The sequence below is a fragment of the Desulfitobacterium sp. LBE genome (assembly GCF_007830365.1).
Lineage (GTDB): Bacteria > Bacillota > Desulfitobacteriia > Desulfitobacteriales > Desulfitobacteriaceae > Desulfitobacterium > Desulfitobacterium hafniense.
Map to the genome: position 1 here is coordinate 3,857,787 of NZ_VLKD01000001.1, position 57,671 is coordinate 3,915,457.

Sequence of the window (57,671 nt, forward strand, 5' to 3'; positions counted from 1 at the left end):
AGTTCGCTAATGTCTGCTGGATCATAGACCACATCCACACGGCAGCCAATAAAGGACAGTCCTACTTCATACTTTTTGCCCATGAAGTTAATGCATCCGGATTTGTCCACTTTGCGAGCTTCACAATGTAAGAAGGCATTCGCTAAGACAGCTGCTTCAGGAAAACGCAGAGGCTCTTGATCGCTGCGAAAGGCTCTCGCGGGACTCATATTGTTATCTAGTGCACTATGGGGTTTATTCTGGTAGCATTCACTAAGCCATACTTGAAATAACTCATTAAGCCGATCTAAAGTTTTGGGGTTCTCTAAGGCGGCTTCACTTAAGAAGTTATCTACCAATCTGTTAAACTTTTCAATTTTCCCCTTCGATTCAGCGGCATAGGGTCTAGCAAAAAGTAAGCGGATGCCTAGTTTGGAACAGGCTCGGGCCATCCATTTGGTTCGATATTGCTTCCCATTGTCGAAGTAGACCGCTTGGGGTAAGCCCCATTTTTGAATGGACATACGAAAACAATCTTCCACGATGACCTGATCAAGAGTCGGGTAGAAGGCACCATGGAGTATATGTCGTGTGGCATCATCGATAAAACTAACGAGATAAACTTGTTTCCTAGAGCCACCTGGGCCGATGGGCAGGTACGGGCCGAACTTGATATCGGATTGCCACAATTGATTACGGTAACGTTTCTGGAAGCGCCGGGCAGCCACGCCAGAATTCGAATACATTCGCATTTGCCGGCTACTGTAACCACGTTCTGAAAGCTTTTCTTGTAAAGTTGAGCGTTTGAGTTCGCCAGGCTTGGCTTTGCCTTCCCACTCTAAGATTTGAATAATTTGGGCTACACTTCGACTAGGAACCTCCCGACGCAAAAGAATCGCTTGGTCAAGCAGTTCTGGGGCTATACCTGAAGTTGGGGCTCGACCTCTTCCCTTAGGTTTTAAGCCAGCAAACCCCTCTTTTTGGTACGTTGACAGATAACGCCGCAGCGTTCGTTCTGAAATTCCATGGGTTTGGCACAGCTGAGCTTTAATCTCCCGTGCTTTGGCAGGGTCGAGTCCTTCAGCGAAAAGGGGGGATACAAGTTGAACACGTTCAACTGCTATTTCCTCGGCTCTTTTCTGATCTTTCATTGGCAAACACCTCTCTTAGGCAGACTTCGATTTTAGTCTACCTTAGGTGTTTGCGGACAAGAATGCAAAACGGGTATGTGGCCATAAATTTGCATTGACAATGGTGCGGACAATTCTCGCCAGCCAACCCGATGTATAGCCAACATAAAGTCCGATTCTTTGGTGTGTAGATCGTGTCGGGACGGACGGCTCCTCTACAGACTCTTCTCCTAGTTGCAGAGCAATAGCATTTAAGCAGTTAAGTAAATAAGGTAGCAAGGTGTTAAACCACACTCGGGTACGATACAACGTGGCATCATCAGCTGCAACATCGGAAGGCTCGGATGCTTCCGAGATAACGCATTCGATACTGGCTGAGTCATAGCGTTTGTATGGCACCAGAAAGTCTGGCAATTCGTGATGAATTCGTCTGCATTTTATACAGCGTAACCGACGAATGACGATTACTTTGGTTTGACCGCCACTGCTCTTAGATTTCCTTTCTCGGCTTCCAATAACGACCAGCTGTTCTCCGCAACAGGGACAAGGGACGGACTCTGCACACCTAATAAAAAATACCAGTCTGAGGGTTCTCAATTAGATCATATTTTGATATACTAACCATGATCTTTTTGGGGAGGATGCCTCAGATAAACCTGTTCCTGCGGGTTTACCTGAATAAGGGCATCCTTTTCCTTTCTTTAGATACGGTCATTATATCTGTCAATCCTCGGACAGGCAATACCATCAGCTTTCAGCCATTTTGGTGTAGCGGAAACAATAACGAACATAAATAGAGGAGGACAATATGGCGAAGATAGAATATATGACCAATGCATTTCAATCAGATTTAAAACCAAGGGCGAGACTGGTTCTGAACTGTCTTGCCCTTCACAGCAATAAGGAAGGGCAATGCTTTCCGTCTATTAAGACAATTGCAAAGGAATGTGGTTACAGTGTCAACACAGTAAAACGGGCATTGGATGACCTTGTAGAAGCAGGGTTTGTGGTCAAAGAGGCGAGATTTGACACTGAAAGAAAGCACGGTGGTCAGACGTCGAATCTTTACACACTTAATATAGAGCAACCAAAAGGTGAAGAAGAAAAAAAACAGGGGAAGACCCCAGAACAAAAAAAGACAGCTGATTGTGAGGTTCAGGCTGAGATTGATCATAAGCAAACAAGTCAGAAACTAAGCGAAAAGCAATACATCAAAAATGAGCTAGGGGTAGCTCATAATGATGAGTGCGCTGATACCATAGAGATATCAAAAGAATTAATGTATCCATATTATAGCTTTTCGTGGGCTGGGGAGGAGCCCAAAAGTGCATCCCCTTGAAGTGTACAGCTTAACTATATTATCTAAAAGTGAAAAAGAAGTATTGTTTAGGTTGTAATAGATTAAATAATACTCTAAATAGAGCGTATTCGATTTACAATAGACAGTAAGTGTGTTATTCTTTTAGTTGTGAAAGTGTATCCTAAAGTTAGTGAGGTGTAGGTATGGCAATTAGGAGCAAACTGTCCATTTTGATGGGTGCTAAGAGGTATAACATACAAGATGTTTATGAAAAAACGGGACTTGCTCGTAGTACAATTGCCAATTTGTATCACGACAAGACTCAGAGGATAGATTACGATACGCTAGATAAGTTATGTAAACTATTTGAGTGCAGCATTGGGGATATTATTGAGTTTTATGATGAAGTTAGTGGCTAAATTAATAATAAATACAACATTGTCCTGCGTTAGGACATAGGAATTGGGATGGTGCTATGAACGATAGGAATTTGACTTTTATAGATTTATTTGCAGGTGCTGGCGGTCTTTCAGAGGGTTTTGTTTCCAATGGAGGATTTATTCCTGTTGCTCACGTTGAAATGAACCCACACGCTTCTATGACATTAAAAACAAGAACTTGTTATTATTATTTAAGAGAAAACAATAGACTAGATGAATACAGAAGTTATCAGCGCGGTGAAACCACTCGTGATGAGCTTTTTGAACGAATGCCAAATGGTATGCTTGATACAGTAATTAACAGAGAAATATCTGATGTGACAACAGGTGAAATATTCGCTTCCATAGATGAGATACTAGAAAACGCTGATATTCATAATATTGATGTTATTATTGGAGGTCCGCCATGTCAGGCATACTCATTAATAGGGCGAGCAAAAGACCCAGATAACATGAGAAATGACCCAAGAAATTTTCTTTATAGGCAGTATATTAGATTTTTAAATCGATATAGACCACGCATGTTTATATTTGAGAATGTACCAGGTATTTTGACTGCAAATAATGGGGCAACATTTGAAAATATTATAAGAGAGTTTAATGAGGCGGGATATACTGTTGATCACCGAATTTTGGATGCTGCTAATTTTGGTGTATTACAACATAGAAAAAGAGTAATAATTATCGGTTGGCAAGCTGATCTAGAAATAACATATCCGGAGTTTAGAATTACTGAGGTGCAGGCTACGGTTAACGATATTTTAAGTGATCTGATAGGGCTTGAAAGAGCAACTGAGAACAATGTCTATATTGCAGAGCCAACTGACTATTTGAGGGGGAGCGGTATTAGAACTGATGATGATATTTTGACTCATCATACATGTCGTTTCCATAACCCAAGAGATATTGAAATATATAGACGAGTAATTACTGCCTGGAATGAAGAGCATAGAAGGTTGAGATATACTGATTTACCGGAAGAATTGTGTACACATAAGAATAGGAATGCATTTTTAGATAGATATAAGGTGGTTGCGGATGATATTCAGTGCTCTCATACTATGGTTGCACATATCTCTAAAGATGGACATTATTTTATCCACCCAGATGTTACACAGTGCAGGTCTTTATCTGTTAGAGAAGCTGCGAGAGTACAATCCTTCCCAGACAATTATTACTTTGAGGGTCCAAGAGCAGCTAAGTTTGTTCAAATAGGTAATGCAGTACCCCCGTTGATGGCTAAAGGATTAGCACGAGGGATTAGAAATATTTTAGAAAATATTTAAAGAAGGAGCTGTAAAATGCAAAACTTGCTTATCCAAGAATATGGACAAATTAAAAGAACTGAATTACAACACAATCCATACTATTGTTTAAGTGGGTCTGATATTGATATTAACCCTCATCAAATAGAGGCATTTTGTGTTGCCGTTGCATCTCTAAAGTCAGGTGGAGTGATACTTGCTGATGAAGTTGGACTTGGAAAAACTATTGAAGCGGGCTTGGTAATAAAATATGTTTTGCATGCAGGTGCTAAAAGAATACTTCTAATAATGCCTTCTAATCTAAGAAAACAATGGCAAATTGAATTAGAAGAAAAATTTGATATTAACACTATTGTTGTAGATAGCTTTAATATTGATGAATACTATGAGCAAGTAGGCAAAGATAATAAAAAGCCAGTTGTCGTTATTTGCTCATATACATATGCTTCTATGAAGGCAGAATTATTTAGTAAAACCGACTGGGATTTTGTAGTGTTCGATGAGGCGCATAAACTAAGAAATGTACATAAATCGGGAGTTAAAACTGCAAAAAAAATATATGAAATTACCAAAGGAATCCCAAAGATAATGTTAACTGCAACACCGTTGCAGAATAACTTGCTTGACCTTTATGGACTGGTATATTTCATTGACGAAAAAATCTTTTTTGACAAGAGACTTTTTGCAAAGAAATATATTAAAACAAAAGAATTTATTGAACTAAAAACGCATATAAAGCCAGTATTACAAAGGACTCTCAGAAAAGATGTTGCTGATTATATTTCGTTCAAACAGAGAGTTTGTATTACGGTAGATTTTAAACTGTCTCCTAAAGAGGCAGCTTTGTATGTTATGGTAAATGAATATCTAAAGAAAGATATTATTTATGCTATTCCATCATCAAACAGAAGCTTGATAACAGTTGTAATTCGTAAGCTGCTTGCTTCATCAAGTCATGCGGTGGCTGCTACTTTTGAAGTTTTAAAGGACAGGCTCACTGCATTGAAAGAGAGTACTCGACTTGAAAGTGTAGAAAAAGGATTAGATTATTTCTTTGATTTTTTAGATGATGACTATGAGGATGAAGAAAATGCATTAAAACAAACAGAGCTTTATGACAGAGATAAGGTAAATGAATTTATTCAGCATGAAATTAATGTTGTTGATGACATAATAAAACTTGCAACAAGTATAACTACAAATGCAAAGGCTAATGCGCTTATGAATGCACTAGTTACTGCTTTTGAGAAACAAAGAGAATTAGGCATAAATGAAAAGGCAGTAGTATTTACCGAATCAATCAGAACACAGGAATTTCTTTACAATGAACTAATAAATAAAGGTTATGCAGGTGAGGTGCTTCTATTTAATGGGAATCCAACAGATAAGAAGACAACTGAGATATACAAAGCATGGAAAGCTAGGAATTATGGTAAAGCCTTTGGCAGTAGAAACGTCGAAACGAAGCATGCAATTGTGGATTACTTTAAGAATAATTGTAAAGTTCTGTTGGTGACGGATGCTGGATCAGAAGGTCTTAACCTCCAGTTCTGCAACTCAGTAATTAATTATGATCTACCTTGGAATCCACAAAAAATTGAGCAACGAATAGGCAGATGTCACCGTTATGGGCAAGTGAATGACACAATTGTTATCAACTTACTTAATACCGAAAATGTGGCAGACAAGAGAGTATATGAGATACTCTCAGAAAAGTTCGAGCTATTTGAAGGTGTATTTGGTGCCTCAGATCAAGCATTAGGATTATTGGAATCAGGAATGGATTTTGAAAAAAGAATAATGCAGATATATCAGAAATGTAATAGTATTGGTGAGTTCAATAAAGAATTTAAAGCATTAGAGAAAGAGTTTGAACGTAAAAGAAATGTTAAATTCCAAGAACTTAAGACTTTATTAACAGATGATGAAGCAATACACTCTAGTAGTTTTAAAAATACTCTTTCTGAAGTGCTGGTGTACTTGGAAGAGCTAAAAAAATGGAAAGAAGTACAACCACCTGTGAAAGGTTTGAAATATCCAGCAGCCTTCGAGGTAAGTATTGAAAATAAAACTAAATACGGATTAAATCATGGCTATATTTTTATGGGAGCATTATATAATAATCAGAATTTTATTTTGCCGTTTTTATATGTTTATGATGAAAAGGGCAATAAGATAGATTTAAGCGAGGGTCAAATTGTTGAAATGCTAGAGAAGATAAATGAAGGAAATATCAAATCTATTTCGATAGCTAATAATGATTTGGTTAAGTGTGGGGATAGCATTTATAGCGAACTGATGATTAAACATTTTGGACGTAATAAAACAGCTATTGATTACAACAAACAGAAAATTGAGAATTGGACTCTTCTCCGAAAAGACTATTTTAACCTTGAGATTGCTGAGCTCGAGAAAGGAATATCTGTGTTAAAGGATCAAGCGTTTGCAACTAAGAACTTCAAGGAAAAGATTGACTTCAAAAAGCAAGCTGAAGCAAAGGAAAAAGAACGAGATGAAATGATAATCAAATTTCATCAATCTTTAGCAAAAATTGATGAAGAAGCAAGTCAGTTAATTAATGATTTTGAAAAGCAATTTGAAATAGATCCTGTACTATTTGCAAAAGTAGTCGTGAAATTTTAGGAGGATAAATGAATGAAAAAGCAAGGGAAATTGGAGCTAACTTGGGTTGGCAAATATGAAGAAAAAATAGTTGAGCCGCGAATTTTGGTTGAAGATAAATCGAAATCCTATGGCGAACAAAATTCGGAAAACATGCTTATTCATGGAGATAACTTAATTGCACTAAAAGCATTAGAACAAGATTACGCTAGTAAAATCAAATGTATTTATATTGATCCGCCATATAACACTGGTTCTGCTTTTGAACATTATTCAGATGGGCTAGAACACTCAGAATGGCTATGCATGATGAAACCAAGGATGGAGATTTTGCATAATTTACTAAGTGATGATGGGAGTATATGGATCACTCTGGATGATAACGAAGCATTTAGATTTAAAATATTGGCTGATGAGATTTTCGGAGAAAGTAATTTTGTTGCTACTATAATATGGAATTCTAGAAAATCTAAACAAAACGATACATTGATTAGTTTGTCACATAACTATATTTTTGTTTATGCAAAAGATAAGACTAAGGTAGTAATAAATAAAATGTCGGTGGATGTAGAGAAGTTTTCAAACCCAGATAACGATCCTCGAGGTCCGTGGGTTGCAGACCCTTTCGATGCGCCACAAGTAAGAACTAATTTAAGCTATGCTATAGAAAATCCTAATACCAAAACAATTTATAATCCTCCACAAGGAAGACATTGGAGAACAACGCAAGATGAATATTTAAAACTACTAAAGGATACGGAAAATCTATGCAACCCTGCAACACCCCAAAAAGAATAGACGCCATAATTGACGTCTTTCGCTTGGGGCTAAGTTTCGTTACAGCCCCCCATTTTAATCAATTTCTATAGTATATTTTACTACTTGACAGCGTTTGTATTTCCCTTTGTTCAACCCTTTACTCCGTTAGAAGCGGCCTGATATTGTTTCGGATAATTAGTCTTATAACAGGTTAATTAATTCAATTAAATGTAGACGAAAGCCAATGTCAAACCTACAGCGGCAATTAAAATAAATAACCCCCAATAAAGTTTATTGAATCGGTTCTTTGTGAGTTGGATCATCACCCAAAAGAGTGCGAAACCTCCAATGCTCTTGATTAACAATGGAAGGCTAAAATCAACAAGTGTCCAAACATAGCATCCTGTTAATACTGCGAAGCCAAAGACAACATACATGATTTTACGGAGTTTTGTTTTTAGGTTTTGGTCATCACTAAAAGTAGCGATAAAAAATAAGACCAGGAGCACACATGCAGCCAGAAAATGCCAGGGAGTATGATTCATTATTTCTATAGGACCTAAAGCTATCAAAGAAAATCCCTCCTAGAATATAATTATGATTTATTATAAGGTGATTTATGTTTCTAATACTGTTAAGTATTTAACAATTAATAAAAAAATTTGAAAAGTTGAATTTCCATACCTAAAAATCAGAGAAGTAGCTGCTTGACCCTATTATTTAAATATGTGCGTACTAAGACAAGGGTCATCTTTTAATATGTAATATCTGTTAGTGCGGTCGACTATTTTGGCTTCTTTTAACTCATTAAGGGCCTGAATGACCATTACCCGTGAAGAACCAATCATATCAGCTAATTCCTGCTGCGTAATTATTAAATCGATCATTGTCGCGTTTGGCAGCTTTTTCCCATATTGGTTGGCAAGGTTATAAAATAGACCTAATAATCTTTCTTTTACAGTTCGTCTAGTTTCCTTATCTGAATTCATATTGGCATAACGCTTTTGCCCAAGGTAATCAATTATCCTTAAGGCAAAAGAAGGATCTTTCTTAATTAACATTTCAAATTGCATTTTACTAAAGCAACAGATGCAAGCCTCTTCCATGGCTAACGCGCTAGAACATTCCTTTTGTTCTTGATATAGCGACAACTCACCTAGTACCTCACCGGGACCACAGATATCCAGAATTGTTTCATGTCCATCTTCAGCACTTTGCACAAGTTTAAGTTTTCCTGATTTCACAAGAAATATAGTACTTGTAATATCCCCTTGATAAAAAAGATAGTGTCCTTTGGACAGCCGTTTTTTATTTGTACATTGACACAAGTTTGTAATCTGTTCTTTTTCCAGACCCCGAAACAGATCCAATTCTTCTAGGCAGATGAGGCAACGTTTCATGCAATTCCCCCTATGTTTATAAAGAAAACCTAAATTCCACGTGTGTTTTTTATTAGCTTCAAAAATCACTATTTCACGAAGAATTTAGACTGCTTCTCACACATTGTAACATTATTTACAACCACCTTTCAATCATTTTTGATAAATCATTGATTTCATCTTTGCTGCAATGATACTTAATAAACTCTGCAAGTTATCCACAGAGCAACACTCAATTTTATTGATGATATTCTTATTATACCAGACATTTTTCATACACTCCCTTGTACGGATAGTTTTCCGACAACTTCATGATTACATATCTTGCGGTTTTGATTATTTTTGCTGCAAGAAATACATACTTCAAACGAAAGGTCTTTATTTGCTGTCTGTATTCTGAAGAGTCCAAGGAATCAAACTTGAACAACAAAAATAGGTTATATGAAAGCATCATCATTTGAAACACGGCTTCATTCGCCCAAAATGACTTTAGCAAGAGATGACCCACCGCCATGTCGTATTTGGCTTCTTTGATATAGTTTTCAGCATTACCACGCTTTTCATAGTATATAACTACTTTTTCAGAAAGCAAGGTAGTATTTGTTACAAAGAAAAAGTAGTCGTATTCGGAACCTTCTAAAAGTGATAATTGTGCTCTTTCTTTTTCTGGTTTCAGTACGCGAGATACGACAAATCTTCTGTCTTTTTCCCATTTAACTAATTTTGTATACAGTTCTGTAGTTTCTCTACCTTCTTCTCCTTTAACGAATACAATTGATGAATTCGTTGCTTGTGAGGTGAGTGTAGAATAACTTTTGGCTTTAATTAAATATTTGCATCCAAGAGATTCTATCGTTTCGATAATTTTTTCATCAAAGTAGCCACTATCCATTCGAAATAAAATTTCTAAATCGTCTGATTTGATGTTAGCAACAATTTCTTTGATCATTTCCGCAGCACCGTTTGCAGTGTAAGTATTGCCACTTCTTACAAATCCGGTAACATATGCTTTTAATTCGTCGCAAAATGCAAATTGGATATTGTAGCATCGGTTTCCCAGTTTCTTAGGATTATATCCTTTTGACGCACCTTCTTGATGACCTTCTACGTTAATTACACTACTATCAATATCAATCGTAATGGATGTCAATTTACTTTTAGTGAGCAGTTTTTTAAAGACTTTAAAATTAATGTCTCTAAACATTTGGGTTGTCTTGAAGTTGAAGTTTCCTAGAAACCGTGACACTGTTTCAGGTTCTTTTACGGAAATATCAAACTCGTTGACGAGGGGATCATTTTGAAGTAGCTTTAGACGTTCTAACTTATCAATGCCAATGAAGTGACCGCAGAGCATGGTCTTTATATGATTCATCTTGATTTTATTTGTTGAGTCATTATCAAATACGAGGTCATTTTCAATAAAATCAAAAATCCCATTGCTTTTTGCATTCTCAAGGAGCAGAAAAAGACCTGCATTTGATGTTAGATTCTTAGCTTTGAAATCAATTTTATTAATCATAATTAGAACCCCTTTTTACTACTTTTCTTACTATTATTTTACCATATATCGAGTCATAAAAGCTGATAATTTAACATATTTTTGAGCACTTTTCTTTCACCCAATGGGTGAAAGCTGAATTTCGAAGGAACGCATATTTATCAAGGCTTTGATTATGCTTTTTGAAGTACTGACGTAGAATCTAGGGATAATAAGATTGTGTTTGGGAAAAATGGAACTTCAAAACCTCAACAAAAAAGATTTTTATCAGAGGCAAAAGGGATAACTGTTGGAACTTTGTGGGATGATGTTGGAACAGCAACAGAAGCAACAAAAGAAATTCAAAAGTTATTTAATAGGGAGCAGAATTTTGACACACCAAAGCCTGAGAGACTAATTGAACGAGTAATATCTCTTGCCACAGAAGAAGGAGATATTGTACTTGATAGCTTTTTAGGAAGTGGAACAACAGTAGCTGTTGCTCATAAAATGAACAGAAAATGGATTGGAATAGAATTGGGGCAACACTGTTATACACATGTAATTCCTAGACTAAATGTAGTAATAGATGGTGAACAGGGTGGAATATCAAAACTGGTAAATTGGAATGGTGGAGGAGGGTTCAAGTTCTATGAACTTGCAGAATCATTACTTGTTAAAAACGAGAGATTACCAATATACCAAATTAATCCTTCCTATACTTTCGAAATGATGGTTGAAGCAATTTGCAAACTAGAAGGGTTTAAATATAAGCCAGTGGGGGAGTATCATGGAACTTCTTCTGAAAATAGGTTTATCCATGTAACAAACGAATTTGTAAATAGCAGTTATATTATTTCTGTAACTAAGAATCTAGACAAAAAGCAGTCTTTGTTAATATATTGTACTAAAAAGCAATCGGCTATGATTTTGCCAGAAAATGTTGAAATAAAGAAAATACCAAAAGATTTGCTTGCTAAATGCAACTTTGAAAGTGAGGGTTTATAATGAGTATCGTTAGTAAAATTAACTGGGCAATGAGCTTGAGGGAACCACAATTAGAAGCTCTCACATACTTAGATGCAATCAGTTCTAGGTTGGAGTATAAGACATGTACAAAAGAAGAAGCAGAGAAAATTGCCAAAGAAAATTGTGAAAATAATCGTAATATTAAGATTGATAGTGACTTAAACTTTCCATCATTCTGTTTTGAAATGGCAACTGGTATTGGTAAAACAAGATTAATGGGAGCAAATATTTATTATTTATATAAAACGAAGGGTTATAAGCACTTCTTTATATTAGCTCCAGGCAATACTATTTATGATAAGTTGCGAAAAGAAACCATGCCCCATCATCCGAAATATATGTTTAAAGGTTTAGAGGCTGAAATGGGTAGACCTAAAATATATGATGGCGAAAACTATTTAAACTATCCGGCTAAATATATACAGCAAGAGCTTCATGTTGAAAAAACATCGGAGATACAAATTTTTATATTTAATATTGGTAAAATCTTTCAACGTGGTGATGTGCAATTCAAGTTTCATGAGTTTGAAGAAAACTTAGGTGGATCATTTGCAGAAGTGTTAAAGAGCTTTGACGATTTAGTAATCTGCATGGATGAAGCTCACAGATATTATGCACCTGCGTCAAAGAAGGCGATTGACTATTTGAACCCAATTTTAGGTTTAGAGTTTACGGCAACACCTAAACCTGAAAATAAAAATATTATTTATAGCTTTGATTTGGCTAAGGGTGCTGGAAAATACTTAAAAATACCAGTTGTAATGGGTAGAACCAATACAGCAGGTTTCAGTGCTGCAGATATTGAAGAAATGAAAATGAAAGATGGAATTAAGCTTCATGAGCAACGGAAGGCAGTAGTCTATAAATACTGTGTGGAAAATAATCTACCACAAGTCAAGCCCATAGTATTAATATCTTGTAAAGATACGACTCATGCAAAAGAAGTGAGAGATGCCATTGATTCGGATGAGTTCTTTGACGGACGTTATAAAGGTAAAGTTATAGAGATCCATTCAGGAACATCAGGGGTAGAATCTGATGATAATATTAGAAAACTATTAACGATAGAGGATAATACAAACCCTATTGAAATAGTTTTACACGTCTATAAATTAAAAGAGGGCTGGGACGTAAATAATCTATTTACAATTGTTCCACTGAATGCAGCCAAAAGTGAGATATTAGCGTTGCAAACGATAGGCCGTGGGCTTCGTTTACCTTTTGGTCAAATAACTGGACAGGATGAATTGGATACGCTTGACATTGTTGCACACGATCACTACAGAGAACTCATTGATGATGTGAAATCTAATCCGATATTTAAGACCCGAGATTTGGATGAGAACGATGTTCCTCAAAACAAATCTGTTGATATTGTCTCTGAATTTAATGACGGCCAAATGGCTCTTTTTGCACAAACGGTAGAGTATACTGCGATAAAATCATTTCAAGATATTAATGACCTTAAAATCCAAGAGGAACTTTATAAAGGCTACTTAAAAGCATATGCCAAAGAACTAAAACCGGTCAAGGATGATAAAGAGGTTGATCAGATGTCTATATTTGATCTTGAATCGTTTGCAAACAACACAGCAACTGTAGAAGATAATGTTCAAACAACAGAAAATGATGTACCAAATACCAAGCATAAGCCAAGGTTACCAGTAATGAAGAAAGACGAGTTTATAGACAAAATTAAAAAAGTGGCACAACGTTCAGTGAGTGTTCCAAGAATTAGTATAGGCTATAGCTCTACGATTGATTTCAAGCCTGTAGCAATCAAAAGAAACATTGTAGATTTTGATACAGCTTCTTCATTTATAGAAAGGTACGACGTTATTAATGATAAGCTTTTAATGTCGATTGAAGCTGTAACACTGGAAACACCAGATCCTGTTAATGAGCTTGCTTGTATGCTGCTGGATTCTATCGATGAATTTGATTCTAATGATGCTGAGTACATTATTGATGTTGTTGAACAGTACATCAATCTTATAGAGGGCAGTTTTGAAGATAAAAAGAAAATTGTAAGACGCTATGCAACTGTAATTATTGAAGATATCAGAAAACAAGTATATGCTGCTAAAGAAGAACACACTGAGTTCATCTATAATGTTGAAAAAGATTTAATACTGTTTGGGAAGTTTGTAAAAAATGTTAAGCCAGATGGAAAAGTAGATTTCAAGAAAGAGATTGCTGATAAAAAGAATATTAGACAATATCTTTATACCGGATATAAAAAGTCATATTATCCTGATAACGGCTTTGATAGTGATGATGAACGCAAGCTCTCTGTAATATTGGAAGAAGATCAAGAAGTATTAAGATGGATCAAACCACCGCTTAATCAAATGGGATTATTCTACAAGGCGGGGCACCAGTATAATCCTGATTTTATTGTAGAGACAGCTGATTCAAAATATTTAGTTGAAGTTAAGGCAAGCAATATGACCAAGGATGAAGATGTTTTAGATAAAGCAAAATCAGCGATTAAGTGGTGTGAATGTGCTACCGGTGTAGATGCTGATAAAAAAGAATGGAAATTCAGGCTCATTTCAGGTCAAAACATTGCCATTGGTAACAACTTTAAATATACTATGGGAATGAGTGAGAATTTGGAGGGGCTGGCAAATGAGTGATTTTATTTATGCTAAGGTTAGGGAAGAAATGCTTAACGCTTTAAATACAGATCTTATAGGTCCGAGCGAAGTGGAGGAAATGCTTGATGAATCTCCATTAAGCACATATATTACTGGAATGCTATACCCACTAAAGAGTCAATTGCCGAGTGATTTTGAACTTGAAAACAATGACTTTATCAGTGATACAATAACTGATGAGAGTGAGACTGCGGATGAAGAGTATGAAGATAAGGTGGTTGCAAAATTCAAGCAGCAGTCTTCTATTGGCTTAAGTTTTTATGTTATAGAAGAATTGGCGAAATTTGAAGTCAAAGCTAAATGGGGTGAATACTGCAAAGATAAAGTTGAACAAGAAGAAGACGTTGAAAGCGGAAAAAAGAAAAGCAAAAAAACTGTGTATATACGTGAGCAAAAAACAGAGTCAATAGTTGTTGACTTGAAAGGCTTTGATAAGACACATGATATACCATTAGTAACTGACGCCTTGGTGAAAATTCGGGTTATCCAGTTCAAACTGAAAAACAATATTAAATTGGTATCGGTTTATCTATATAACGGCAAACAGTCTAGTCAAGATAGAGATTTTGAAAATGTAATGTTTCAAGCTGAAATATCTGTCAAGGCTACTGATGAGAGTGATATTTTCTTGCCTGAACATAAGTGTCGTGAAAAGGAAATATCAGATGAGTTCTACTATGAGAAAAGACCTATTTACTCCAGAGGGCATGGTTGTGCAGTAAGTTGGCAGAGGGCAGATAGTGATAAGGCGTATGAGATTACGACGGAATTTATTCCTACGCATGAAATTAATGGCGTAAGTCCTGAATTGGAAAGCTTTGGAGAGAAATACTTTTCAATGAGGTTCATGTCGAGACCTTCTAACAAAGTCGAAACAATAGCAAAATTAAGAGCTTTGAGCGATGAATATGCTCATTGGATTGGTGACTTAAATAAAAATGATAAAATGCAAGATTCTACATTTGCTAAAAAAGGCGAACCGATTATTGATGAATGCCAGAAGGCTTATAATAGGATAACACAGGGCATAGACTTACTTGAAATTAATGATGACGTTTTTAAGGCATTTTGCTTTATGAATCAAGCGATGTATTTACAACGAAGTATCTCGCAATTTGCAAGTAAACATGGAAAAGGAATAGATTGTAGCCTTGGAGATTTTAGTAAAGAAGATCATAGCACATGGAGACCGTTCCAAATTGCATTTATTCTACTAAACATCGCAAGTAGTGCTAATCCACTTGATACTTATAGAGATAATGTAGATCTATTATATTTTCCAACTGGTGGAGGTAAAACAGAAGCTTATTTAGGGTTAATTGCTTTTGTTATTGGATATAGAAGATTAACTGCATCAAGTGAAACTGAGTATGAAAAAGATGGTGGAGTTACAGTATTCTTAAGGTATACTCTACGCTTATTGACCACGCAACAACGTGATAGATTAACTAAAATGATTTGTGCAGCAGAAATAATTCGCAGTAAAAACCCTGAGATCTATGGTAAAGAAAGAATTTCTATAGGTTTTTGGGTAGGCGGTGGGGTCACACCTAATAACTTTAAAGAATTGGATGATACTGAAAAAGGTCCTCAAGCTATAAATAAACTTACAAAACAAATTATAGTATGCCCAATGTGTGGAACTGCAATAAAAAAAGACAATTATGATATAGATACCGACAAGTGTGAAGTTAAAATTCATTGTCCAGATTCGAAATGTCTTTTTTATAAATTTAATAGCGTAACAATACCAGTATATCTGATTGATGAGGAAATATATCGAAAATGCCCTACTGTTATTATTTCAACTGTTGATAAATTCGCAAGGTTGCCATGGGATGAAAAAATGGGATTACTTTTTGGTAAATCAGATAGGTACTGTGAACGACATGGTTATATAGCAGTAGGAGAGGATCATAAAGGTAAACACAACAAAAAGAAAGTATTGCCCGCAACACAAACAGTTGGAGCAAAATCTTTCTACCCACCAGAATTAATTGTACAAGATGAGTTGCACTTAATAACCGGTCCACTTGGAACAATTTATGGTGCTTATGAGACAGTTATTGAGGATTTATGTTCAGTATATAAGAATGGGAAGAAGATACTTCCCAAATATATAGTATCGACAGCTACAATTAAGAATGCAGATGCACAAATTAGATGTTTATATGGGCGTGACAATTTTTCACAATTCCCTCCTAGTGGATTTGATATTAGTGATAGCTATTTTATTAAAGAAATTCCACTTGAGGTAAAGCCATTTAGAAAATATTGTGGCATTTGTGCTACTGGCAAATCCATGAAAACAACAATTTTAAGAGTTTACTCAGTTCTACTACAACAAGCATTAGAACTATCAAAAATCGACGCGTACAAAGATTATGTAGATCCATACCATACCTTGATTGGATACTTTAACAGTATTCGAGAGCTCGGCGGCACGGTTAGATTATTACAGGATGACATTCCAGCCAGAATCAAACGTATTGTTAAAAAATATGGATATGGATCAACTAGATATTTGAATAGAACAAAAGAAATAACTTCTCGTGTATCCTCCTATCAGATTGCTGAACTACTTGAAAAGCTAACACTAGACTTGAATGATAAGGAATGTTTAGACGTTGCTATTGCAACAAATATGATAGCGGTGGGAATGGATGTTGATAGATTAGGGCTAATGTCAGTTATGGGTCAACCAAAGCAAAATTCTGAATACATACAGGCAACTAGCCGTATTGGTAGAAAGTATCCTGGACTTGTGGTAACAATTTATAATCCATATAGACCAAGAGACTTATCTCATTATGAAAACTTTAAAGGGTTCCATTCGCATATGTACAGATATGTTGAAGGTACTACTGCAACACCTTTCTCGGCTCGTGCAAGAGATAGGGTTCTTCATGCTTTGCTGGTATCACTTTTGAGATTGAAAAACGGGGAACTGGCTATTAATGAAGGTGCAAGTAGAATTGATGACACGGCAGATACAGTTCTACAAGAAGCAAAAAAAATAATTTTGCAAAGAGTTGCAGTTGTTGCTTCAAAAGCTAATGATGATACTCTCAGAGAAATGGATATTTTTATTGATGAATGGAAACATCTTAGCAATGGCGATAAAAAGCTGTATTACTATGTTAAAAATACAGAAAAATTCAATAGACTGTTGAACTATTATAACGAGTTCTGTACACCAAAAGAAAAACCAACACTTAACTCAATGAGGGAAGTAGAAAGCACATCAGCATTATATTATTACACAGAGGGGGCTCAATAGGATGAAAATAAATAAACTTGGAGAATTAAGACCAAACCAATTAATTACAACCTTTGGCCCTGGGGCGATATTAGACGTGGTTGATGATTCTGTGACTGTGCTAGATATTAATTATTGGGATAAATATGGTAAAACAATTTATGATTCTAGACTTGCTTCATACCTTGGGGTGGATAACTTTAAAACTCCAAAGACTTCATGGCAAGGAGATATTCCAGTAGTTTCGTTTCCGAATTATCATATATGTAAAAAAAGCACATGTAGTAATCTGTTTAATATTAGTGAAAATTTTGATGTAGACAAATATTTGCAAAACGGTCCTACTTGCCCTATTTGTGGCTTTAAAGCGTATCCGGCAAGATTTATTATGTCTTGTACAGATGGTCATTTAGATGACTTTCCATGGCGTTGGTGGGTTCATCACGGGGATTCTACGTGTAGGAGAGATCTAAAATTAGTGTCTACTGGTAATACCTCTTCACTTGCTGAAATCATTGTAAAGTGTGAGTGTGGTGCCTCAAGAACAATGAGTGGATCAACTCAGTCAGAGAATTTTGCAGGCTTGAAATGTAGTGGCAGACATCCACACAATCCTAAAATGATTAAAAAGTTTAATGGTCTATACTCGAAATGCGATAAGCCAGGTATACCTTCACAAAGAGGAGCCTCAAATGTTTATTTTCCAGTGATTAGAAGTGCAATATCTATACCACCTTGGATAAATCCTTTAAATGCTATGATAGATGAACATTATAGAGATATCTTAAATTTGAGAGAGTACATAGGCGAAGAGGCGATCGTAAAAATATATGAAAAACACTTTACTGGAGTTTGCTCTCAGGCAGAATTCATTGAAGCTGTTAAGCGAAGAGATGAAAAGGTTAAAGAATTCATTGAAATTAAAGAAATGGAATATGCAGCTATTACCCACCATAATGACTTGATGTACCAGACGGATGTTAAATATTTCAAAGCTGAAGAAGAGCCTATTCCGACGTATTTGTCAAAATACTTTTCTAGGGTTGTTAAAATTCACAGGCTAAGAGAAGTCATGGTATTGCTTGGATTTATGAGGATGGATTCGCCAGAACCAGAAGTAGAAGATGCAAAGAACATTGTATATCTAACAAAGAACAAGGCTGGTGAGTCTTGGCTTCCTGGAGTTGAAATTAATGGCGAAGGTATTTTCATAGAATTTAATAAAGAAACAATTTCTAAATGGAATTCTGTACTTAGAACAGGACAATTATCGGATCAATATAAAAAGTTCTATAACGAATTTTGTGGCTCAAGAGGCTGGACAAAGTATAAAGAGAGAAATGCAGAATATGTTTTATTGCATACTTTTGCTCATCTAATTATTAAAGAAATGTCTATGCAATCGGGTTATTCCTCGTCGGCAATTAAGGAAAGAGTTTATAGTAGCGAGAATATGTGTGGAGTACTTCTTTATACTGGTAGTGCGGATAAAGAAGGTTCGTTGGGCGGACTTGTTGAAATTGGTGAAATGAGTAAATTGATTGTAGTATTAAAGCAGGCGCTTGAAAATGCGATGCTTTGTACGACCGATCCAGAATGTATGATGAGTGAACCTTCTTCTGATGATCTCAATGGAGTGGCTTGCCATTCATGTGTCATGATTGCTGAAACTGCATGTGAAAGTGGGAATAGACTTCTTGATCGTTCACTTGTAGTTCCTCTGCCCTCAAAGGAAGAGAGTGCTTACTTTAGAGAGTTGGTGAGAGATTTATGCGGGATCGAAGTATAGGTATAGCTATTATAGTTGAAACGCTTGTTTCAGAAGTAGAAAGATTTGGTGGAGAATTATTCGACCTACAGGTGTTTAAACAATCATTTCGGTCAATAAAAGAAAAGTTCCCTGTATTAACCGATGAAGAGACATTTGATCTAATACAAATGGCTATAAGTTTATATAACTACAGGGTTACTGAGAAAGTTGAATTAGTTATCACTGCACCTAATAGCTTTAAGCTTAAAGCCCTTAAGACAAGTGTTGTTATTAAAGAGCTTATAAATGGGGCACAGAAAAGCATCACACTAACTGGATATTCAATATCTGATTATTTCTGTGATCTTTTAGATGTGCTCGTTGAAAAAAGCCGGAAAGGTATTTATATCAATTTGTACGTTAATGACTTCAATAGCAAAAAAGAGCAGTTGGATAAATTGGAAATGTATAAAGGTCGGTATATGAGCATTTATGATTATAACAAAGGTGATGATAAGATGGCCGCTCTGCACGCCAAAATTGTAGTTGTTGATGGGTGTAAAACTTTCATTTCATCTTCAAACCTTTCTTATCATGGGTTAGAAGGTAATGTTGAAATGGGTGTTGTCATTGATTCGGTAAGGAAAGCTAGTAATGTGGAGGAGCTATTTAAGCAATTAAGAACACAAAAGGTATTTAAAAAATTGTGAGATTCATAATCCGTTTTATTGGACACCTCTTGTGATAATATTAAATCATTAGAGGTGTCGTTGTATAAAGGTAATTTGAAAATCAATCATATAATCATATAAAGGAAGGTGAAGTAATTGTCAGACATTAGCATACCTGTAGAATTCAAATCAGATGAAAAGGGTTATTATGACAGACAGTGCCCAAATGAAAAATGCGAATTTGTTTTTAAAGTATATATGGAAGACTGGAAAGAAAAAGTATTAGATGAGCAGGTGTTTTGCCCTATGTGTGGACATGCTGCACCATCTGACCAGTGGTACACTCATGAGCAAATTGATGCTTTTCAGGAGATAGCTGCTAGTTACGCTCAATCTTACATCAGTAATGAATTTGATAAGATGTTTGGGAAAATGGCTCGAAGTACACGTGGCAATAAATTTGTTCAAATAACTTATAAGCCGGGTAAAAAAATATCATTTGTTAATAACCCTATAGGGCAAAGACCTGAATGGGAATTGGAAATAACATGTGAAAAATGTCAAACTCGATATAGTGTAATTGGTAGTGCTTACTTTTGTCCATGTTGTGGCCACAATGCAGTTGAACGTGTTTTCAATGAATCTTTAGATACAGTTCAAAAGATGATTGAGTCTATCGAAGATATATATAGTACCTTTGAAAGAAGTTATGGAAAAGATAAAGCTGAATCAATGTGTCGCTCTATGATAGAAGGCACATTGGGTGATATTGTTTCAGCTTATCAAAAGTATGCAGAAGAAATTTTTAGACAAGTTATGCCAGATAAAAAGGTTAGAGTTAATGATTTTCAAATAATTGAGAAAGGTAGCAACTTATTTAAAGAGGCTACTGGAAAGGGCTACGATTCTTGGCTTTCTCAAAATGAAATTGATGATATACACATGTTATTTCAACAAAGGCATTTAATCGAACATAATAATGGATTGATAGATGAAAGGTACATACAGAATTCGGGAGATGTATCATATAGGATAGGCCAGCGAGTGATAATAAAAAATCCGGATGCTATGAGATTATTAAAACATATAAGGAAATTATCAGATGGATTAAGCAAAATAGGGGGGATACAGAATGAATAAGGATTTATTTTATAACTGGCTCAAAAGTTTTAAAAAACTTGACTCAACAACAAGCAATACAAGATCTTCAAACTGTTTGAGAATTGAAAAATTCTATGGAGATCTTGATGAACAATACAATGCTGATCGCTGTGTAAGCCTTATAGAGCAATTGACTTACACGACTACTGACAAAAAGCTTGAAATTAAACCAAAACACAATATACCTATTGATGGGGACATATACAATGGGACTCATACTCTCAAAGCTGCTTTGAAGTTGTACATAGAATTTAAAGATAACAAGATGATTGAGGAACTTAAAACAGTTGCTGATGTAGAAGCAGACAAGCATGACGGGTCATATGAACTTGTAAGAGAAACGGTTCAGGCATTGTCAACAGTTGAAAAGGGTCAGCTTGATATCAAGGATCTTGATTTGCTCTATTTTATGGTGGTTGGAACTTGGCGGAGTGGAATAGATGTTAAAAGGCAGAAAATCAGGGATAGTCATTTGGATGGTAAAGAAAAAGAGAAACTATTGGCAGTTTTAGATAGAGTAAAAGAAAAGGCGGAGAAGCATGAATATGAAAATATTGAAGGTGAAGCTAAAAAGTTAGGGTGGTCAATTGGGATGTTCGGCACTGGTTTTCATACATTTGCCTCAAAGGCAGATAAAGAAAGTGCAGAAGAGTTTATCTCGCTTTGTGTTGACCTAAAAGATATGACTGATGATGAAGCAATGTTCCAAAAAACTGCCGAAACAATTAAAAAAGGCATTAGAGGAATGCAAAGTGCTGCTGCTTCAGTGATGCTACATTGTTTGAAGCCAACGACCTTTCCTATCATGAATAGTGCAGTAAATGATACTGCTTCACTTTTTCTAATTGAAGGTGTGTCATTAATAAAGCCAAGAGAATTGGAATACTATGTCCAAAATGCGAGTCAGCTGAAGAAATTTAGAGATGAAAAATGTCTGTTTAGGAATTATAGAGCAATGGATATGAAGCTGTCTATATATGGCCGTAGCAAAGAGACAATTGAAGATGAACCGGATATATTCACTATACAGCAAGATGATAAAATCAATATATGGAAAGTATCTCATGGAAATAATGGTAGTTTTACAGCAGAAGAAAGAGAACGATATTTGGATCAAAGTATTATTACGGTCCATAGAGATACGGGAAAAGGACAAGGTGCTGAGTTTGAAAAGGGTATTAAGATTGGTGATTATTTTTACTTATGCCATGGAAATAGCGGTGTAAAACTACTTGGAAAGATTACTTCCGAAGCGATGCAGCTTGACACTAAGACTGAGGGGTGGCTTTATAGGAGTTATGAAGTAGTGGCATATTCAAAAAATCCTGATTATCAATATTCTGCTTCACAAAAAGGATGGACACCAAATTATAATTCTACCGCTTGGCGAGTGCCAAGAAGCGATTTTGCAGAGTTTGAAAAACATATACTTATACCTTGTTTTAATATGAGAGTGCAAGAATTGATTTCTGATGAAATAATTGTCCAAACTCAAGTGAATACTTCAGCGGATATGAATTACTGGTGGCTCAATGCAAGCCCTAAAATATGGAGCTTTAGTAATATTGAAGTGGGACAGGTTGTTGAATACACATCTATCAACGAAAATGGGCATAAACGTAAGATCTATAAAAATTTCGAGAATGCAAAAATCGGGGATATTGTTATTGGCTATGAATCATATCCAGAAAAGGCTATTGTTGCTATATGCAAAATATCGCAGGAACATGATGGAGAAAAGATATGGGTTGAAAAAGTTCAGAATTTGATTAACCCAATTAAATATAGCGATTTGCTTGAAATTGAAGAATTAAAAGACATGGAGTATTTCAAAACACCTAGGGGTAGTCTATTTAAACTTACGCATGATGAATTTGAGGCTGTAATGGATTTGATTAAGGAAGAGGAACCGTCAAGCCCCAAAAGTGCTATAGAAATATACAATCGAGAAGATTTTTTGAAGGAAGTTTTCATTTCAGAGCAACAATATGATGAGATTGCTATACTTTTAAACAGAAAGAAGAACATCATTTTGCAAGGCGCTCCTGGTGTAGGAAAGACATTTGCAGCTAAAAGATTAGCATATTCCCTGATGGGTTGTATGGATGATACAAGGATTGAGATGATCCAATTCCATCAGAACTATTCCTATGAGGATTTTGTGATGGGATTCAGACCTGTTGAAGGTGGCGGTTTTGAGTTACGGTAATTGTCAAGATAGTTGTCGCATATGATCAAAATTATCTCATTATCTGATGTGTTAATCACGACAAAACAAGCCCGGACGCTCGGCGCTTGCCAGAAGGAACTTTTATGATCTGCGGATCAAAAAGCCCCTTCGGTCCTTTAGCGTATTTGTTCGCTAGTGTCACTGGGATGCCAGCGCGCATATCCTCAGCCTACGGCCTCGGTATCCCGCGTGTCACCCTGACACTTAACGCCTAAACACCCTATGAAACGTCCGTTTTAGACTCAACAAGATTCTCTTCTTGAGACTTCTCTGGATTAAGCCATACTTCATTCGGTAAGGTCCAGTTCCTTGTTTGACGTGTCCAGCGTTCTGGATGACGAGCCTTCGCAGCCTCATAGAGCTGATGACGTTTCTTAAGGATCTCTTCACCCTGGCCACTGTGACGCTGGTGTGGTGTAAGAAATTTGATCCCACTATGGTGATGGTTATACCTGTACCAATGGACAAATTCCTTGACCCATGCTCTGGCATCATTAATTGTAGCAAATCCTCCCACGGGATAGCTTGGGCGGTATTTACAGGTCCGGAAGATGGACTCTGAATAAGGATTGTCGTTGCTCACTCTCGGACGACTCCTTGAAGGCGTTATGCCCAGTTGATAAAGAGTTTCCAGCATGGATGTTCCCTTCATCGGACTCCCGTTATCGGAATGTAAAACCAAGGGTTCTTCTTGTCGGGTTATATTTTGGGCCATGACTGCCCGTCGAATAAGTTGACTGGCATGTTCTGCACTTTCTTCGTGCCAGACTTCCCACCCCACGATGTCTCGGCTATAAATATCTAAGATAAGGTATAGGTAAAAGTAGAGACCTTTAGCCGGTCCGGGCAAATAGGTTATATCCCAAGACCACACACGATTCGGTGCGGTAGCGCAATGAGTGGATTTAGGCTTGCTGGAAGGTGCCTTTTGGCGACCTCGGTGATTCTGTTCACCGGCTTGGTGCATGATTCGATAGAAGGTTGATTCGGAGGCGATATAGGTTCCTTGATCCGCAAGGATTGGAACAATTTCACTAGGAGGTAAACTTTTGAACTCAGGTTGATTAACAATCTGTAGAATTTCATTGCGTTCTGCTTCCGTAAGTTTATTCGCCGGCTCTGGACGCTTTGCCACGGGTCTCTGATCGGCTCCGTGTTCACCGGCTTTGCACCAGCGTTGAAAGGTTCGTACCGATAAGCCAACTTCTTCACAAGCAAGCTGTTGACGTGCTCCGCTTGCTATTGCTTCTTCTACCAGCTTAATAATTATGACGCGATTCGCAGTGCTGGTCAGACTTCCTCGTCCTTTGGTCCCCAAATCGCATTGGCTTTTTTTCTTAGTACAAGCAGAGCTGCTGTTTCAGCCAGTGCTGACTCTTTTCTCTGAAGCTCCTTCTTAACATCTTTTAACTCTTTTTCGATTTCTTTTTCTCGTCGTTGTGCGAGGGCCAGTTCCTGAGCCACACCGCCGTTTGCCTGCAGACAGTTGTCCTGCCAGGACTTAACTTGTTCAACATACAAACCCTTCTTACGACAATATTCCGAGAGTTCAATCTCACTAAGAGTGGAGGTCTCAACCACGATTAGAAACTTGTCGCGTGTGCTCCACTGTTCGCTTTGCTGTTCACCAGCAGGGGCGGCAAAGCCCTTTTCACGTATTTTCTTCCGCCACAACTTCAAGGTCCCTTCGGGAACACCTGTCTCTTGTTCAATCTGACTGAGTGACTGATTGTTTGGCGGTAACATCTTTTCAATGATAGAGTTTTTTAACTCCTTGGGATATCTCATATTGTTTTCTCCTCCTGTGTTCTCTTCAAGGATACTTTTCTTTGATCCCTACGTCAACTATCCTAACACAGGGGGGTTAAGAACTGGTATCTTTCATCAATTTTGCTTAAAAGCGTCCAATGATCCAACAAGAGATTACTATTTTGTTATTGATGAAATCAATAGAGGAAACTTAAGTAAAATATTCGGTGAGCTCTTGATGTTAATTGAGAATGATAAACGAGGTTCAAAGTTCTCTGTGCCACTGACTTATAAACCTGATAGCCGTTTCTATGTACCCCAGAATGTATTTATAATTGGGATGATGAATACAGCAGATCGATCATTGGCAATGATTGACTATGCACTTAGGAGAAGGTTCTGCTTTATTGAAATGGAGCCTGCATTTGGAACACATGCGTTCAGAAAGCATTTAGTTGATAATGGGATACACGAAGACCTGATCGAAAAAATCATCATCAGAATGAATTATTTAAACAATCAAATCGCAGCTGATGGCAATTTGGGCAGAGGATTCAAAATTGGCCATAGTTATTTCTGTAACCCGTCTACTGATGAAAACTGGTATCAAAGCGTTATTGAATATGAGATTAATCCGCTAATTGAAGAATATTGGTTTGACAATGAAGAAAAAGCTCAAGAATATATGGATTACTTACTGGGGTGATATGAATGGCGAATGAAATTCCAATCCGGAATATTTACTATATGCTTAGTTATGCGTACGATGTTTTGAAAGAAGGAGAGAATGTCAAATTAGCAGATGAGGTTTTTGAGAATATCTATGATCTGTTCGGGAAAATCCTTGTAAATGGGCTAGGCCTTTTGATTAAAAGGGGTTTTAACAGAGAATATATCAACTTATCTGAAGAGCTGCCTTTGCTAAGAGGCAAGATTGATATAAATGAAACTTTGAAAAGACAGAATCATATAGTAGGGAAGCTTAATTGTGAGTACGATGAGCTCTCCTCTAATGTTCTGTTTAATCAAATCATTAAAGCATCTATCACAAATCTTGTAAAATATAAAGGAATTGATAAACAGATTAGAGAAAAGCTTATGAATATCAATCGCTATTTTCAAGACATTGATTTAATTCAGCTACAAAAGCAGCATTTTTCACGCATTAGGTATCATCGAAATAATCGATTTTATAGATTGATAATAGACATCTGTGAGCTCTTGTTTGATGAGATCCTAGTTTCGTCACAAAAGGGCGAGACAATATTTAAAGATTTTATCAGAGACGGCAGAATGGCTGCATTATATGAAAAATTTATACTGAATTTTTATAAGAAAGAGTTATCAGAGGTGCAGGTTTACTCTCCTATTTTCCAGTGGGACAAAGACTCTGGCTTTGAGCATGTTGGAGCCAGTTTTTTGCCAATCATGAGAACTGATATAGTGTTACAAAATGAAAAAGAACAGTTGATTATGGATGCCAAGTATTATTCAAACGCACTTCAGGTTCGAAATGTTGGTGATACTAAAAAGCTGATCTCAGGCAATCTTTATCAGATTTATACTTATATCAATAACAGTACATTTACTGGCAATAAGTCAGGAATGCTTATTTATCCTGTTGTGGATACAGATATGGACTTTGTTTATAGTATTCAAGGTAAAAAGATATATGTAAAAACATTAAATCTTAATACAAGTTGGGAAAATATCCATCATCGTTTAATTGATATTGCAAAAGTTATATAAAACACTATACGATTTATTGGACACCTCAATTGGTATTATGATATCATTTGAGGTGTAATTATTTGGAATATAAATATGAGGTGATGACAGTGGCAAAAAGTTCAAATCAAAAATTGAAGCTGCTATATTTAATGAAAATGCTACTTGAGAAGACAGACGAAGAAAATACCATGACCATTAATGAGATGATTACTGAACTTGGGCGGTATGATATTACAGCGGAACGTAAGTCTATTTATGACGATCTTGAGGCTCTTAGAAATTATGGGTTGGATATAACAGCACGCAAATCAAAAACGACAGATTATTTTATTGCAAGTCGTGTATTTGAGCTGCCAGAATTGAAGCTTTTGGTAGATGCTGTGCAATGTTCTAAGTTTGTTACGCATAAAAAAAGCAATGAGCTTATAAAGAAGATTGAGAGTCTTGCAAGTTCACATCAAGCATTGTCCTTACATCGACAAGTCTATGTATCAAATAGAGTCAAGACGATTAATGAGAGTATCTATTATAACGTGGACAGGCTTCATGCTGCCATAGCTGAAAATAAACAGGTTTCCTTCAAATATTTTGATTATGACATTAAGAAAGAAAAGGTTTATAGAAAAAGTGGAAATAGATACACGGTTAGTCCTTATGGGCTCTCTTGGGATGATGAAAACTATTACTTAGTTACATTTTCTCATAAGTATAATGACTTCACCCATTACAGGGTTGATAGAATGTCTGACATTGAATTATGTGAAAGTTCAAGAGAACCATTACCAGAAAATGAGCACTTTAATATTGCTGAATATTCTAAGAAAGTCTTCAACATGTTTGGTGGTGAAGAGGTTACTGTAAAATTGCAGTTTGATAATTCGCTTGTTAATGCAGTAGTCGATAGATTTGGTAAAGAGATTATGATTGGGAAATTGGATGATGATTGTTTTTATATATGGATTAAAGTTGCTGTTAGCTCAACGTTCTTTGCCTGGTTGTCTCAGTTCGGTGCTAAGGTAAAAATACTTTCTCCTGATGCTGTAATTGAAAAATATAAGAGCAATATACATGATATCTTGGCGCAATATGAATGAAATAATAAATGGACTGAAAGAGGTGTTAATAATGGATAAACCCAATGGATTTCAACTACCTGATAATTTAAGAGGTCGTAGTATTGATGTTAAAGTTATTCCGACAGTATGCAATTTAGAAAACATGTTAAAGAAGCTTATTGAGGTCAATGGCGATTTCTCACAATTAAAGCAGTGGGAAAAAAGAAGTTATAAAGCATACCTGATTGAAGAAATTAAAAGCAGGATATTATCGGCTCCTTCATATGCATGGAAAGATATTGTTAGGGAGCATATTCTCTCAAAAAGACCTTCTGATTTTGGGGCTAGTGTTATTGATATATACCTTGTAGCCTATGTAACTGAAACTTTCGGCACTGGAAAAGACCGGTTCTTTGAACATATAAAAAATAAAGGGATCAGTGATAATGGCAACTCAGCTCAAGCTATTTGGCAGGTTGGTAAGGGTGATGGAGTATACCTTGAAATCTTACATGAAAACGGGAAAGTAAGAGACTGGAATTTTATTGAAAAATGGGTTAAAGGTTAGTAAAAATATTGTGAAAGGGGTCATCATGGGAGATTACATCTTAACATATTCAAAGACAAAGTTTTTTCCATTAGAACCTATATTGGAAGATATTGATATTTTAGATATCGCACACGCACTGTCGCTTATGACAAGAGCAAATGGACATTTCAAGCACTTTTACTCTGTTGCACAACATTCAATAAACTGTTTCAGAGAGGCTGAAAGCCGAGGGTACTCAAAAAAAGTTCAACTTTGCTGCCTTCTTCATGATGCAAGTGAGAGTTATATTTCCGATATAACAAGACCTGTGAAGAAAAATCTACATGAGTATTACCATATCGAGGCAAGACTTCAAAGTTCTATATTTGAAAGATATGGTATTACACTCCTGAATGAAGATGAAGAAAAGCAAATAAGTGATGTTGACGATGCAATGCTATATTATGAATTTTTAGAACTAATGGGGAATGAGATATTTGATATTGTACCATTAATATATATAAAACCTGATTTCTCAGAAAGAGTTTTTTCAAGTGTTGAGAAAGAATTCATTTCATCTTTTAATAAACTGATGGGGCATCAATCTGACTATAGCTGTATTGGAATTGATGCTTGTAATGGTAAGTGGGTTGCTGTCCATATATCAAATGGTGAATTTGATGTTAGAAAATTTAGTACAATTGATGAAATATGTGATGCTTACCCAAACTGCGATAGCTATATTATTGACATACCAATTGGATTGCCAGAGTCTAAGGCTGACTTAAGACCGGATCTATTTGTCAAAAAGTTGCTAGGGAAAAAGGGTTCAAGTATTTTTGAGGTTCCTTGTAGGCAGGCGATTTACTCAGAAAACAAGGTTGATGCAAGAAATCATAATATTGAGGTTATGGGGAAAAGTTTATCTGAACAAAGTCTTGGTATTGCTAAAGCTATAAAGCAAATTGATGAGTTCTTACTAAAAAGACCTAAGTGGAAGAATAAGCTGGTAGAAAGTCACCCAGAATTCTGCTTTTCAAAGCTTAATAATGATAGGCCTATTCTTGAAGATAAAAAGACTCCTGCCGGCCAAAATGCTAGATTAGATGTTTTAAGAAGATATTACCCTCATGCAAATCAGATAGTGGAAAAGTTTCTTGCAGATGTTCCTTATCGAAAAAAGGCAGATGATGTTATAGATGCAATGTGTTTGGCTGTAATTGGCAAAGAGATGATAGAGAAAGGCATTAAGACAATACCAGAAAATCCAGCTCAGGATAGTAGGGGAATTATAATGCAAATGGTGTATGTTGAATAACTTTTAAAAGGATTGACTGTCCGTTTTATAGAACATTCATTTTGATATAATTATATAGAGGATTTACATTCCCGAATTATTCTGACTTGTGATTTGAAATAAAGCTATAGAATGAAGGAGTAAAAAATGTCAAATATACATTACTTCCCACGGTACTCACAAAAAGAGAATATGGTAACCAACAACACCATGCTTCTTTTTAGCCGGCTATACAATAATAGTCCTGAAAAGTTCAGAAGATTTATTAATGCTTTTCTAGAGGAAAGTGGGATAGAGCTTGATACTACAGTTCGCTTTAAGCAACAAGAAAAAGGTAAAGGTAGTATACCTGATGGAATGATAGAGCAGGAAAGCTTTAAGATTATTATCGAAACAAAGCTATATGGACAAGAAGAGATTAAGCAGATTAAAAATCATTGGAATGCATTTGAGAATGAGGATAAACAGATTTTCCTATGGATTAATAAAAATTCAATTTCAAAAAAGTATTATGAAAATATAATTAGCCATCTTAATAAATTCAATGACGATAATGATTCGAATATTGGATTTGCTTCAACAACTTTTAAGGATATTTGTACTTGCTTTAATGAAACACTTCAAGAATATGACTTTGAAATGAAAGCACTGATTGAGGATTTTGAAGGCTTTTGTGATGAGTGTGATTTAATAGACAATGCAGATACAAAAATCAGGGTCGTTCTAACTGGTCAGACCTTTGAAGATAACCTGAAAAACAATATTTATTACAATCCAATTGATAGAGGATTCAAAAATACAAAATATATTGGTTTGTATAAGAATAAAGCAGTCAGAGCTATTGGTGAAACAATCTGCTGTGTTGATGCTTCTCACGATAATAGTACAGATAGTATCAAAATTATAGAGGTTCAATATGGAATATTGTCCGATCATATGATGGATACATTGAAGAAAGTAATACATGATGCAAGAGATAAATACGCTCATGCTTTCAATGAAGGTCAAAGGTTTTTCTTTGTTAATGAATATTTTATTACGGAGTATGCAAAGAAAAGTAAAGGCGGGCTTATGGGCACAAGATATATTGACTTAGGAGAGGTAGAAGACTTTAAGAAAGAAATGACAGTTGATGAAATTGCTGAATTGCTTAAGACGAAAGAATGGAACGTAGGGTAATAGTTAGTGTTTTTGCCAATAGTTGATTGTTTAGAAAGGGAGTGGAGTATGAAGATTAAATTAATATGGCCTAAATGCAGATTTCTTAATAAACAATGGACTAATGATGCGATGGATTCCTATTGGGTTCAATGCACAATTGATGAAGCCAAGAACAAGGTGTTTACCTATTTATCTGCATCACAGATTGAAGAAAGTATGAAAAATTGGGAGCCAAAAGAAAATAATGAGGAACAAATTAAGAATGAATCAGATTGTCTTCATTTCCTTATCTCAAAAGATTTAAAATCAATAGAATCATTTCCTTGGTACTATCCTTATTCCGGACAGTGGAATGCCTATTGCCCGTTTGAAGAAATTGAGGAAATTGATATTAGCGACTTAAAAGAAATACTTGCACTAGGCGGTGTAGTAATTTATGAAGCAAAAGAGGTTAGAGAATGAAGAATAATGTATTGGATGGAATAATGGGTTTGTGTGTTGCTGATGCATTAGGTGTACCAGTCGAATTTATGAGCAGAGAAAAGCTTAAAATGAATCCTGTTATAGGTATGCGAGGTTTTGGTACACATTATCAGCCTGTGGGTACATGGTCTGATGACACAAGCATGACTCTGTGTCTTGTAGACAGCCTTATCAAGGGACTGGATTATAATGATGTTATGTCCAAATTCTTAATGTGGTTTGATAAAGGTTCATATACGCCCTATGGAGAGGTTTTTGATGTAGGCATATCAACAAGAAACGCTATAAAACGGTTTTCTGATGGGATAGAACCATTAAGATGCGGTGGTTTAAATGAACGTGATAATGGAAATGGTTCACTTATGCGAATACTTCCGATTTTATTTTATATTCAGTCTATTTATGGAACTGACTTTTATGAGATCGATGAAGCGTTTAGTGTTATTCATAATGTTTCATCACTAACACATGCTCACAAGCGTAGCAAAATAGCCTGTGGAATATATATTTCAGTTGCATCGATGTTATTAGGTAGCATGGATCTGAAAATAGCTATGGAATTAGGCATCTATAAAGCCTCAGAGTATTATAGAAAACAAACAGAGTTTAAAGATGAACTTTCTCATTTTGATAAGATTTTTGCAAAAGGTTTCGAAAAGTTGGACAAAAAGGATATTAAGAGCAGTGGATATGTCGTGGACACATTGGAAGCAGCTATTTGGTGTTTGCTTAATTCAAACACCTACAAGGATTGTATTCTCATGGCTGTGAACCTTGGAGAAGATACGGATACCGTCGCAGCTGTGGCAGGTGGACTAGCTGGTCTATATTATGGCTATGAAAACATTCCGTGTGAATGGCTAGATACAATAGTAAAACGTGAATATGTTGAAAGTTTAAGCAATCAGCTCTATTTATCATCAATTAGAAGCAGTATTGAAAAGTTAAGCGCATTTATTCCATATTTTGAAACTGTAAATAAAGAAGATGTATGTCATTGGGGTGGCGGTGAAAAGCTTGGAGATAATCATTTAACGATGCCATATCCTGATTATGAACGGACATTACATGATTTTATTCAAGCAATCTATAAATCTAACATCATGTGCTATGACTATCTCGATATTATTCATAAACGGGGGATTGATGGTACAGAACAGATGAATTCTGCAATTGATACTGCTGATTTTGAACTTACAAAGGCGATTCTTACTGGGTATGTTCGGCAGGAACGATTTTGTGATGGATTATGGGAGTCAGCAGTAGAAGATAAGACATTTCTGAAAATATTAAATAGGCTACAGCGGTTATTATCAGAAATGTTCAAAATGTAGACTACAGGGTTTTCTATTAAATGATACAATACGGAGATTTCCTCAAAAATAAATATGAATCTATTTTGAGGAAAAGCCTCTCTGAACAAACCATTCTTTTGTTAATAGATTAGTCATTTAGATTTTACCTCCTTAAACTTTGAGTACCTGAGGACAATTAGCTTCAAGTATTTAGCAAAATTCATGGAGGTTGTTTGTTACATTGAAAAAAGTGAGGGTTATTTTCTCGATAGTGTCAAGAAATGTTCGCAAAAACCATCAGAACCCCTTAAGGCTAAATGTTTTATGTAAAAGCGTAAGTTGGGAAGAGTGTCAAGGGTGATGCGAGGGATACCGGAGGCCGTCAGGCCGAGGATATGCTCGGCATCATCCCATTGACACGTGCACCCTACCAAAACGCTTGAAGACGGCAAAGTCTCTTTCACCCCAAAGAGTAACCCTAAATCAAAGAGAGTTTGCTTGGCTAGCGCCGAGCGTCATGCTTTTCTGAATTAATGATTAAGGCTTACGCAGCTTTTGAACGTTCCTGCTCAATCGAAGTGATGATTTTTGGATTGATATAGGATCGGCCACTGCACCAGTCTTCGCTATACTCAATAAGGTAGCTGGTTACTAGCCGAATATAGGAATCCATACTTGGGAATATCCCAACCACCCGGGTTCTTCTACGTACTTCTCGGTTGAGTCTTTCCAGCAGGTTGGTTGACGCGATCTTTCTTGAATCAATCTCTGCAAAGCTGAAAAACTGTAGTGAGTCTTCCAACCCTTCTTCCAGAGTTTTAATGGCTTCAGGATATTTGGCCTCAAACTCATCCATCAGAGAATTAGCGTATTTCTTTGCACTGCTATAGTCTGGTTGAAGCCAGATTTGCTTTAGTTTATTAGCAAACGCTTGCTTATCTCGACCGGATATATGAGCGAGGATGTTCCGCATAAAATGCACTTTACAGCGTTGCCAGGAACACCCGATAAAGGACTCTTGAACAGCTTTAACTAACCCTTTATGGGCATCTGAGACAACCAGCCAGACTTTCTCTAGTCCTCGTGACTTTAACTTTTCGAAGAGACTGGTGTAGGTTGCTGTGGACTCTTCTGGCATGGGCTCTACGGCCAGAATATCTCGTTTGCCTTCTAGATCAATACCCGTTACAATCAGCACTGCCATATTTTTGACCCTTCGATCATCTCGGATTTTCTCATAGAGAGCATCCACCCAGAGTACGGGATAGACTTTATCGAGACTTCGATTACGAAAGGCTTCAACCTGTTCGTTCAGTTCTTTAGCGATGCTTGATACCTGACTTCGTGACATGGAGTCAATGCCTAAGGACTTAGTGAGTTTCTCTATTTTACGGGTGGATACGCCATTAACATAGGCTTCTTGAATCACATTCATCAAGGCCAATTCAGAACGTTTCTTACCTTCCACAAAGAAAGGGATATAGCCGCCATTTCGCAGTTTGGGTACCATTAAATACAGTGTCCCCATCCGGGTATCGAAACGGCGAACGCGATAGCCTGATCGATACCCTTGACGTTCAGTAGACCGTTCTGATTTTTCAGCACCTAGCTTTGCATCCACTTCTGCTTCCATCAGCCTTTCGCAGAGCCATTTTAACATAGCCTGCATGGGATCTTCTTCGGTTACAAATTTCATTAGCATTTTTTCAAAAGGTACGGTAGAATTTGGGTAAGCCATCGGTTAACAACTCCTTTTTGGTTTGCTTCAGCACTTACCTTTTCGGAGTTACCGATGGCTTTTCCTTTTTTACTTTTGCGAACTTAATTGTACTCTATCTCTTGTACCAATGACGTTGGCAATTGATCACTGATCGTACATTCATCATCGTGTGATAATAATTTTTCATTAGGAACCAATTTTTCTTGTAAATCATATGATTCCTTTTCGGCTACACGCGGAGAAACCGAATGTTCAAATGCTTTGGTAAATATATTAACAGGGCTAGCAACAGATTTCTGTAATTCTTTGGTTGATTCATTACTAAACTTGCGAACTTCCATAATAACTTTAGCTACCCTCCGTGCAATGCCCGGCAACTCTTCAGGCCCAAATAAAATAAGCGCGATAGTCATAATTAAGAAGATTTCAGTAAAGCCCATGTCTTGCCTCCCTTATTTCACGCTTGGCTTTTTTCTCTTTTCCTAATTAGGTACCCAAGCCAGATACTGATTTCATAGAGGAGATACATCGGAGCAGCCATGAGAAATTGTGAGAATAAATCTGGGGTTGGAGAAACAATGGCCGCTAAAATGACAATCGCCAATATCGCCCAGCGCCTCTTTTTTGCTAACGTTTTTGGGGATAATACTCCAATTTTAATTAAGATTAGTAATACTCGAGTTTGACAGCAACAACGAAAATTTTGTTGCTGTTAATTTTTAATTATGGCTTTTCATGCGGATTCAAAGCTAAAAATCCTTCCAAAAAACCGCTGAAACTTTAGAATGTAGTGCCGCACGTTGGCAAATAATTACTGTTATCACCTCGATTTAAGTGGTATAATGGTGTTGCTATGTTTGCACGTATTAAAACAGCCTACAATCGGGACGGCTCGGAACGCCGTTACCTTCAAATCTGTGAGAGCCGTCGTGAAGAGGGTAAGGTTCGTCAAAAAGTCCTTTGTAACTTGGGGAGAGTGGAGGATCTCCAAAATGGGAAACTTGACGACCTGATTCGCTCTCTTGCGAAGTTCTCCGATAAACTTGCTGTGGTGGATGCCGCTGAAGATCTCTTTGCAGACTGGAGTAAAGAGTATGGACCCTCTTTGGTCTTTCGTCGACTCTGGGAAAACCTTGGACTTCATGAAATACTGGCTCAACTCTTTTGCGAGAGAGAATTAAGTGTGGATGTACAAGAAGCCATCTTCTGTATGGTTTTAAATCGCTTAACGGAGCCCACCAGTAAACTGGGAGTCAGCGATTGGAAAGATTCCGTCCATCGCCCAGAGTTAGAGAGTTTGAAGCTTCATCATTTCTATCGAGCGATCGACTTCTTGGATGAAAACAAGGAAATGATTGAAGAGAAACTTTTCTACCATCATACCGACCTATTTACCCGTCAACTGGATCTCGTTTTCTTTGACACGACCTCCACGTATGTGGAAGGAGACGCAGGGGCTTTCGACCTTCTCGAATATGGCCATTCCAAGGACCATCGGCCGGATCGTCTCCAAGTTATGATTGGAATGCTGATGTCGAGGGATGGAATTCCCATTGCTCATCATGTCTTCCCTGGGAATACCCCGGATACAGATGCATTTATTGAAGCGGTCAGTGATTTGAAAAAACGATTTAATATCCAACGTGTTATTGTTGTTGGGGATCGGGGCATGATGGGCAAGCGGACCTTAGAGCTTCTCGAGAAATTGAACCTTCAATACATCCTGGGAGTTCGGATGCGAAATGTTAAAGTTGGCCCTGAAATCGTAGCTTCCCCTGAACCGTATACTCTTGTTAAGGATAACCTCAAGGTAAAAGAAGTTACCCTCGGAGGAGATCGATATATTGTTTGTTTAAACGAAGAAGAGGCTAAACGAGATCAAGCCGTTCGAGAAAAGATTGAGATTAAACTTCGTAGCAAGCTTGAACACGGGAATATTAAGGATTTAATCGGGAACAGCGAATACAAAAAGTACATCAACGTCACACAGGATGCGGCAACGATTAATAAGGAAAAACTAAAACAAGCAGCTCTTTTTGATGGTCTATACATATTGCAAACGAATACTCAGCTTCCTACAGAGGAAGTCGCGACCGCTTATCGAGACTTATGGCAAATTGAACGTGCGTTTCGAAATCTCAAGAGTACGCTCGATTTACGTCCGGTCTACCACTGGACGGAACGGCGGATCTGCGGACACATTATGCTTTGCTTTCTCGCACTCGTAATGCAGATCAAGTTTCAAAAGCTTCTTATGAATTGCGAAAGTGAATACGGCTATACCGAAGTAATTCGTGCGCTAAGGAAAGTCCATGCCGTTAAAATTAAAGTTAAAGATCAGGAACACTTAGTACGAACCGAGGTTCATGGCGCTGCAGCGATCGCATTTAAAGCAGTCGGGGCAAGGATTCCAGAAAGAGTTCAAAAGGTATAGATGAATTCCCACAAACAGGGAATTGTAGTGGTATGCGCAAATCTAAAGTTTGGAAGCCCTTGAAATTCAATAGTTACAGCTTTCGAGGTGTCAAACTCGAGTAATATGATAGGAAGTTGAAACACCAGCCCAAATGTTAACAAGAAGCTCAACAGAAAGCTAATGTATGACGTTTTCGTCACAAATGGTGTGGACTGAACAGCTCCGCTTCCAGCATTAAGAAGAAACTTAATCCCGATAGGTATTATTACATATAAACAGAAAGCGGCCCCTTCCAATAAAAAGAAGTACAGAGGTTGGCACAATAAAGTATAAATACTTACGCTCATTTTGTTTTAGAGCTGGCAATACAAAACTCCAAATTTTCCACATTAGAACAGGGAGTGCAAGAGCGACACCAAAAATCACAGAAACCTTAATCTTAACCAACATTGGTTCCATCGGCGTTGTAGTAATAAACGTGATATCTCCCAGCAAAGATACCGGACGTGCTAAATAGGCAAAGGTAAGATCACTTACAAACCATCCTAATACCGTACCCCCAGCAATGGCGTACGCAGCTACGACAAGCACTTTCCGTAAGTCTCTTAAATGGTCTGTTAACGGCATATTGTCGTCATTACGTTGTCGCCTTCGCACTTCTGCTTTACTTCCTTTTTGCGCTCATTTTAGGTAGTCAACTGCTTAGGCAGGATCTTTTTCGGTTTTAGCGACAATATTATCTTCTGTTTTCTCTTCTTCTGCGGTCGCAGATTTAAATTCTCTAATACCATTACCCAGCGATTTCCCTAATTCCGGCAACTTACCCGGTCCAAAGATGACCAAAGCTGTAACAAGCACAATCCCCATTGTCACTGGTGTTAGAAATCCAAATGTTGCAAGCATCATTTATCACCTCCATCATATTAAACAATATTTCATTTTAACCATATTCGAGATGCAAGATATTCTGCGTTAAAACTTACAGTGGACTAGATCTAATAATCTACCCGACCCATTTCAACCAGCTTTCCAGCCATCTCAACAATTTGACCAACTGCACGTGTTACCTCCTCAGTCCCGTCGGCCTGGACTTCGATGACTCTACTAAATTGCCCAATTTCTGTGACTAAGGAGGAAACTGACTTCCTTACTTTCTCTAAATCCTGATCTATTTCTTTTGTTAATAATTTGGTGTTTTCTGAAAGCTTCCGCACTTCATCTGCGACAACTGCAAATCCACGACCGAGTTTGCCCACCCGAGCAGATTCGATCGAAGCATTCAATCCTAAAATGTTTGTCTGCATCGAAATGCTCTTAATCTTGTTAAGAACGACATTTATATGTTCAACATCAGAGTTGACTTGTGCGATTTCACGAGCCATTGCTTTTGTATTCACGAGAATTTCATGTGATTCGTTAGATAAGTTATCCGTTGATGCAGAGATTTCTTGAACCGCGGCCAAAACCCCTTGACCAGCATCCATTAAAGTGTCAAAACGTTCATCGGAAATACCCACCATGACACTGCCAACAATTTTTCCCTCATCATATACTGGTAAGCCTATACCGATGTGAGGAATACCAGCAACTTCTTTCGGGATTTTTTTCACTACTCTTTGCCCAGTTTGCATCGCAATGAGACCGGGCATACCCTCTTTTAGTACATCACCTGCTTTTGCATGAAGCATGAGCTTTTTCCCGTTAAAAACGGCAAGCATCTTTTCGGTATCGCTTACTCCGATAATAACATCTTCATTAAATAGTTTTTGAATTTCACTCGCTATATCAACAAAGGATTCTAGTTTCAATCTTGATAACACCTTTCACAACAATGTTCGTACCGTTATGCCAATTCTTCACAAGCCATCTGTTGGTGTGCTCTGCTTTCTACTGCTATTTCTACCAGCTTTATAATTATGACGCGATTCGCGGTGGTGGTAATAATCTTAAAAGATAGGATAGATTAACTTGCCAAATTGATTTTTAGCAAATAGTCTATTGTTTTTTTTCGTAAATACGATGCCAGTAAAAAATTGATGTCCATAAACTCTTCGGGGAGTTGACCGTTTTGTCGGCTTTCGTTAATTCGCTTTTCAAGATATTTGATTTCATCCGGAGTAAGATTTATCTCTTCTTTCTCAATAACAGAATTTATCATAAGTTCCCAGAGAATCCTTCTGGATGCCTCTTCCTTACATTCGGCCAGCAATTGGTCTGCGGTTATTTTTCTATGGATCAAATATTCCAGAAGTTCCATATCATCAACTATTTTGAGTTCTTCAGTAAATTTCTTATATAAATCTTCAGCAGCTGAATCCAATTCTTCTTCATCAAATTCATACTTACATTGTTTAACTAAAGCTTGAAAAATCAAGAGAATATTTGCCTCCCGTTCCTTCCCCTCTTTTTCGTGAGTGATTTTTAGGGCAAGCATATTTTTTAAGTCTTTCAGGTTTTTTAGATCAGGTTCAACTTTCCTAATTAATTCTTCAGTCAATTCTGGTTTCTTCACCACAAAAACGCTCTTAATCTTAACGGTAAATGTAAACTCGCTTCCCCACCAACGCTGAAATTCTAAGGCATCGGGCTGAATAACAGTCTCAAAGGTCACTGTGTCGCCCATTTTCTTCCCTAGGAGATTTGCACTAACTTCTCGAAATACACCTTCACTGCCGACTATTAATTTTGTATCGATGTTTCTTATAACCGGTACTGTTGCATCCTTTTCATAACCGTCAATATCCACGATTACATAATCGTTTGTTTTAATAGGCTCATTTCTTTTTTCTTCTTCAATTTCATCAAAAGAGCCTATGATATAATCTAAGGCTTGCTGAATCTCCTCTTCTTGGACTGTTGTATCAAAACGCTTGACATTTAGACCCTTATATTGTCCAAGTTCGAACTGTTTCATTATCACGATTCCTCCCTCGTTATGTCTATTTGATACGCTACTTTCTCAGGAAAATTTCAACGGTCAGCCCTCAGGATTCCTACTGACTGAAGCATTACAACAAAATGGGCGACTGCTAAAATAAGGATCAAGAGTGTGAAGACCAGGTCTCTTGTTCTTCCTTTTTTTTGCGTTTCAATCGATCTACTCTCTGTTTCCATATTCTTACCTCCTCATTTCGCCAACGGTTAAGCAAATTGAAAATAAATCCTACCGGACAGAAGAATTTACAATAAAAACGGCTAATAAATAAGCTCATAAACAAGAAGATCGGTAACATCAACCACATTAACCATACCGATTTGAACAGGAAGAGTGCGCCAAAAGGCTGGTAATCCAATGTCCCATAGTCACCCAGTAATGTGCCCAGCAGAAGTGCAACCCATAAAATGGTCGGAGCCACCAGCCTGAGTATTTTAATAGTCTTCTGGGAAATATTCAGAGATTTGAACCCTGCAGCCTTGTTAAGAATCTCCTGTACTGCCCCAAAAGGACAAATCCAAGCGCAATACAGATTTTTTCCCAAAAGGATAATAAATCCGAGAGACCCGGCCATAAGCACATACCATTTCAGGTTAGTTATCCTGGGAATCTGCAACGTAATTGCTGAAAGAAGCAAGCTGCCTGTCACAAACTGATTAACGAGAAAACCAAGCACCACGACACTAACCAGCAGGAATGCCAGACGTATTTTTACGAGCTTCTTGATAAAGGCTGAGGCAAACGCAATTAAAAACATCGCAATCATGGCCATATCCTTCCAGCTAAGCTGGAATAAATCGTAAGGGTTGGCCCATTGGGTGTTAAAAAATTGCCCTGATAAATAAGAATTCCCTTTGTTCACAGCCTCAGCCACAGCATGTGACGACACTGTTGAACCTGTTACCGTGTCAATATAATTATTTGTTTTTATACTACCCAGATATCCCGAATATCCATATGCTCCTCCTAAATAAATAGGCTCTTTGATTGAAAGACCTTGAAAGCCGTCAAAATACTTTTGGTTTGTGAGCCTTTCAAAAAAAACCGGAGTCTCTCCCTGTTTCGTAATAATAACTTTCTCTATAAGGCCCTTATCGTTGACGATAGTCATAGCCTCAACTCTGGATTGATATCCTATAGCCGAATCACATACTGCATAGTAACGCCCCTGTGCCGTATCGATTTTATAGGCATGCTGAATCCCTATCATTTTTTCTATGGATATAACGCCGAGAACATTTTTTTGGATGATTCCCTTGTAATCAACCGATTGAGGAGCCCAGAACACACCATATAAAATAGCTATTATGGCAGTGAGAAGTAAAGAAAATTGATAATAGTATTCCCATCCTCTTCTATTTTCCAACACTGCTTTATTTTTCTTTGTTTTCACAGTTTTTCAACCTCTTAAAAAATTATGAAGAATATTGAGATGAGCCAATAAGTATCTGAAGAGACACTTATTGGCCTCATTAATCCTATGGCTTGATGCTCTAATTGCTAAGCAGAAATAGAATCCGAACTTTCTCTGATTTTTTTTGCCGGATGGTTAGCCAGCCTGTAAGTAATAATCGCAGGAATAAGTGCCGTGCCTCCGAAGAAGATAAATCCCATGCCAATAGCTTGGTATTCACGCTCCGAAAAGCTGGAATATCCCCAGGCCAAAGCAAATATAAAGAAAAAGTTGGCGAGGAACCCGCAGATTTGAAGAGGTATGGTATCTTTGCCCTTCCCTTTCAGATACCGCCAGATCCCGTATTGGATAAGCAATGCAGTCATACCCAGTGCCATCCAAATCAGCACATCATATATATTCATAATACCTTTCACTCCTTATAATAATTTTCTCCTTTTGATTAATATATTTGACATTGAAATCACTATTGTTTTATAGACTCAGGATTATTCCAGAAGTCTTTGACCATGTTCTGAACATAACCCGATTCAAGTCTTTCATCAGGGTTTACAGGCCCGTTATAGCCGAACCACTCATCAAACTTGCGGGCTGCATCCTGAAGCAATGGAATTTGGGTGGCTATTCTGGACACATCGTGGTTCCAGGTCTCGACTTTGTTATACGAACATACAGCCACACAATTTGAGCAGGGACTACCGTTATAGGCCCAGAAAGAGCCGCAACGGTTGGAATCAACATGCCATTTTTCAGTATATGGATTTTCGGCTACCTCACAATCCTCTGGCTGCAGAACCTTAGGGTCTTTCTCATGGGAGATGGCCTGGGCGGGGCAGGCATCCGCACATTTTTTGCACAGGCGGCAGAACTCGCGTACCCCGAATTTTCTCGGCTTGTCCGGAGCAAGTTCCAGGTCGGTGTAGACTTTGGCGATGCGATGTCTCGGACCGAATTTCTGGGTAATTAAAAGTCCGTTTCTGCCTGCTTCTCCAAGCCCGGCCTGAACGGCCATAGGAACACTCAATCCGGTATCGTTTCCTGACGGCGCTGCATAATAGCCAAGCTTCCTCAGAAAAACCGCGATTTTGTAAGCTACTTCTGCCATATTGGAGTAACTTTTCCCCACCGTGGCACTGGAAATGACTGACGGTGAGGTGCGTATAGCTTCGTAATCCTCTTCAAGAACGAAGACAATCACACTTTTTGGTTTGAAACCTGCATACTTCTCCCAATCAGGTTCAAATTTTGCATGTCCGAAAACTTCTACTCCCCCGCCTGACAGCATCTTTGGCAAATCCCATGGCAGATATTTGGTTCTGCCGTTGGGCATTTTACAAGGTTTTAGAATCTTCCTGCCCCAGGTAGAATAGGTCCAACGCTCGTCATAGGGTGCGATGCCGACTAGATCGGCTCCCAGGAGACGGGTTGCCTTTTTAACCATTTTACTGGCTTCTTCCTTTGATTCGAATTTCCACTGTTGGCCTTGTTGTCGCACACTTTCAACATCGATATTGTCCCAGTTGTACAAACCGGGTACCATGACAGGCTCATTAGCTATTTCATTGGTCATAGGATTTATGGGATAAAGCGGGATTACACTTCCCGGACCACCACCTGTTGCGTTAAATCCGGAATAATCAAATTCTACAGCCCAGGCGCCGGCGTTCAAGGCCTCATCCAACCCGGTCCAGCCTGTTTCATTATGGCGCTGGGTTAACATGGCACCCAAATGTTGAGTCTGGAAAAGAATGCTTGTTTCTGTATGTGTCGCTGGACGCCCTTTGATCCCAAGTCTTTCCGCATTTAGCGTGGGCAGGTCTTTCCCCGTATCTTTCTTGCCTGTGATTTTGGAAACATCGTCGTAATGAAACTTAATAGGAGTCTTGTTTGCTTCCGGGTCGAAAGTCTTTTCAAAGAAGTTATTCAGACTATTGTAACGTTGGTACTTTGCATCCACCTTGTATGGAAATTCCGAGGTTTCCGTGATCGGAGCCACGATGTCCGCAGCATCAGCCACCAAGGGACTAACGACCCCCTTCACCGCAGATGCCGAGGCTACAGCAGCTGCAGCTGCTCCAAGCATCGAGGCTTTTAAAAAATTCCTCCTGTTGATTTCTCCCATTCGAATCTTCCTCCTTAATAATAATTGCATGTCCTTTAAATTATTATAAAACTATTCTATTGATAGTGTCAAGAAATGTTCGCAAAAACCATCAGAACCCCTTAAGGCTAAATGTTTTATGTAAAAGCGTAAGTTGGGAAGAGTGTCAAGGGTGATGCGAGGGATACCGGAGGCCGTCAGGCCGAGGATATGCTCGGCATCATCCCATTGACACGTGCACCCTACCAAAACGCTTGAAGACGGCAAAGTCTCTTTCACCCCAAAGAGTAACCCTAAATCAAAGAGAGTTTGCTTGGCTAGCGCCGAGCGTCATGCTTTTCTGAATTAATGATTAAGGCTTACGCAGCTTTTGAACGTTCCTGCTCAATCGAAGTGATGATTTTTGGATTGATATAGGATCGGCCACTGCACCAGTCTTCGCTATACTCAATAAGGTAGCTGGTTACTAGCCGAATATAGGAATCCATACTTGGGAATATCCCAACCACCCGGGTTCTTCTACGTACTTCTCGGTTGAGTCTTTCCAGCAGGTTGGTTGACGCGATCTTTCTTGAATCAATCTCTGCAAAGCTGAAAAACTGTAGTGAGTCTTCCAACCCTTCTTCCAGAGTTTTAATGGCTTCAGGATATTTGGCCTCAAACTCATCCATCAGAGAATTAGCGTATTTCTTTGCACTGCTATAGTCTGGTTGAAGCCAGATTTGCTTTAGTTTATTAGCAAACGCTTGCTTATCTCGACCGGATATATGAGCGAGGATGTTCCGCATAAAATGCACTTTACAGCGTTGCCAGGAACACCCGATAAAGGACTCTTGAACAGCTTTAACTAACCCTTTATGGGCATCTGAGACAACCAGCCAGACTTTCTCTAGTCCTCGTGACTTTAACTTTTCGAAGAGACTGGTGTAGGTTGCTGTGGACTCTTCTGGCATGGGCTCTACGGCCAGAATATCTCGTTTGCCTTCTAGATCAATACCCGTTACAATCAGCACTGCCATATTTTTGACCCTTCGATCATCTCGGATTTTCTCATAGAGAGCATCCACCCAGAGTACGGGATAGACTTTATCGAGACTTCGATTACGAAAGGCTTCAACCTGTTCGTTCAGTTCTTTAGCGATGCTTGATACCTGACTTCGTGACATGGAGTCAATGCCTAAGGACTTAGTGAGTTTCTCTATTTTACGGGTGGATACGCCATTAACATAGGCTTCTTGAATCACATTCATCAAGGCCAATTCAGAACGTTTCTTACCTTCCACAAAGAAAGGGATATAGCCGCCATTTCGCAGTTTGGGTACCATTAAATACAGTGTCCCCATCCGGGTATCGAAACGGCGAACGCGATAGCCTGATCGATACCCTTGACGTTCAGTAGACCGTTCTGATTTTTCAGCACCTAGCTTTGCATCCACTTCTGCTTCCATCAGCCTTTCGCAGAGCCATTTTAACATAGCCTGCATGGGATCTTCTTCGGTTACAAATTTCATTAGCATTTTTTCAAAAGGTACGGTAGAATTTGGGTAAGCCATCGGTTAACAACTCCTTTTTGGTTTGCTTCAGCACTTACCTTTTCGGAGTTACCGATGGCTTTTCCTTTTTTACTTTTGCGAACTTAATTGTACTCTATCATTTTCTCTCGCTTGTAAACTTTATTGTAAATTCAATTAATATATAATATCTATGATTTTCAAGACAATGGCACTTGCTAATTTAGTGACACATCTTTAGTTTATGCTTAGTTGCAATATGATTTAAGGATGAATACTTTGGTTAATGTTCGATGGAATTATATCATCAGAGTTTTAAGATTTAAAGCTTACAACATATTAGAAACCAGATAACTAGTCATTATTATTGATTGGACACAATGCTATAGTTTCGGATTCGATTCCGATTGAATCTCATTGGAAGATCAGTGAAAAATAATGTGACCTTATAGTAAAGAATAATGTTTACCAATGGACTGTTTTTATTTCAAAAACTTCCCTGTATGTTTATTATTACAGGAGGTTGAGAAATGGACTATAAGGCTATCGGAGAAAGAATAAAACAAGAACGAAATAAAATGGGACTTACACAATTTCAACTTGCTGAAAGCATTGATATATCACCTCAATATGAAGGCAAGATAGAACGAGGTGAAAAGCGATTTTCATTTGAGACGATTGTGAATCTATCAATTGCTTTAAACACTACACTAGATTATCTTGCATTCGGTCATAGAGATAGTGATAAAAGTCCTGAAAGGTTAGAAGAGGAGCTATTAGCTAATAAACTATCGGAAGGACAAATAAGTTTGTTAAACGATATTATTCGAGCTATGTTAGTTCATAAAAAAAGAGGTTGAAATAGGGGTAGAGCACCTAGAATGGGTAATCTACCCCCGTTTTATATTGACAATAAGTACTGAGAGTGACAATTGATGTTTACTGTTAGGGACTTTTGGTGTAAAATGGAATGATAAAATGCTAATACCTGTAAAATATGTTGCTATAATGTTTAGAAAGAGTAAAGTAAAATATTGTTGATAAATAGAGATAATTAATAGGTGAGGTGATCTTTTTGTATGAAAAATGCTTTATATAAGAATATTCCTATTTTTATGGGGTTAGGGGGATTGTTAGTAAGTTCCATTGTTTGCTTTACCTATTACAGCATACAAGTAACCTTCTATAACTATTTTTGGATATGTGTTATTGCATTTTCAACTGTCATTAGTATATTCTGCGGCCTCTGGATGAAAAACATAATTTATTATGCCTATAAAGACCCGCTCACGGATCTTTATAACCGTAGATACCTCTATGAAAAGTTAGAATCAGAACTAAAAAGGTTGAATCGTTCAAAGACTGCACTTTCATTAGTCATAATTGATATTGACCATTTTAAAAAGGTAAATGATAGATACGGGCACTTAGCTGGGGACAAGCTTCTCACACGGATTTCGAAAATTTTCACAGAAAATTCTAGGGAGATTGATACTATTGCACGGTGGGGAGGCGAAGAGTTTGCTATTATCCTCCCTGATACAGATAACCAAGGAGCGTTAAAATATGCGGAGAAGATAAGAAAGGCAATAGAGAAATCCCAAAAATGTTTTGGTGTTACTGTGTGCATTGGATTGGCAACAATTGATAAACCAATTGATATGGATATATTATTTGCAGAAGCTGATAAAGCATTATTCCAAGCAAAGTCAGTTAGGAATAAGGTTGTAGGAGTAACTCTCTTATTAGGAGAAATCCCCAAAAATTAACACAGGTGGTATCTATTTTTATGTCAAATAATTCAGAACTTAAGATTGAGATTGAACAAATAAGACATCTTTTAAATACAGTTGTTACTGATTTAGGAGTAAATGACTGTAATTATAATATCATATTGGATATTAGTACAAGGATGGATAAATTGATCTTGGAGTACTTAGAAAATGAAAGATAGGGGGATTGAGTTTTGCGTTATCAGGAAACTATGCAGTTAATGGAAGCATTGAAACAACATCCTGTTCAGGGGACGCTTATCATTTTGTTAATAGTTGCACTTCTTGCATTCTTGATTTATCTTGATAAAAAGAAAAAATAGTTTTCAATGAGATAGAGAGGACATTCCTCTCTCTTCTGCATTAATAGGGATTTTTTTGCAAAACTTTGATGATTTAGCTGCTTGATGGTACTTGAAAAACTTAAGTTTACTGTCCGTTTTAATGTACACAGTGCATGATATAATAGAATTGGAGGTGTAGAATATGAAAAAACTATCTACTGCAGCTGATACAAAAGACATATCATTGACCATTTACAATGGAGGCTTTGGTGCTGTCAAGGAAACACGTACCGTATGCCTTACGGGGGCTGAGACTGAGCTTGTTTTTGCTGATGTAGCACAGCAAATAGAAACTGATTCTCTTTTGGCGGAGGGCTTGAATATCTTGGAGTTCAACTATGATTATGACTTGATTGATAGGGGTAAGCTCCTCAAAAAATATATTGATAAGGAAGTCTATTTAAAAGACAGAAAAACCGGTGAAAAGAAAAGCTGCCGTCTTTTATCGATAGAAGGAGCTGGCAGATGCGTATTAGAGGACAGTGATACGAAGGAAATATATATCGATACGCAGGCAGAGCTTGTTCTCCCTTCCTTGCCATCAGGGCTTATAGTAAAGCCTGCGCTTGTATGGAAAATTGGGAAGTCGACATCTGAAGATGTTAAGGTATCCTATCTTAGTAAGGGCTTCAATTGGAATGCAAACTATGTCGTAGAGATTTTGGAAAAAACTTTAAACATTGCTGGCTGGGCAGAAATTGAAAATCAAAGTGGTGCAACATTTGAAAATGCCAAAATAAAGCTTATTGCCGGAGATGTCAACAGAATTCAGGATGATGAGGAAACCGACTATGAAGGACGAATGTATGTATGTGAATCTTCTGCAGCACCTCAAGCGGAAGAAAAAGCTTTTTTTGATTATCATATGTATACATTGAATAATCTGACGACATTGAAAGATAATCAGACTAAACAAATCAATATTTTGAATGGGTTGGGTATCCCTTATAAAAAATACTATAGGCTTGATTTGCGTGAAGAAAAGGCTAACGTCATTATTGAGTTTTCAAATAAAAAGGAATCTGGATTAGGCATAGCAATACCAAAGGGAAAGATCAAGCTGTATAAAACTGATGATGCCGATAACTCACTTGAATTTATAGGTGAGGACAAAATAGATCATACACCAAAGGATGAGGAAATCAAGCTATCGATAGGGAATGCTTTTGATATAACCTTTGATTTCACAGAATCTGACAGAAAGAAATTAAACGGATTTGAACACTACAAATATGAGTGTGTTATCAAGAACCATAAGGCGGAGGAGGCAGAGGTACATTTCGAGCATTATGCATGGGGAATTTGGGAAATGGTTTCTGCAACACATGAGTATTCGAAGAAATCTTCAGGTCTAATTGAGTTCTCTATTAATGTGCCGGCTGACAGTGAGATAAAGGTAGAATTTGAATATAAAGTTGACCAGCGTACAGAAATTGTTATAAAGAAATGATTTTTAAATTCTTACGAGTGAGGAATATGATATGGAGAACAGTGTATTAGAACGATATAAAAACTTGAAAACCCTTGTTATAGACCGTAAAAAGCAATTTGACAGACTAATTAACTTCATGGAAAATGAAACCACATGGCTGACTGCGCCTGCAAGTACAAAGTATCATTTGTGCAAAGAGGGCGGACTTTTGGAACACTCGGTTAATGTGGCTGAAACCATGGTGAGAATAAAGGCTGCCATAGCACCGCATATTACCGATGAAAGCTGTGTTATAGTTGCGTTGCTGCATGACCTGGGAAAAACTGGTATGCCGGGAAATCCTCAGTATTTTGTAAATGAACCAACAGATAGGCAAAAACAATACGGCTATCCTGCCAGTACCCCTTATAGGTTTAACACTGACCTAATTTATTTGAGTGTACCTGTCAGGAGTATATATTTAGCGCTTCAGTATATCAGCTTGGAGGAGGAAGAAGTGCAGGCAATTGTCTACCATGATGGACAATATGTTGAGGACAACCGTTCTTGTGCTACCCATGAAGTACCACTCACATTACTTTTGCAGTACGCCGATAGTTGGAGTGGTTTTGTTATTGAAAAATGATGTGATTTGAAAAAAACAAAACTTGCAGTTGTTACATATTGCCGATATTAAGAAGGGGGGTAATTTCAATGCCAACTGCTTTGGATATTCTTAATTCAAATAAAAAATATTGTTTTAATCCATCGAAGGATAATCCCAATGATCTACCGGATCAAACGGGAATATATATGATAAGTGCGAAAAACAGGGATTGTCTTGAGAAAATAATGGTGGATGTCGTGTTCCCTGAGCTGGATGGTTTTCCTATTATTTATATTGGAATATCAGAAACACAGGGTTTGAAAAAAAGAGATTACCGAAACCATTTTGATGGAACAGCAAGGAAATCTACCTTACGAAAGAGCTTGGGTTCTTTGTTTAAATGGCAAGCAGATAGATTATATGACAAAGGCGGTAAATATAAGTTTAAACCTGATTGTGAGCAAAAGCTTTCAAGATGGATGCAAGAGAACCTGATTATGTATTATTGGCTTGTTGATACTGGCTTATCTGATTTAGAAACAAAACTCATTGATGAATTAAATCCTCCATTGAATATTGCAAAGAACAAATGTCCAGTTAATAAGGAGTTCAGAAGGTATTTGTCCGAGTTGCGCAATTGAATTATAAGCATAGAAACAATATTTGGAGGGGAAGAGATGAAGAAATATAGCGGAAGTGGATTGACACCATTGTTTTATTCTGAAATATCGTCAAGCTATATGCTGTATGATATATTCAAAAATCAAGAACAGATTATATTACAACTTATAAAGGAGCAGTTTAATCTACTGCCGGATAAGATTATTGTTGAAAGAGAACGTGCATATCCAAAGAAAGGTTCTATTGATATATTTATTGAGTTTATGAATGCTGACAAGAAGCATGCCTTACTAATAGAAGTAAAGGTACATGATTATCTAAGTGCGACCGAAGGGCAAATCAGTACATATTATAATGCGGTGGTTGAAGATAGTGTATATGATGAGGTATATTTCATTTATCTGACACAGTTTACAGCAGATAATGATTTCAAAGGAATTGCAACTCCGAAAACAATAGACGAAGCGAAAAAAGGCAAAGAGCTTATAAAAGAGCAGTTTGTACATATCTCATGGGAACAGATGCACACATTCTTAAATAAACACTATGAGATACTGACAGAGGAACAACAGTTAATAGTTTCGTTAAACAGACAATGGATATTGCAGCAATGCGAAGCCGATTTGGAGAGCAATAAAATTGATGTAGGAGAAAGAGGGCTTGAGGATTACTTCTTTGACGCAAAAATAGATATTAGGAGCAGGTTGCCCTTTGGAAATGAGGTTTGTGAAAATAAAAGACAAATTTGGAGAGTAGATACATCCACATTGGAGGAAAAGCAACTCGACGCTGTTTTAGATGTAATTAAAATACATTCTGGGTCAAATGCGGTAAATAAAATAAAACAATATAAAACTGAAGAATTAACCTTGCAGGGTGCCAAGGATTTTTTAATGCTGATGGCACAAAGCATTGAGGACTGGAAACTTTTATCGTTTTATTCAAAATTGTTTCTTCTTGCGGAAAAGCTAAGCTACTTGAAATTTAACGGTACAGGGACAAGGGGTTTTTCTATTAAGCTTGAAATTCAAGGAAAGGGCGAAATAAGCCTATGTACCATATACAAAAACAAAACAATAGATTTTTCACTTAAGAGGTGATAGTTTTGAAAGAGAAAGAACTCATTGATAAAACTGAGAAAATAATTGAGGAATACAATTCAAATACAGCAGATGATAAGACTTCTTTTAACATCTTTACAATCCTTCGTGAGGAAGATGAAGAAGTTATGTTGCATTCAAGATTCATCTATGAGCTTCTTAATCCTAGAGGATCTCACATAATGAAGCAAAAGTATCTTTCTCTGTTTTTGAATGTACTTGAAAATAAGGCTGGTACACCATTGCCGCATTTTTTAGATGAACATTTGTTAACAGCAACCGTTTATAGAGAAAGGTTTAACATTGATTTACTGATTTACCTCCCCGATGGCTATACAATGATAATTGAAAACAAAATTTATGCATATGACCAGCAATCACAGCTTGATAGGTACTTTAATACCGTTGTAAATCAATGCAGGCGTGATGAAAATAAGATATTCATTGTTTACCTTACTCTTGACGGTCATGAGCCAACAGAACAAAGCAAAGGAAAACTGAAACACGATATCTATCAAATTAGTTATGCAAGTGAAATTGACCATTGGCTTGAAATGTGTTGTGACGAATCTACTAAATATCCTAATCTCTATGAGACAGTTATGCAATATAAAAGACTTGTGTGTCAACTGAGTGGTAAGATTGATTGCGAGGATGGTGGTATGATGAGTGAAATTGCCAATCTTATCTTAATGGATAAGGAATCTTTGGAAAGTGCTATCAATATTAATGGTGCTCTAAATATTGCAAAATCCCGAGTGATTTTACAGCTATTTAAAGCTTTGGAATCCGAAATGCGTAAAGCTGGTTATAAAAAAATATCTTCTGATGAAATGGAACTTGAAGCTATTGAAAATTACTATAATGCTAAAGAAATAATTTGGCAAAGGTATCTCGTAAAGAGTTACTCTGGTAATTATGAATTCTGCTTCGCATTTGAGATTGATGACCGTTTGTACTATTACTTTGCATTTACCACAAAGGGAGAATGTGAAATTATTGAAAAAGCAGATATTGGAAAACTGCATCCGCAAATATATAAGAAATGTCTTAACGCTATTCGTAAGGCACATAATATTGAAAATATCAAAAGAGCAGCATCTGGTAGCTTAATATGGGATTATATTTATGATTCATCCGGTAAGGATTATAATTTTAAAAGATTTTCAGAAAACTGTATAGAACTTTATGGCAATATTTACAGTGAAGCGAAAAGGATTTGTGAAGAACTTACTCCTATTATAAGGCGGGTAGAATCTGAGTTATGATTGATAGACTATTACAAGAAAGGTGATTGTATGATGCTAAAAAGGATTGATGATTTGCAGTTGAAAGTTTCTGCAAAGAACTTTAAAGTGGATAAAGATGTGAATTTGTGGGGTGGAGCGGATGTTGTCATTACTGATGCTATGACAAAAGATCTTGAACTATGGCAAGGAAATCCACCTTTTGTTGTAGGGATTGGAAAGCTTGGGTTTGCTGGGAGACAGGTGGTCTGTACAAAGCTTGCCAGAGAATTAAGTTATGTTTTCTATGAACTTAAAGATATTTTCCAAGAATATATTGATTACAATAATAAATATGAATTCTATGGAAGGCTTGCTTCGGCAGCTCGTATTGCGGATTGCTATAAAGATGAAAAAAATATGCTGATAGAAACAATCAATGAAGCCAAAAGAATGGCAGAAGAGATCATAAATATTGCATATTATTATTTTGCATATGGCTCAAATATGAATTCGGTACAAATGTCAGAGAGGTGTCCTGGAGCAAAGATTGAAGCTAGGGTTAGGCTTCAAGGATTCAGATTCATCATTAATGAACGAGGTGTTGGCTCAATTATTGAGGATAGCTTATCACATACTGATGGAATTCTATGGAGTATAACTAAGGAACATATTGATATACTAGATGAGCGTGAAGGCGTTAAGCACAACACATACTTTAGAAAGAATATTACTGTTATGAGTCTGGAACAAGTTGAAAGACAATACGAAGCGCTTGTTTATATTGCATCAAACAATAAACTTGGGAAACCAAGACTAGGATATTTAGAACGAGTTATCGAAGGGGCTCAGGAAAACGGAATAGATAGCGATTATATTAGAATTTTGAAACAGAATTGGGAATAGAGCATTTACTTTACAAAATTTAAGGGGTTTGTTAATCTACTTGTGATAATCCGAAATTACCCCTACTACGATTGATTAAGCTTTAGGACACATAAAAATAAGTTAAAATTTTGAAATGAAGATATAAAAATATGAATTAGACTAAAACAAAGCAGAGCCTTTTAATGGGTAAAAGACTCTGCTTATTTTCTTAAGAAATCTGATTTAGGATCAATGACAGTTCTGAATTCATATCCCCTTGTATTCATTGAAGCCATTTTTAAAGCGACTAAATTTATATCAGTATAAAGTGCTTTAGCAATTTGCTCAATATCGTAACCGCCATAGGCATATGTGAAAATCTCATCATCCGGTAAAAGAATTTCTGATGCAAATAAATTGGCTTCATATTCAGGACGGCTTTTCATGTCATAAAGCATAAATTCCTGCAAGCAAACTCGTTTTGCTAAATCACGATGAAAAATATCATGGCCTAATTCATGAGCACAAACAAGCTTTTTTGTGTAGGAGTCTAATTTTTCATTGATAACAGCAAATCGATTTTTCTTAAGATATTTGTACATTCCCTTTAGGTTGCCTAGATCGGCATAGAAAACTTCTACACCTGTTGCCTTACATATTTCAAATGGGTCTCTGGTATCATATTTTTTTATAAGATCGTAAGCGACTGATTGGATATAGTCTCTATTTGGCATGATGGATTCACCCCCTATCATAATCAGCATATCAAATAACATATCCTAAAAAACGGACAGTGATTATTTATCTGTATCCTCAATATATTTTTTTGGAGTATACTTCTTATTATTATCTTTAGCTTTCCAGTACATTTCTGTGATGGCTCTAAATACCTTGTCTTTATCTGCTTCATTCAACTCACCGCCTGCAAATAAGCCGCCAAGTTCTTCCACAAGTATTTTCGCATCTTTCTTGCCGCGAGTACCATATTTCGTTGCTGCTTCTTGGATAAAATTATCTTCTTCTTTCATTAATTCTTCGATAGTGGTGCTTAAAGCAATACATAGCTTATTCAGAATGGCAACATCCTTTGGATAACGTTGATTGCTTTCATAATTTTGAATTGAACGTAATGAAAGACCGGTCTTATTAGCTAACTCCTGCTGACTCATTTCTGCCAAATTCCTGAGTTCTTTAATTTTATCACCAAACAACATGATTTTGACTCCCTCCTATTTTGACGCATTTTATATGCAACATAGTTCATAATAATTTCATTGACAAACGAAAGTATGTTCGTGTATAATTTGAACAAGAAACATGCAACTTCGTTCGTAATAAATATACCACTATATGTTGCCTATAGTCAACATGAAATATAAGGAAGGTAGATAACATGAGAAAAGAGAGTCGGGTAATGAAACAATGTGCGTTAATGTATAAAGGCTTAAATATTGATCGAGAAACTGTCTTACACAAAACCAAGCTATTAATGAAAATATATAGACCAGTGGTTTGGTCAGCGTCAAATCGAGTGTTTGAGGTTTGTGAGAGTGCTGAAATATATTGCAGTAAGAGGATGGAGGAAGCACTGGAATATCTGGCATACTATGCACCAGATACAGAACAGGAAAAGTTTTCGGAGAAAGTTAGATCGTTATTTGAAACACAGTGGTTGATATCATTAATTGACAGCACGATGAACAAAATTTACGAGTATCCTGACAATGGGAAAATATATCATGAAATTTTGAGCAAGCAATATTTAACCGTTTATAAATATACTGAGCAGGAAATGCTTGAATTGCTAAACATGGAGAGAAGCACTTATTATGACAAGAAGAAAGAAGCGATAGATCTATTTGCAATTTGCCTTTGGGGCTATACGATTCCATCAATGAGAGGATTATTTGGAATAGCAGACGGAGAGTCCATAGAAATACCAAACTTTTTTAAGTTATAAGTGCCCCGACTAATTCCCGACCTTAACCCGATAAAGTTCCGACTGATTCCCTACTGCTTTCCGACAAACGACATGTTACACTAGCTATGCTGGTGAATTATGGCTTTAAATTATTCAATATTAGGACGATGATTGCAATGGATAGGAAGGCAGATTCTATTATCTGAAGTGAAGCTGGATTTGACCATCTGCTTATTTCTGGGGTCAAAGTATAGTAAGAGTGTGTAGCTTTTTGAAAGTATTTGCATAAAACCATTTACAGACATTCGTATTTATGGTAAATTATATATGCAAAATAAAAAGCAGTCGAAGTATGAAGCTACCCGCTTCAAAAAGAACTATGCTGAAGGTTTGAAAGTGTTGCGACGATATTATTGAATTTCTCTTTACTGAGATTTTGTCTATAAATATATGTCCGTAGCTTTCCTATTCACATAGGGAATCTGCGGACTTTTTGTTTTGTAAATAAAACAAAAAAAGGAGATATTATTATGGGAAATTTGAATCATGTGAATTTAACACCAAATGTTAGAACAATCGGTGTTGCTGGAGGCACTGGTGATGGTAAAAGTGAAATCACTAGTACATTTGCATCTCCAAGAGCAAAAAAAATTATTGGTAAAAGTGTTGGAGAGACAAATTCAACATTAAAGGAACGGGTAGTGGTTTATTCAGAAGCTCTAGTTAATGAAATAATTGTTGCAGTTAAATTAAGAGACGACATCTTTGAAAGACAAGATTTTATCGATCTTATTGTTGTAGCTATGTCAAAAGTGGTGCGTGACAATGGGAAAGTTATAGCTTATGTTTCAGGTAAGGCAAATGAGGATTTTATTACTTTTTTGCTTGCTGAAATAACAACAAAAGTTAATTCGAGAGCAATACTTTCATTTCTTACTGAGGATGAAATTGACAAGTTGGCGACGGACGTTTCTAGTGTGTTAGAAAATAATGATTTTTATAAAAACAACTATTCTATCTACAACACGGCTAAGAACAACTTGGGAAATATAGAAGTGAAGGACAACTCTGCAAAAATGTTCGGAGCAATAAGGAGTGAAGTTGAAAAATCATTTGATCAATTAGATAAAAATATTCTGGATCAATTATGGGATATATGGAATGGTGTTAATCAATCTTTGAAGTGTTTATTTTTTAATTATTTCCAAAATGATGATATCTCGAAAGATGGGTATTATTACTTTGTGATTAATCTGGATGAACAAGAATCTAGTAGTGATTTTGTTGATGCAATGTTTACCTCAAATGACTTGCGTAAAGGGGACAAGCTATCAATTGAGGTGCTATGTTCTGAAATAGTGATGTATACACCGATACATGAAAAAATTGCAGAAATGATTAAATCCAAAGAGAATACAAAGAATGTGCTTATGGGCAAGGATGGGAATATAGCAATTGGAATATATGATACAAGAGGCCTATATCATACTAATTCTGGTGAGGATGATAATTTAGAATATTTTACGGAACTTTTATATGGTATCAATTATGATGCATTAATGCTAGTCTGTCCGCTTACAGGAGATACCAATGAAGCAAAGCTTAGAGAACTTTATTCAAACTCTATGAAGAAATACAATAAGCAAATACCGGTGTTCATTTTGAATAATAAGGTTGACCTTTTTATAGACGCATTGAACAAAGAACTCAGTAGTGAAGACCCGCTATCAATAGAAGTTTCCAATGAAGTTTTATCTTTTAATGAAATAAAGAATAAAGTTAATGATAAAATGTCTACTATTAGAGAAGAGCTACAGAAATCTCAGCATAAAAATAGGAAATCTTCTGAAATACTTTCTTTACCGTGTTATCTGAAAAAGGACAACAATATGACTAGGGAGCTTTTAATAGAATATAATGCTATTAATGCTATTAGAATTATGGTTGAAGAAATGACACAGCACCTACAAGCTAATGCTGTGAAAATAAAATTTGTCCTGTCAGATAGTGGAGAGTCAAATATTTTACCTTGTATTAATGAAGATGCTGTAAAGAGTCTTGTTGTGAATACTTTTGCTCTTCCAGAAACCGAAAAAAAAGTATTTGCACCATCTCTTCTTGATATAGCAGATAGTGTGGGTAAAACTCCACATGGAAATGCTTATAATGCTCTACGTAGAAGGTTAAAGAATGGTAATGGATATACGTCTAATATCATTGAAGAATACTTTTATAATTGTAAGTCCTTCTCAGTGAATTTTCCTGGCAATCTTAAAAACTTTGTGACAAAGGATTTTATAATAAAATTATTAGATACTGCTGTTGAGTATAAGGGTGGAGCGTTTAAAGAAAGTGATGGAAGTAAAAGACTGAATGAAATAATCATTAACAGTGGGTACTTTAATACTTTGGAGTTTGTTGCTCAAATGCTCTATTTTAAAGCATTGATGGATGCTGAAAACCAAGGTTCATTTAGCTTTGGAATGAAATTTAATAGATTTCTAAACAATTGCAATCCTTATTTTAATAAGGCAGAAATCAATGAAGGTGCTTACATTGATGCAATTATTAAAACTTTATCATTAGCAATAAATAAAGCAGCAGATTTACATGTTTTATACGTTTAAATAGTAGCTGCTTGATACAATACAAAAATTAAATATGATCCAAGAAAGCTATCGAAGTATGAAGCCACACGCTTCAAAAAAGACCTATGCTGAATGTAAGAAAATGTTATGACGATATTATCGCAAACCAATTTAACTATCTGGTTTGGTATTATTTGGTCCATAACTTTCCTATTCACATGGGGAAGTTATGGACTTTTTGTATTGTGGTAAAACGTCTAAATTAAGCATTTCAGAAAGATACTAAAATCTTGATAACTTGGATTGTATAAATACAGAAAGGAAAGATATCATGCGAAAAGAGAGCAAAGTTAATAAACAATGTACATTTATGTATAAAGGTCTTAAGATTGACCGCACAGCGGTCCTACATAAAAGCAAAATGCTTCTGATGATGTACCGTCCTGTGGTATGGTCTGTATCAAATCGTGCGAATGAGGTATGTGAAAGTGCTGAATATTATAGTAGTAAAAAAATGGAGGAGGCGCTTGAGTATTTGGCTAACTTTGCTCCAGATATTGAGCAAGAGAGGTTTTCTGTACAGGTTAGATCTTTATTTGAAACACAATGGCTAATTTCTTTGATTGAATCAGCGATGAGCAAAATACATGGCTATCCTGAAAATGGGAAGCTCTATTATGAGATTTTAAGCAAGCAGTTTTTAACA

General features: G+C 36.8%; 50 protein-coding genes and 2 pseudogenes (2 of these 52 cut by a window edge). 33 read left to right on the forward strand and 19 right to left on the reverse strand.

Going from position 1 to position 57,671, the window contains the following annotated elements:
• Window positions 1–1,130 carry the 5' portion of a DDE-type integrase/transposase/recombinase gene (locus tag DESLBE_RS18360; RefSeq protein WP_144677825.1) on the reverse strand. The gene continues 223 nt to the left of window position 1, outside the view, so the window shows 1,130 of its 1,353 coding nt (coding positions 1–1,130); its start codon is at window positions 1,128–1,130; its stop codon lies off the left edge, out of view.
• 42 nt (window positions 1,131–1,172) lie between these two features.
• Window positions 1,173–1,706, reverse strand: a complete 534-nt coding sequence (locus DESLBE_RS27100) for a DUF6431 domain-containing protein (protein ID WP_243131344.1) — start codon at window positions 1,704–1,706, stop codon at window positions 1,173–1,175.
• A gap of 211 nt (window positions 1,707–1,917) precedes the next feature.
• Here DESLBE_RS27100 and DESLBE_RS18370 point away from each other — a divergent pair, with 211 nt between their 5' ends.
• The 5 genes from DESLBE_RS18370 (at window position 1,918) to DESLBE_RS18390 (ending at window position 7,534) form a co-directional block, all read left to right on the forward strand.
• A complete protein-coding gene (locus DESLBE_RS18370; RefSeq protein WP_144677826.1) occupies window positions 1,918–2,448 on the forward strand; it encodes a helix-turn-helix domain-containing protein in 531 nt (176 codons plus the stop codon).
• Between the two features lie 164 nt (window positions 2,449–2,612).
• Window positions 2,613–2,828: a helix-turn-helix transcriptional regulator gene (locus DESLBE_RS18375; protein WP_144677827.1), complete on the forward strand. Its 216-nt coding sequence runs from the start codon at window positions 2,613–2,615 to the stop codon at window positions 2,826–2,828.
• 56 nt (window positions 2,829–2,884) lie between these two features.
• On the forward strand, window positions 2,885–4,135 hold the full coding sequence (locus DESLBE_RS18380; RefSeq protein WP_144677828.1) for a DNA cytosine methyltransferase: 1,251 nt from the start codon (window positions 2,885–2,887) through the stop codon (window positions 4,133–4,135).
• A gap of 15 nt (window positions 4,136–4,150) precedes the next feature.
• Window positions 4,151–6,757 (forward strand): DISARM system SNF2-like helicase DrmD, encoded by a 2,607-nt coding sequence (gene drmD, locus DESLBE_RS18385; protein ID WP_144677829.1) that lies wholly within the window; start codon window positions 4,151–4,153, stop codon window positions 6,755–6,757.
• Window positions 6,758–6,769: 12 nt separating this feature from the next.
• Window positions 6,770–7,534: a site-specific DNA-methyltransferase gene (locus DESLBE_RS18390; RefSeq protein ID WP_144677830.1), complete on the forward strand. Its 765-nt coding sequence runs from the start codon at window positions 6,770–6,772 to the stop codon at window positions 7,532–7,534.
• A 185-nt stretch (window positions 7,535–7,719) separates the two neighbouring features.
• On the opposite strand, the gene DESLBE_RS18395 is transcribed toward DESLBE_RS18390, so the two are convergent.
• From DESLBE_RS18395 to DESLBE_RS18405, 3 genes are all read right to left on the reverse strand, one after another.
• On the reverse strand, window positions 7,720–8,067 hold the full coding sequence (locus DESLBE_RS18395) for a hypothetical protein (RefSeq protein ID WP_015262315.1): 348 nt from the start codon (window positions 8,065–8,067) through the stop codon (window positions 7,720–7,722).
• A gap of 144 nt (window positions 8,068–8,211) precedes the next feature.
• Window positions 8,212–8,895 (reverse strand): Crp/Fnr family transcriptional regulator, encoded by a 684-nt coding sequence (locus DESLBE_RS18400; protein WP_015262316.1) that lies wholly within the window; start codon window positions 8,893–8,895, stop codon window positions 8,212–8,214.
• A 235-nt stretch (window positions 8,896–9,130) separates the two neighbouring features.
• A complete protein-coding gene (locus DESLBE_RS18405; RefSeq protein ID WP_000608644.1) occupies window positions 9,131–10,393 on the reverse strand; it encodes an IS1380-like element ISEcp1 family transposase in 1,263 nt (420 codons plus the stop codon).
• Window positions 10,394–10,591: 198 nt separating this feature from the next.
• Between DESLBE_RS18405 and DESLBE_RS18415 the strand changes: the two genes are divergently transcribed.
• The 7 genes from DESLBE_RS18415 (at window position 10,592) to DESLBE_RS27105 (ending at window position 23,090) form a co-directional block, all read left to right on the forward strand.
• Window positions 10,592–11,359, forward strand: a complete 768-nt coding sequence (locus DESLBE_RS18415) for a site-specific DNA-methyltransferase (protein WP_243131345.1) — start codon at window positions 10,592–10,594, stop codon at window positions 11,357–11,359.
• Window positions 11,359–14,019 (forward strand): DEAD/DEAH box helicase family protein, encoded by a 2,661-nt coding sequence (locus DESLBE_RS18420; RefSeq protein WP_144677832.1) that lies wholly within the window; start codon window positions 11,359–11,361, stop codon window positions 14,017–14,019. Before DESLBE_RS18415 ends, DESLBE_RS18420 begins: the two co-directional genes overlap by 1 nt.
• Entirely contained in the window at window positions 14,012–17,320 is a 3,309-nt protein-coding gene (drmA, locus tag DESLBE_RS18425) for a DISARM system helicase DrmA (RefSeq protein ID WP_144677833.1), read from the forward strand. The genes DESLBE_RS18420 and drmA overlap by 8 nt, the downstream gene beginning before the upstream one ends.
• A 1-nt stretch (window position 17,321) precedes the next feature.
• Entirely contained in the window at window positions 17,322–19,088 is a 1,767-nt protein-coding gene (locus DESLBE_RS18430) for a DUF1998 domain-containing protein (RefSeq protein WP_144677834.1), read from the forward strand.
• Entirely contained in the window at window positions 19,070–19,759 is a 690-nt protein-coding gene (locus DESLBE_RS18435; RefSeq protein WP_144677835.1) for a phospholipase D-like domain-containing protein, read from the forward strand. Before DESLBE_RS18430 ends, DESLBE_RS18435 begins: the two co-directional genes overlap by 19 nt.
• A gap of 117 nt (window positions 19,760–19,876) precedes the next feature.
• On the forward strand, window positions 19,877–20,860 hold the full coding sequence (locus DESLBE_RS18440) for a hypothetical protein (protein ID WP_144677836.1): 984 nt from the start codon (window positions 19,877–19,879) through the stop codon (window positions 20,858–20,860).
• The gene (locus tag DESLBE_RS27105; protein WP_243131346.1) at window positions 20,853–23,090 is read left to right on the forward strand and encodes an EVE domain-containing protein; all 2,238 of its coding nucleotides are present in this window, start codon (window positions 20,853–20,855) and stop codon (window positions 23,088–23,090) included. The genes DESLBE_RS18440 and DESLBE_RS27105 overlap by 8 nt, the downstream gene beginning before the upstream one ends.
• 241 nt (window positions 23,091–23,331) lie before the next feature.
• On the opposite strand, the gene DESLBE_RS18450 is transcribed toward DESLBE_RS27105, so the two are convergent.
• Window positions 23,332–24,899, reverse strand: a protein-coding gene (locus DESLBE_RS18450) for an IS3 family transposase (RefSeq protein WP_144677837.1) whose coding sequence is annotated in 2 segments (ribosomal slippage) — window positions 23,332–24,431 and window positions 24,431–24,899 — 1,569 coding nt in all. Because the reading frame shifts where the segments join, the coding sequence is not laid out codon by codon here.
• Between the two features lies 1 nt (window position 24,900).
• On the opposite strand from DESLBE_RS18450, the gene DESLBE_RS18455 reads away from it, so the two are divergent.
• From DESLBE_RS18455 to DESLBE_RS18490, 8 genes are all read left to right on the forward strand, one after another.
• Window positions 24,901–25,566: an AAA family ATPase gene (locus DESLBE_RS18455; protein WP_243131347.1), complete on the forward strand. Its 666-nt coding sequence runs from the start codon at window positions 24,901–24,903 to the stop codon at window positions 25,564–25,566.
• A gap of 5 nt (window positions 25,567–25,571) precedes the next feature.
• Window positions 25,572–26,609 carry a 5-methylcytosine-specific restriction endonuclease system specificity protein McrC gene (gene mcrC, locus DESLBE_RS18460; RefSeq protein WP_144677839.1) on the forward strand — a complete coding sequence of 346 codons (1,038 nt, stop codon included), beginning with the start codon at window positions 25,572–25,574 and terminating at the stop codon, window positions 26,607–26,609.
• Between the two features lie 83 nt (window positions 26,610–26,692).
• Window positions 26,693–27,685, forward strand: coding sequence for a WYL domain-containing protein (locus tag DESLBE_RS18465; protein WP_348981685.1), 993 nt, complete (start codon window positions 26,693–26,695; stop codon window positions 27,683–27,685).
• Window positions 27,686–27,716: 31 nt separating this feature from the next.
• Complete coding sequence (locus DESLBE_RS18470) at window positions 27,717–28,214, forward strand: hypothetical protein (protein WP_144677841.1); 498 nt, start codon at window positions 27,717–27,719, stop codon at window positions 28,212–28,214.
• On the forward strand, window positions 28,192–29,493 hold the full coding sequence (locus DESLBE_RS27480) for a DUF429 domain-containing protein (RefSeq protein WP_172625450.1): 1,302 nt from the start codon (window positions 28,192–28,194) through the stop codon (window positions 29,491–29,493). The genes DESLBE_RS18470 and DESLBE_RS27480 overlap by 23 nt, the downstream gene beginning before the upstream one ends.
• A 126-nt stretch (window positions 29,494–29,619) precedes the next feature.
• Window positions 29,620–30,651, forward strand: a complete 1,032-nt coding sequence (locus DESLBE_RS18480; RefSeq protein WP_144677842.1) for a hypothetical protein — start codon at window positions 29,620–29,622, stop codon at window positions 30,649–30,651.
• Window positions 30,652–30,699: 48 nt separating this feature from the next.
• Window positions 30,700–31,095, forward strand: coding sequence for a hypothetical protein (locus tag DESLBE_RS18485; protein ID WP_144677843.1), 396 nt, complete (start codon window positions 30,700–30,702; stop codon window positions 31,093–31,095).
• Complete coding sequence (locus tag DESLBE_RS18490) at window positions 31,092–32,450, forward strand: ADP-ribosylglycohydrolase family protein (RefSeq protein WP_144677844.1); 1,359 nt, start codon at window positions 31,092–31,094, stop codon at window positions 32,448–32,450. Before DESLBE_RS18485 ends, DESLBE_RS18490 begins: the two co-directional genes overlap by 4 nt.
• Before the next feature lie 505 nt (window positions 32,451–32,955).
• Here DESLBE_RS18490 and DESLBE_RS18500 read toward each other — a convergent pair.
• From DESLBE_RS18500 to DESLBE_RS18510, 3 genes and pseudogenes are all read right to left on the reverse strand, one after another.
• Window positions 32,956–34,149: an IS256-like element ISDha1 family transposase gene (locus DESLBE_RS18500; protein WP_011459365.1), complete on the reverse strand. Its 1,194-nt coding sequence runs from the start codon at window positions 34,147–34,149 to the stop codon at window positions 32,956–32,958.
• A gap of 83 nt (window positions 34,150–34,232) precedes the next feature.
• On the reverse strand, window positions 34,233–34,571 hold the full coding sequence (locus tag DESLBE_RS18505) for a twin-arginine translocase TatA/TatE family subunit (RefSeq protein ID WP_015261910.1): 339 nt from the start codon (window positions 34,569–34,571) through the stop codon (window positions 34,233–34,235).
• Window positions 34,572–34,588: 17 nt separating this feature from the next.
• Window positions 34,589–34,807: pseudogene (locus DESLBE_RS18510) on the reverse strand (twin-arginine translocase subunit TatC); the annotation flags it as partial.
• A 177-nt stretch (window positions 34,808–34,984) separates the two neighbouring features.
• On the opposite strand from DESLBE_RS18510, the gene DESLBE_RS18515 reads away from it, so the two are divergent.
• On the forward strand, window positions 34,985–36,565 hold the full coding sequence (locus tag DESLBE_RS18515) for an IS1634-like element ISDha15 family transposase (RefSeq protein WP_015261909.1): 1,581 nt from the start codon (window positions 34,985–34,987) through the stop codon (window positions 36,563–36,565).
• Between the two features lie 98 nt (window positions 36,566–36,663).
• Here DESLBE_RS18515 and DESLBE_RS18520 read toward each other — a convergent pair.
• The 8 genes and pseudogenes from DESLBE_RS18520 to DESLBE_RS18560 form a co-directional block, all read right to left on the reverse strand.
• Window positions 36,664–37,204 (reverse strand): annotated as a pseudogene (locus DESLBE_RS18520) (twin-arginine translocase subunit TatC); the annotation flags it as partial.
• Between the two features lie 45 nt (window positions 37,205–37,249).
• Entirely contained in the window at window positions 37,250–37,450 is a 201-nt protein-coding gene (tatA, locus tag DESLBE_RS18525) for a twin-arginine translocase TatA/TatE family subunit (protein ID WP_144678687.1), read from the reverse strand.
• Between the two features lie 92 nt (window positions 37,451–37,542).
• A complete protein-coding gene (locus DESLBE_RS27330) occupies window positions 37,543–38,355 on the reverse strand; it encodes a methyl-accepting chemotaxis protein (protein ID WP_144677845.1) in 813 nt (270 codons plus the stop codon).
• A 155-nt stretch (window positions 38,356–38,510) separates the two neighbouring features.
• Complete coding sequence (locus tag DESLBE_RS18535) at window positions 38,511–39,461, reverse strand: trigger factor (protein ID WP_144677846.1); 951 nt, start codon at window positions 39,459–39,461, stop codon at window positions 38,511–38,513.
• A 127-nt stretch (window positions 39,462–39,588) separates the two neighbouring features.
• Entirely contained in the window at window positions 39,589–40,875 is a 1,287-nt protein-coding gene (locus DESLBE_RS18540; protein WP_144677847.1) for a 4Fe-4S binding protein, read from the reverse strand.
• 107 nt (window positions 40,876–40,982) lie between these two features.
• Window positions 40,983–41,300, reverse strand: coding sequence for a hypothetical protein (locus DESLBE_RS18545; RefSeq protein WP_011460640.1), 318 nt, complete (start codon window positions 41,298–41,300; stop codon window positions 40,983–40,985).
• A gap of 62 nt (window positions 41,301–41,362) precedes the next feature.
• Window positions 41,363–43,018: a reductive dehalogenase gene (locus DESLBE_RS18550; RefSeq protein ID WP_144677848.1), complete on the reverse strand. Its 1,656-nt coding sequence runs from the start codon at window positions 43,016–43,018 to the stop codon at window positions 41,363–41,365.
• Window positions 43,019–43,356: 338 nt separating this feature from the next.
• Window positions 43,357–44,550 (reverse strand): IS256-like element ISDha1 family transposase, encoded by a 1,194-nt coding sequence (locus tag DESLBE_RS18560; protein ID WP_011459365.1) that lies wholly within the window; start codon window positions 44,548–44,550, stop codon window positions 43,357–43,359.
• A gap of 488 nt (window positions 44,551–45,038) precedes the next feature.
• Between DESLBE_RS18560 and DESLBE_RS18565 the strand changes: the two genes are divergently transcribed.
• The 9 genes from DESLBE_RS18565 (at window position 45,039) to DESLBE_RS18600 (ending at window position 52,495) form a co-directional block, all read left to right on the forward strand.
• A complete protein-coding gene (locus DESLBE_RS18565) occupies window positions 45,039–45,368 on the forward strand; it encodes a helix-turn-helix transcriptional regulator (RefSeq protein ID WP_144677849.1) in 330 nt (109 codons plus the stop codon).
• 219 nt (window positions 45,369–45,587) lie between these two features.
• Window positions 45,588–46,277, forward strand: coding sequence for a GGDEF domain-containing protein (locus DESLBE_RS18570; RefSeq protein WP_144677850.1), 690 nt, complete (start codon window positions 45,588–45,590; stop codon window positions 46,275–46,277).
• Between the two features lie 197 nt (window positions 46,278–46,474).
• Window positions 46,475–46,603: a hypothetical protein gene (locus DESLBE_RS27335; RefSeq protein ID WP_282433889.1), complete on the forward strand. Its 129-nt coding sequence runs from the start codon at window positions 46,475–46,477 to the stop codon at window positions 46,601–46,603.
• A gap of 163 nt (window positions 46,604–46,766) precedes the next feature.
• Window positions 46,767–48,074 (forward strand): DUF4139 domain-containing protein, encoded by a 1,308-nt coding sequence (locus DESLBE_RS18575; protein ID WP_144677851.1) that lies wholly within the window; start codon window positions 46,767–46,769, stop codon window positions 48,072–48,074.
• Window positions 48,075–48,105: 31 nt separating this feature from the next.
• Window positions 48,106–48,681 (forward strand): HD domain-containing protein, encoded by a 576-nt coding sequence (locus DESLBE_RS18580; RefSeq protein ID WP_144677852.1) that lies wholly within the window; start codon window positions 48,106–48,108, stop codon window positions 48,679–48,681.
• A gap of 68 nt (window positions 48,682–48,749) precedes the next feature.
• Window positions 48,750–49,283 (forward strand): GIY-YIG nuclease family protein, encoded by a 534-nt coding sequence (locus DESLBE_RS18585; protein ID WP_144677853.1) that lies wholly within the window; start codon window positions 48,750–48,752, stop codon window positions 49,281–49,283.
• A gap of 36 nt (window positions 49,284–49,319) precedes the next feature.
• Window positions 49,320–50,363, forward strand: a complete 1,044-nt coding sequence (locus DESLBE_RS18590; protein ID WP_144677854.1) for a PD-(D/E)XK nuclease family protein — start codon at window positions 49,320–49,322, stop codon at window positions 50,361–50,363.
• A gap of 5 nt (window positions 50,364–50,368) precedes the next feature.
• Entirely contained in the window at window positions 50,369–51,631 is a 1,263-nt protein-coding gene (locus DESLBE_RS18595) for a PD-(D/E)XK nuclease family protein (protein WP_144677855.1), read from the forward strand.
• Between the two features lie 33 nt (window positions 51,632–51,664).
• Complete coding sequence (locus tag DESLBE_RS18600; RefSeq protein ID WP_172625451.1) at window positions 51,665–52,495, forward strand: gamma-glutamylcyclotransferase family protein; 831 nt, start codon at window positions 51,665–51,667, stop codon at window positions 52,493–52,495.
• A gap of 182 nt (window positions 52,496–52,677) precedes the next feature.
• Here DESLBE_RS18600 and DESLBE_RS18605 read toward each other — a convergent pair whose 3' ends face one another.
• Both DESLBE_RS18605 and DESLBE_RS18610 read right to left on the reverse strand, forming a co-directional pair.
• Window positions 52,678–53,190, reverse strand: a complete 513-nt coding sequence (locus tag DESLBE_RS18605; RefSeq protein WP_144677857.1) for an ImmA/IrrE family metallo-endopeptidase — start codon at window positions 53,188–53,190, stop codon at window positions 52,678–52,680.
• Between the two features lie 63 nt (window positions 53,191–53,253).
• The gene (locus tag DESLBE_RS18610) at window positions 53,254–53,670 is read right to left on the reverse strand and encodes a helix-turn-helix transcriptional regulator (protein ID WP_144677858.1); all 417 of its coding nucleotides are present in this window, start codon (window positions 53,668–53,670) and stop codon (window positions 53,254–53,256) included.
• A gap of 179 nt (window positions 53,671–53,849) precedes the next feature.
• Between DESLBE_RS18610 and DESLBE_RS18615 the strand changes: the two genes are divergently transcribed.
• The 3 genes from DESLBE_RS18615 to DESLBE_RS18625 all read left to right on the forward strand — a co-directional run.
• Window positions 53,850–54,416, forward strand: coding sequence for a hypothetical protein (locus tag DESLBE_RS18615; protein WP_144677859.1), 567 nt, complete (start codon window positions 53,850–53,852; stop codon window positions 54,414–54,416).
• A gap of 491 nt (window positions 54,417–54,907) precedes the next feature.
• The gene (locus DESLBE_RS18620; RefSeq protein WP_144677860.1) at window positions 54,908–57,004 is read left to right on the forward strand and encodes a GTPase domain-containing protein; all 2,097 of its coding nucleotides are present in this window, start codon (window positions 54,908–54,910) and stop codon (window positions 57,002–57,004) included.
• Window positions 57,005–57,296: 292 nt separating this feature from the next.
• A protein-coding gene (locus DESLBE_RS18625; protein WP_131929407.1) for a hypothetical protein crosses the window boundary here: on the forward strand, window positions 57,297–57,671 show its 5' portion. The gene runs 189 nt beyond the window's last position; 375 of the gene's 564 nt are visible here — the first part of the coding sequence; its start codon is at window positions 57,297–57,299; its stop codon lies off the right edge, out of view.

Excerpts from the sequence above, each read along its gene's own strand:
- DESLBE_RS18370 (WP_144677826.1), top strand. The coding sequence starts at position 1,918 with ATGGCGAAGATAGAATATATGACCAATGCATTTCAATCAGATTTAAAA.
- DESLBE_RS18375 (WP_144677827.1), top strand. The coding sequence starts at position 2,613 with ATGGCAATTAGGAGCAAACTGTCCATTTTGATGGGTGCTAAGAGGTAT.
- DESLBE_RS18380 (WP_144677828.1), top strand. The coding sequence starts at position 2,885 with ATGAACGATAGGAATTTGACTTTTATAGATTTATTTGCAGGTGCTGGC.
- drmD (WP_144677829.1), top strand. The coding sequence starts at position 4,151 with ATGCAAAACTTGCTTATCCAAGAATATGGACAAATTAAAAGAACTGAA.
- DESLBE_RS18390 (WP_144677830.1), top strand. The coding sequence starts at position 6,770 with ATGAAAAAGCAAGGGAAATTGGAGCTAACTTGGGTTGGCAAATATGAA.
- DESLBE_RS18400 (WP_015262316.1), bottom strand. The coding sequence starts at position 8,895 with ATGAAACGTTGCCTCATCTGCCTAGAAGAATTGGATCTGTTTCGGGGT.
- DESLBE_RS18405 (WP_000608644.1), bottom strand. The coding sequence starts at position 10,393 with ATGATTAATAAAATTGATTTCAAAGCTAAGAATCTAACATCAAATGCA.
- DESLBE_RS18420 (WP_144677832.1), top strand. The coding sequence starts at position 11,359 with ATGAGTATCGTTAGTAAAATTAACTGGGCAATGAGCTTGAGGGAACCA.
- drmA (WP_144677833.1), top strand. The coding sequence starts at position 14,012 with ATGAGTGATTTTATTTATGCTAAGGTTAGGGAAGAAATGCTTAACGCT.
- DESLBE_RS18430 (WP_144677834.1), top strand. The coding sequence starts at position 17,322 with ATGAAAATAAATAAACTTGGAGAATTAAGACCAAACCAATTAATTACA.
- DESLBE_RS18435 (WP_144677835.1), top strand. The coding sequence starts at position 19,070 with ATGCGGGATCGAAGTATAGGTATAGCTATTATAGTTGAAACGCTTGTT.
- DESLBE_RS27105 (WP_243131346.1), top strand. The coding sequence starts at position 20,853 with ATGAATAAGGATTTATTTTATAACTGGCTCAAAAGTTTTAAAAAACTT.
- mcrC (WP_144677839.1), top strand. The coding sequence starts at position 25,572 with ATGGCGAATGAAATTCCAATCCGGAATATTTACTATATGCTTAGTTAT.
- DESLBE_RS18465 (WP_348981685.1), top strand. The coding sequence starts at position 26,693 with ATGACAGTGGCAAAAAGTTCAAATCAAAAATTGAAGCTGCTATATTTA.
- DESLBE_RS18470 (WP_144677841.1), top strand. The coding sequence starts at position 27,717 with ATGGATAAACCCAATGGATTTCAACTACCTGATAATTTAAGAGGTCGT.
- DESLBE_RS18480 (WP_144677842.1), top strand. The coding sequence starts at position 29,620 with ATGTCAAATATACATTACTTCCCACGGTACTCACAAAAAGAGAATATG.
- DESLBE_RS18485 (WP_144677843.1), top strand. The coding sequence starts at position 30,700 with ATGAAGATTAAATTAATATGGCCTAAATGCAGATTTCTTAATAAACAA.
- DESLBE_RS18490 (WP_144677844.1), top strand. The coding sequence starts at position 31,092 with ATGAAGAATAATGTATTGGATGGAATAATGGGTTTGTGTGTTGCTGAT.
- DESLBE_RS18500 (WP_011459365.1), bottom strand. The coding sequence starts at position 34,149 with ATGGCTTACCCAAATTCTACCGTACCTTTTGAAAAAATGCTAATGAAA.
- DESLBE_RS18505 (WP_015261910.1), bottom strand. The coding sequence starts at position 34,571 with ATGGGCTTTACTGAAATCTTCTTAATTATGACTATCGCGCTTATTTTA.
- DESLBE_RS18515 (WP_015261909.1), top strand. The coding sequence starts at position 34,985 with ATGTTTGCACGTATTAAAACAGCCTACAATCGGGACGGCTCGGAACGC.
- tatA (WP_144678687.1), bottom strand. The coding sequence starts at position 37,450 with ATGCTTGCAACATTTGGATTTCTAACACCAGTGACAATGGGGATTGTG.
- DESLBE_RS18535 (WP_144677846.1), bottom strand. The coding sequence starts at position 39,461 with ATGAAACAGTTCGAACTTGGACAATATAAGGGTCTAAATGTCAAGCGT.
- DESLBE_RS18545 (WP_011460640.1), bottom strand. The coding sequence starts at position 41,300 with ATGAATATATATGATGTGCTGATTTGGATGGCACTGGGTATGACTGCA.
- DESLBE_RS18550 (WP_144677848.1), bottom strand. The coding sequence starts at position 43,018 with ATGGGAGAAATCAACAGGAGGAATTTTTTAAAAGCCTCGATGCTTGGA.
- DESLBE_RS18560 (WP_011459365.1), bottom strand. The coding sequence starts at position 44,550 with ATGGCTTACCCAAATTCTACCGTACCTTTTGAAAAAATGCTAATGAAA.
- DESLBE_RS18565 (WP_144677849.1), top strand. The coding sequence starts at position 45,039 with ATGGACTATAAGGCTATCGGAGAAAGAATAAAACAAGAACGAAATAAA.
- DESLBE_RS18570 (WP_144677850.1), top strand. The coding sequence starts at position 45,588 with ATGAAAAATGCTTTATATAAGAATATTCCTATTTTTATGGGGTTAGGG.
- DESLBE_RS18575 (WP_144677851.1), top strand. The coding sequence starts at position 46,767 with ATGAAAAAACTATCTACTGCAGCTGATACAAAAGACATATCATTGACC.
- DESLBE_RS18580 (WP_144677852.1), top strand. The coding sequence starts at position 48,106 with ATGGAGAACAGTGTATTAGAACGATATAAAAACTTGAAAACCCTTGTT.
- DESLBE_RS18585 (WP_144677853.1), top strand. The coding sequence starts at position 48,750 with ATGCCAACTGCTTTGGATATTCTTAATTCAAATAAAAAATATTGTTTT.
- DESLBE_RS18590 (WP_144677854.1), top strand. The coding sequence starts at position 49,320 with ATGAAGAAATATAGCGGAAGTGGATTGACACCATTGTTTTATTCTGAA.
- DESLBE_RS18600 (WP_172625451.1), top strand. The coding sequence starts at position 51,665 with ATGCTAAAAAGGATTGATGATTTGCAGTTGAAAGTTTCTGCAAAGAAC.
- DESLBE_RS18605 (WP_144677857.1), bottom strand. The coding sequence starts at position 53,190 with ATGCCAAATAGAGACTATATCCAATCAGTCGCTTACGATCTTATAAAA.
- DESLBE_RS18610 (WP_144677858.1), bottom strand. The coding sequence starts at position 53,670 with ATGTTGTTTGGTGATAAAATTAAAGAACTCAGGAATTTGGCAGAAATG.
- DESLBE_RS18615 (WP_144677859.1), top strand. The coding sequence starts at position 53,850 with ATGAGAAAAGAGAGTCGGGTAATGAAACAATGTGCGTTAATGTATAAA.
- DESLBE_RS18620 (WP_144677860.1), top strand. The coding sequence starts at position 54,908 with ATGGGAAATTTGAATCATGTGAATTTAACACCAAATGTTAGAACAATC.